This window comes from Pseudomonas sp. 05N433, from assembly GCF_056396925.1.
This window is the reverse complement of the sequence record NZ_JBFTML010000071.1, coordinates 1-43,452: the sequence shown is the minus strand read 5'-3', so window position 1 is coordinate 43,452 and position 43,452 is coordinate 1. Positions and strand designations below refer to the sequence as shown.

The following is a 43,452-nucleotide window of genomic DNA, read 5'->3' as shown; positions in this document are numbered from 1 at the left end:
CCTCACTTGACGCCCTTGCTGATTTTCAACGGCATCGGCGCCAACCTGGAGCTGATATTTCCGTTCGTCCAGGCGCTGGATCCGGACCTGGAAGTCATCGCCTTCGACGTACCCGGTGTCGGCGGCTCATCCACTCCCAGCCGGCCGTATCGCTTTTCGGGCCTGGCGAAACTGACCGCGCGAATGCTCGACTATCTCGATTACGGGCAGGTCAATGTGATCGGCGTGTCATGGGGTGGCGCCCTGGCGCAGCAATTTGCCTATGACTATCCCGAGCGCTGCAAGAAGCTGGTGCTGGCAGCCACGGCGGCCGGCACAGTGATGGTACCGGGTAAACCGAAAGTGCTGTGGATGATGGCCAGCCCACGACGCTACATCCAGCCGTCCCATGTGATTCGCATCGCGCCGATGATCTATGGCGGCTCGTTCCGTCGCGATCCAACCCTGGCGGCCAGTCACGCCGCGCGGGTTCGCTCGGCAGGCAAACTGGGCTACTACTGGCAGCTGTTCGCCGGGTTTGGCTGGACCAGCATTCACTGGCTGCACAAGATCCAACAGCCGACCCTGGTGCTGGCCGGCGACGACGACCCACTGATCCCGCTGATCAATATGCGCATGCTGGCCTGGCGAATTCCCAATGCCCAATTGCACATCATCGACGACGGGCATCTGTTCTTGATTACCCGGGCCGAAGCGGTGGCACCGATCATCATGAAGTTTCTCGAAGAGGAACGTCAGCGCGCTGTGATGCATCCGCATCCGGCGCCATCGGGCAGTTGACCGGCCCCGGCTTTGGTTCAGGAAAAGAGCGTCGACAGGACGTCGTACCGCGCAACAATCCGCAACAACGTCTATGGTGATTTGTTCGGTGAGTTTGTTTTTGGCCTGATGACGAAGGAGTGTTGACTCATGCGCGACAAACCAGCGAAGGGCTCCTTGCCCACTCCCGCTGCATTCATCAACGCACAGAGTGCGGTTACCGGTCTGCGCGGCCGGGACTTGCTTTCAACCTTGCGCAGCCTGGCCACCCATGGCCTGCGCAACCCGGTGTACACGGCCCGGCATGCCTTGAAGCTGGGCGGCCAGCTTGGCCGCGTGTTGTTGGGTGAAACCCTGCATCCGATCAATCCGCAAGACAATCGCTTTGCCGACCCGGCGTGGAGCCTCAACCCTTTTTATCGCCGCAGCTTGCAGGCCTACCTGAGTTGGCAGAAGGAGGTCAAAAACTGGATCGACGAGAGCAACCTGAGCCCGGACGATCGCGCCCGCGCCCACTTTGCGTTTGCCTTGATCAACGACGCCGTGGCGCCGTCCAACACCCTGCTCAATCCGCTGGCGGTCAAGGAGATCTTCAACTCTGGCGGTCACAGCCTGGTGCGGGGTATCGGCCATTTGCTTGACGATCTGCTGCACAACGACGGCTTGCCCAGACAGGTCACCAAACAAGCATTCGAGGTAGGCAAGACAGTCGCCACCACCACCGGCTCCGTGGTGTTTCGCAATGAGCTGCTGGAACTGATCCAGTACAAGCCGATGAGCGAAAAACAGTATTCCAAGCCGTTGCTGATCGTGCCGCCACAGATCAACAAGTTCTACATTTTCGATTTGAGCCCCAGTAACAGCTTCGTCCAGTTCGCCCTTAAAAACGGCTTGCAGACCTTCGTGATCAGCTGGCGCAATCCTGATGTGCGTCACCGCGAATGGGGGCTGTCGTCTTACGTCGAAGCCACCGAAGAAGCGATGAATGTGTGCCGGGCGATTACCGGCTCCCGCGACGTCAACCTGATGGGTGCCTGCGCCGGCGGGCTGACCATCGCCGCGCTGCAAGGGCACTTGCAGGCCAAGCGGCAGCTGCGGCGGGTGTCCAGCGCGACCTATCTGGTCAGCCTGCTCGACAGTCAGATAGAAAGCCCGGCCACCCTCTTCGTCGACGAACAAACGCTGGAAGCGGCCAAGCGCCGCTCATATCAGAAGGGCGTTCTGGAAGGTCGCGACATGGCCAGGGTTTTTGCCTGGATGCGCCCCAACGATTTGATCTGGAATTACTTCGTCAATAACTACCTGCTGGGCAAGGAGCCACCGGCGTTCGACATCCTCTACTGGAACAATGACAACACGCGCCTGCCGGCAGCGTTTCATGGCGATCTGCTGGACTTCTTCAAGCACAACCCGCTGAGTCATCCGGGTGGGCTGGAAGTGTGCGGCACACCGATCGACCTGCAGAAAGTCACCGTCGACAGTTTCAGCGTGGCCGGCATGAACGATCACATCACCCCGTGGGATGCGGTGTATCGCTCGACTTTGCTACTGGGTGGCGAGCGACGCTTCGTGCTGTCGAGCAGCGGTCATGTGCAGAGCATTCTCAACCCGCCGCACAACTCGAAAGCCAACTACGTCGAGAACCCGAAACTGAGCAGCGACCCGCGGGCCTGGTATTACGACGCCAAACGCGTCGACGGCAGTTGGTGGACACAATGGCTGAGCTGGATTCAGGAACGCTCCGGCGCACTACACGAAACCAAGATGACCCTCGGCAACCAGAACTATCCACCGATGGAGGCGGCACCCGGTACTTACGTGCGCGTGCGCTGACGTTCAATGAACCACGGCCGCCAATGGCCGTGGCCTGACTCGACCATTAAGAAGACTGGATGAAAACCCGCGACCGGATTCTCGAATGTGCCCTGCAGTTGTTCAATCAGAAGGGCGAACCGAACGTGTCCACCATGGAGGTGGCCAACGAAATGGGCATCAGCCCGGGCAACCTCTACTACCACTTCCACGGCAAGGAGCCGCTGATCCTGGGGCTGTTCGAACGCTTCCAGACCGAACTGACGCCCTTGCTCGATCCACCGTCCGATGTGGAATTGGCCCCCGAAGATTACTGGCTGTTCCTGCACCTGATCGTCGAACGCCTGGCACAATACCGGTTTCTGTTCCAGGACTTGTCGAACCTTGCCGGCCGCCTGCCGAAACTGGCCAAGGGGATACGCAACCTGCTCAATGCGTTGAAGCGCACACTGGCTTCATTGCTGGCACAGTTGAAGGCTCAGGGGCAGTTGGTCAGCGACACCCAGGCGCTGGGACAACTGGTGGAGCAAATCACCATGACATTGCTGTTCTCGCTGGACTATCAGCGGATTCTCGACCGTGAAGGTGAAGTACGACTGGTGGTGTACCAGATCATGATGCTGGTGGCGCCGCATTTGTTGCCGCCGGTCAAAGTCGCGACCGAGCGGTTGGCGTTGCAGTACCTCGAAGAGCACAACTGACCCGGTGGGTCTTCGATGGTTTCTGGAATCCATGCACAAACAAAAACGCCCGACCTTTACAGGCCGGGCGTTTTTTTGCGTCCTGGAAATCAGGACTGACTGGTTGGCGCCGATGGAGTCGGTGCGATAGTCGGGGTTACAGCAGGGGTCGGCGCAGCGGCGGAGTTCGCCGGACTGACCGGGGTTGCCGGTTTGGCGGCAGCCACTGCTGGTTTCGGAGCGGCCGCTTTCGGGGCGGCTGGTTTTTTCACTGCTGGCTTCTTCGCCGCAGCGGGTTTGGCCGCTGCGGTTTTAGCTGCAGGTCTGGCCGCTGGTTTTGCTGCAGCTTTTGCAGCGGGTTTAGCGGCCGCTTTGGCTGCAGGTTTCGCAGCAGCAGTTTTGGCGGCCGGTTTGGCAGCAGGTTTCGCTGCGGCCTTGGCCAATGGTTTGGCAGCGCTTTTGGCTGCCGGTTTGGCCGCTGCGGTTTTCGCCGCAACAGGCGCAACCTTGGCACCGGTGAGTTTTTCGATTTGCTTGGTCAGGGTATCGACCTTGCTGTGCAGTGCCTTGACCTCATTGCGGCTCGGTACACCCAGGCGCGAAATGGCGCTGTTCAGGCGCTTGTCGAAAGCCCCTTCCAGCTCATCCCACTTGCCCAGTGCGCGATCTTTCACTCCGCTGATGCGCGACTTGGCCGACGAAGCGGAGTCCTTGGCAGCATCGACTTTCTTGCCGACAGCGCTCTTGGTGAGCTTCTCGGCTTTCTCGCCGTCCTTAACCAATGCATCGAAGAGTTTGCTGCCGTCAGAATCAATCTTCGAGTACACGCCTAAACCAGCCAGCCAGATCTTGCGGGAGTAGTCTTCGACCTTCCCGATCCACGAGCTGCCTTCTTTTTCAGTATTCTTTTTGCCAGCCATCCCGTTCTCCTTAAGATTTACGCGCGACACGTTCGAGCAATGCTGTCAGCTCATCGAGCTTAGCAGAGAGTGTCTCCACGTCATGTTTAGACGGAATGCCGATACGATTCAAGGCACTTGCGATACGCGTATCGAAAGCCTTCTCGACTTTGTCGAGTTGAAGTTCGACTTTGCCTTTGAAAGTACTCACTTCACTCTTGGCTTCATCGATCTCGGCATTAGCCGCTTCAAGTTTCTCAGCAACTACTTTTTTGCCTTTCTTTTCAACAGCTTGACCAGCCTTGATCAACTCTTGAACGTACTCGCTACCTTCTTGACCGACCTTGGTGTAAGCACCCAGGCTCGCCAGCCAGATCTTGCGGGCATACGATCTGACGTCGTTCAGAGTGCTGGTCTCAACGTCGACTTTTTTCTTCACAATAACTTTGGCCATGGTCCACCTCACGCGCAGAAGGGTTGAGGAACTGCCCGCGAAAGTGTCGGGCTCAGGCACAAAGTAGGGAGAAAAATTAGAAACGGCACCCTAACAAATGACACAAATCGGTGGTGCCTCCGGGAAAAGATCTCAGTCTTCGGCAACGCCTGCAGATGTACACATTTCAATGCAGGAGCCGCCGAAGGCTGCGCTCTTTGGGGAATCACGCGAGGGCTTTGTCGAGGGCCCTTTCGATTTCCGATTTGATGGTGCTGCTCATGGCGGACATCAACAGCCCCAGTTCGACATCGACCCTGATCGAATCCTCGCCCACATGCACTGCCCCTTTCACACCGGAGCGCTTGAGGTTCAGCGTGTCGCCAGACCACTGTGGCTCCAGGCCATATTGATCGGACAGTTTCTGCGCCAACTTGTCGGCCTTCTCGCGGGCCGCTTCCTTACCCAGGCCATGGGCACGCTCAACACTAATATGGGCCATCGAATGACTCCTGCTTTATGGACACTTCCTGAAGCATCTTGACCGTTACTGCGTCAAAACGTCCCGGTTTCTCTATATCTTACCTTCAGCCTTGCCAAGACAAAGCAGGCCACCGGGATTAGAATGTCCCGCATTCTATTTTGGTGACAGCGATATGACTGATCAGCGCAAAGGCAGCGATGCCGAACCCACCACTCACTTCGGCTTCAAAAACGTTCCGGAAAGCCAGAAAGCGGAAAAAGTCGCTGAGGTTTTCCACTCGGTAGCCGCCAAGTACGACTTGATGAACGACCTCCTGTCGGGCGGCATGCACCGTCTGTGGAAGCGTTTCGCGATCGAACTGTCGGGCGTGCGTGCCGGTAACCGCGTGCTGGACATCGCCGGCGGCACTGGCGACCTGACCAAAAAGTTTTCGCATCTTGTGGGGCCAACTGGTCAGGTAGTGTTGGCCGACATCAACGAATCCATGCTCAAGGTCGGTCGTGACCGCCTGCTGGATCTGGGTGTGTCCGGCAACGTCGAATTCGTCCAGGCCGACGCTGAAAAGCTGCCGTTCCCGGACAACCACTTCGACTGCGTGACCATCGCTTTCGGCCTGCGCAACGTGACGCATAAAGAAGACGCCCTGCGCTCGATGCTGCGCGTGCTCAAGCCCGGCGGTCGCCTGCTGGTGCTGGAGTTCTCCAAACCCACCAACGCACTGATGTCCAAAGCCTACGATGCCTATTCGTTTGCCTTCATGCCGTTGATGGGCAAGCTGATCACCAATGATTCGGAAAGCTATCGCTACCTGGCCGAATCGATCCGCATGCACCCGAATCAGGAAACCCTGAAGTCGATGATGGTCGAGGCCGGTTTCGACCGCGTGACCTACCACAACATGACCGCAGGCATCGTCGCCCTGCACCGTGGCATCAAACCCTGATGTTGCTGGCCGGCCTGCTCGCCAGCGTTGAACTCGGTCTGAACCGGGTGCTGCGTCTCGACAGCACGGCGCTGCCGCGGCTGGCGCATTTGAGTGGCAAGGTGATTGCCGTCGACTGCCGCAGCCCGGCGTTGCAATTGTTCATCCTGCCCAGCGATGAAGGCCTGATGCTGGCGTCCCACTGGGAAACCGGTGCCGACTGCACCTTGCGCGCACCGGCCTCAAGCCTGCTGAAACTGGCGACGAGCAAAGACAAGACGTCGGTGCTGCATGCCCCGGAAGTCGAACTCGACGGCGACAGCGGCGTGCTGCTGGAACTGGCGGCGGTCCTTCAGGACCTGGAGCTGGACTGGGAGTATGAACTCTCGCGCTGGCTGGGGCCTGTGGCCACGCAACTGGTCGGAGGTCATCTGCGCAGCCGCGCACGCTGGTATCAGCAAGGGTTCGCCAGCCTCAACCAGAACCTGGGCGAATACCTGGCCGAAGAATCGCGCACCCTGGTCGGTCAGCGCGAAGCCGAAGCCCGTTTCAGTGAACTGGACCAGATCAAACTCGATCTGGAACGTCTCGAGGCGCGTTTCGAGCGCCTTTCCCGATCCCTCGACCCAAGCGATAACGCATGAAGCTGCTTGCCGTCCGCCGTTTGTTGCGCATCCAGCGCGTCGTGATCCGCTACCGCCTCGATGACCTGCTGTTCGCCCTGCCATTGCCCTGGTTTCTGCTGGCGCTGCGCTATGCCTTGCCGTGGCGCTGGTTCCCGCGCAAGCCCCTGGACCTGAGCCGTGGCGCACGATTGCGCCTGGCGTTGCAGGACCTTGGGCCGATTTTCATCAAGTTCGGCCAGATCCTTTCGACACGCCGCGACCTGCTGCCCGAAGACATCGCCGATGAGTTGATGATGTTGCAGGACCGCGTGCCGCCGTTCGACTCACAAGTGTCGGTCCGGCTGATCGAAGAGCAGCTCGGCAAAAAGATCAGTGAAGTCTTCTCTCGTTTCGACGTCGAACCGCTGGCCTCGGCCTCGGTGGCGCAGGTGCATGCCGCGCAGCTGAAAACCGGTGAAGAAGTGGTGGTCAAGGTGATCCGCCCGGGCCTCAAGCCGGTGATTGCCCAGGACCTGGCATGGCTGTTCATTCTTGCCCGCGCCGCGGAAAAACTCTCGGCCGACGCCCGTCTGCTACACCCGGTGGACGTGGTCAGTGATTACGAAAAAACCATCTACGACGAACTCGATCTGCTGCGTGAGGCCGCCAACGCCAGCCAGTTGAAGCGCAACTTCGACGGTTCGCCGCTACTGTATGTGCCGCAAGTCTATTGGGACTGGTGCCGACCGAAAGTGCTGGTGATGGAGCGCATCTACGGGATTCAGGTCACCGACCTCGCGACCCTGGCCGACCAGCGCACCGACATGAAAATGCTCGCCGAGCGTGGCGTGGAGATCTTCTTCACCCAGGTGTTCCGCGACAGCTTCTTCCACGCCGACATGCACCCCGGCAACATTTTCGTCAGCACCGTGCAGCCCTGGAGCCCGCAGTACATCGCCATCGACTGCGGCATCGTCGGCAGCCTGACCCCGGAAGACCAGGACTATCTGGCGCGCAACCTGTTCGCGTTCTTCAAGCGTGACTACCGGCGTGTCGCGCAATTACACATCGACTCGGGCTGGGTACCGGCGGAAACCAAGCTCAACGAATTCGAAGCGGCGATCCGCACGGTGTGCGAGCCGATCTTCGAAAAACCGTTGAAAGATATTTCCTTTGGTCAGGTACTGATGCGCCTGTTCCAGACCGCTCGACGCTTCAACATGGAAGTGCAGCCGCAGTTGGTCTTGCTGCAAAAAACCCTGTTGAACATCGAAGGCCTGGGTCGTCAGTTGTACCCGGACCTCGATCTGTGGAACACCGCCCAGCCGTTCCTCGAACGCTGGATGCGCGAGCGCGTCAGCCCCAAAGCCTTGCTGGGCAACGTGCAGAGCCAGTTCGAGCAGATCCCGCACCTGGCCAACATGGCCCGCGACCTGCTTGAGCGCATGTCCCAACCCCACGCCAACGACCCGCCGCCTCCGTGGCACCGGCGCAAGGACGACGTGTTCCTGCGCCTGCTCGGCACCGCTCATCTGGCGGGTGGCACGATACTCGCAGCCGGTGGCCCGTTGCACGAACTGGGGCATTGGCCCGCCGGAATCATGGTGGCGATCGGCTTGTATCTGGTCGTTCGCCGATAGCCAGTTGGATCATCGGCTGGCACACTGTTTGAACGCTGAATTTGAACATTGGCCTCAACTATTGAAGTAGAGCCCGCTGTCGGAGTCGAAGATGAAAAACTGGCTGGACGAGATCAAGTGGGACGCCGATGGACTGGTGCCGGCGATTGCCCAGGATCACAAGACCGGACGCGTCCTGATGATGGCCTGGATGAACCGCGAAGCACTGCAATTGACCGCCGCCGAGAACCGTGCCATTTACTGGTCACGTTCCCGTGGCAAGCTGTGGCGCAAGGGCGAAGAGTCCGGCCACGTGCAAATCCTGCATGAGATGCGCCTGGACTGTGACGCTGACGTGATCATCCTGATGGTCGAGCAGATCGGCGACATCGCCTGCCATACCGGCCGTCAGAGCTGCTTCTACCGCGTTTTCGAGAACGGCGACTGGAAAACCGTCGACCCGGTTCTCAAAGACCCGCACGCTATCTATTGCGCAGGACATACTCATGACTGACACCCTGACCCGTCTGGCCCAGGTGCTGGAAGAACGCAAAGGCGCCGCCGCCGACAGCTCGTACGTCGCCAGCCTGTACCACAAGGGCTTGAACAAGATTCTGGAAAAGGTCGGCGAAGAGTCGGTCGAAACCATTATCGCCGCCAAGGATGCCGCCATCAGCGGTGACTGCAGCGATGTGATCTACGAGACCGCCGACCTGTGGTTCCACAGCATGGTCATGCTCGCCCAGTTGGGGCAACATCCACAGGCTGTGCTCGATGAACTTGACCGTCGCTTCGGTCTGTCCGGACACGTCGAGAAAGCCTCGCGTCCGTCCGCCTGAATAATTATTAGAGAGGAACGCAACATGGGCATTTTTGACTGGAAACACTGGATCGTCATCCTGGTTGTCGTGGTGCTGGTGTTCGGCACCAAGAAACTGAAAAATCTCGGCACTGACGTGGGCGAGTCGATCAAGGGCTTTCGCAAGGCCATGAACGACGAAGAGAAACCGGCCGACCCGACTGCGACTCCGGCCCAACCGGTTCCGCCGACCCAGCCACAGGCCACAACGCCTGTGAACCCGCCGCACACCATCGACGTGCAGGCGCAAAAAGTCGAAGAGCCGATCCGCAAAGACTCGTGAGCACTGACTAATGTTTGGTATCAGCTTCTCTGAACTGCTGCTCGTCGGCCTCGTCGCCCTGCTGGTGCTGGGCCCCGAGCGCCTGCCGGGTGCTGCGCGCACCGCTGGCCTGTGGGTCGGGCGGCTGAAGCGCAGCTTCAACGCGATCAAACAGGAAGTTGAACGTGAAATCGGTGCCGACGAAATTCGCCGGCAACTGCACAACGAGCACATTCTGTCCCTGGAGCAGGAGGCGCGGAAGATTTTCACGCCGACCCAGCAGGAGCCAACGCCGGTGGAACCTGTGGCGACGCCGACGATTCATGCGCCAACAGCTGAAGTCACGCCGGCGGTTGCAGCTGCTGAACCTGCGCCTGCCAGCCCAGTAGAACCTGTTGCTCCTGCCGCTGCGCCGACAACCCCGGCGCCTCACGACACCACTTTGCCGCCGCGAGCCCCATGAGCGATCTCCCCGAAAACGACCAGCACATGCCACTGGTCTCGCACCTCACCGAGTTGCGCACCCGTCTGCTGCGCTGTGTAGCGGCGATTTTCATTATCTTCGCCGGGTTGTTCGCCTTCACCCAGCAGATCTACACCTTCGTCTCCACGCCGCTGCGCCAGTACCTGCCGGCCGGCGCGACGATGATCGCCACCGACGTGTCGTCGCCGTTCCTGACGCCGCTGAAGCTGACCATGATGGTCTCGCTGTTCCTGGCAATCCCGGTGATCCTGCATCAGATCTGGGGTTTCATCGCGCCAGGCCTGTACAAGCACGAGAAGCGCATCGCCGTGCCGTTGCTGGTCTCCAGCATCCTGCTGTTCTACACCGGCATGGCCTTCGCCTATTTCCTGGTGTTCCCGCTGATCTTCAAGTTCTTCGCCGCTGCCACCCCGGCCGGCGTGGAAATGATGACCGACATCACCAGCTACCTCGATTTCGTCATGACGCTGTTCTTCGCCTTCGGCGTGGCGTTCGAGATCCCGGTGGCCGTGGTGCTGCTGGTGTGGATCGGCGTGGTCAACGTCGCCTACCTGAAGAAAATCCGCCCGTATGTGGTCATCGGCTGCTTCGTGGTCGGCATGATCCTGACGCCGCCGGACATCTTCTCGCAGACGCTGTTGGCCGTACCAATGTGGTTGCTGTTCGAGATCGGCGTCCTGTTCGGCAGCCTGATCAGCAAACGCGGCGAGCACCCGGACGAAAAACCGGCTGACGATCACAACGATCAGCCGCCAGCGACCCAAGCGTGAACCTGCTGCTCCTCGAGGAGGCCGATTTCATTGCGGCCGACCGGGCGATCCTGCGCGATCGCCGCTTGACCCATATGCAGGAAGTCCATCGCTGTGAAGTGGGTGACAGCATGCGCGTCGGGCGTATCGACGGGCTGATGGGCGCAGCCGAAGTACTGCGCCTGGACGCTGACGAAGCCGAGTTGCGCGTCACCCTCGACCAGCCGCCACCAGCCAAGCTGCCACTGACCCTGGTATTGGCCCTGCCACGCCCGAAAATGCTCCGCAGGGTGTTTCAGACCGTGGCCGCCATGGGTGTGCCACGAATCGTTCTGGTAAACAGCTATCGCGTCGAGAAGAGCTTCTGGCAAACCCCGTTCCTGGAACCTGAGGCGATTCGCGAACAATTGATCCTGGGGCTTGAACAAGCCCGGGACAGCGTGCTGCCAGAGGTCGTCATCGAGAAGCGTTTCAAACCTTTTGTCGAAGATCGCCTGCCAGCAATCACTGAAGGCACTCTCGGCCTGGTCGGTCATCCCGGCAATTACCCGCCCTGCCCCCGTGGCCTGGACGAACCCGTGACCTTGGCCATCGGCCCCGAAGGCGGCTGGATTCCTTACGAAATCGACCTGCTGGCCAAGGCCGGCCTGCAACCGGTGCAGCTCGGCGAGCGCATCCTGCGGGTCGAAACCGCCGTCACTGCACTGCTTTCGCGGCTGTTCTAACCCAGACACTTACCCTTGTGGCGAGGGAGCTTGTCGGATCGCCGCACCGTCCCGCTCGGCTGCGAAGCAGTCGTAAAACAGGTGAATGCGGTCTTGCCGGGAAAAGCGGTGGCCGCTTCGCGCCCAAGCGGGAGCAAGCTCCCTCGCCACAGGTTTTGCTCACCTACAGGTTCCAGCCTGCCTGCCGATACAGTCCCCATAAAACCAATCAATGGTCCGAGGGAGTCGCAGCATGTACCGATGGCTAGCCGAGAAACTGGGAAACGTAAGCGTCAATCGCAAGTTGAGTGTCGGCTTTGGCCTCGTGCTGCTCATGACCCTCCTGATCACTTTCACTGGCTGGAATAGCCTAGGCAGTGTGATCAGTCGCGCAGACAAGCAGAGCTACATCTCCGGCCTCAACGAGTTGGGCAAGGATTTGCGAACCGCCCGTCTCGACTACGAAATGCGCCGTGGCGAACAAGGCCCGGCAGCCGTCAGCGAACTCTTGGGCAAGCTTGACGATGGCGTGCAAGTCGCCCTCAAAATGTTTGTGCGCATCTCGGACCAGGAAGTGCTCAATCAGCAACTGGCCACCATCGGTGATTACAAACGCGCCTTTGCCGACATGACTCAAGCGACGCAGAACCGCGAATCGGCCCGATCCAAGCTCGGCGCCACCGCCGACAACGCTGTGGCCAAGGTGACAGAAGTCGAAAAGTCCTTGCTGCAAGGCGACAGCGTCACTCAATTCAACAACGTGGTCGAGCTGAGCAAACTGCTCCAGCAAGCGCGCTTCCAGGTTCGCGGTTATACCTACAGCGGCAAGCCCGAAGCCGAGCAACCCGCGCTGGATGCCATCGACAACGCCCTGAAAAACCTTGAAAGCCTGCCGGGCAAACTGCCAGAACAACACAGCGCCAACCTGCAACAAGCCACCGAATCGCTCAAGGGCTACCGTGTCGCAGTCAGCCAGTTCCGCGATTCGCAAGTGGCCAGCGCCGTCGCCCTCAAGAAGATGGTGGATCAAGAGACCCGCTTGAATGACCTGAGCGCACAACTGACCCGCTCGCAAACCGACAAACGTAACCAGGAGACGGCCCAAGCGAAAAGCACGCTGATCATCGTGACCGTCCTGGCATTGGCGTTTGGTCTGCTCGCAGCCTGGATCATTACGCGGCAGATCGTCGTTCCACTGCAACAGACGTTGGTGGCAGTCGAACGTGTTGCCTCGGGCGATCTGAGCCATAACCTTGAGGTCGCTCGCAGCGACGAGCTGGGTCAATTACAAAGCACCCTTCAGCGGATGGTCGTCAGTCTGCGGGAACTGATCGGCGGCATCAGCGACGGCGTGACCCAAATCGCCAGCGCTGCTGAAGAACTGTCTGCCGTTACCGAGCAGACCAGCGCCGGGGTCAACAGTCAGAAGGTCGAAACCGATCAGGTGGCCACCGCCATGCACGAAATGACCGCCACCGTTCAGGAAGTCGCGCGCAATGCCGAGGAAGCGTCCGAAGCCGCCGTCGCCGCCGACCAGCAGGCCCGCGAGGGTGACAGGGTGGTCGGCGAAGCCATCGCCCAGATCGAGCGCCTGGCCCTCGAAGTCGGCAATTCCACTGCCGCCATGGGCGATCTGAAGCGCGAAAGCGACAAGATCGGCAGCGTGCTCGACGTGATCAAATCCGTGGCCCAGCAAACCAACCTGCTGGCGCTCAACGCCGCCATCGAAGCCGCTCGCGCCGGTGAAGCCGGGCGTGGCTTTGCAGTGGTCGCCGACGAGGTCCGCAGCCTGGCCCAGCGTACTCAGAAGTCCACCGAAGAAATCGAAGAGCTGATCGTTGGCCTGCAAACCGGCACTCAGCAAGTCGCGACCATCATGGACAACAGCCGCAGCCTGACCGACAGCAGCGTCGAACTGACCCGCCGTGCCGGTGGCTCACTGGAAAGCATCACCCGTACCGTGTCGGCGATCCAGTCGATGAACCAGCAGATCGCCGCTGCCGCCGAACAACAGAGCGCGGTGGCCGAGGAGATCAATCGCAGCGTGTTGAACGTGCGTGACGTGTCCGAGCAGACCTCGGCCGCGAGTGAAGAGACCGCGGCCTCCAGCGTCGAGCTGGCGCGGCTGGGGACGCATTTGCAGATGCTGGTGGGCAGATTCAAGGTTTAACACCACACAAAGCAAAAAGATCGCAGCATTCGGCAGCCTGTAGTAGGAGCTGCCGAAGGCTGCGATCTTTTTTGGGCGATGCGGTTACAAAACCTGGCGCAAAAACGCCTGCGCACGGGGATCCTTCGGTGCATCGAAGAACTCGGCCGGCGAGGCGTCTTCCAGCAATTTGCCGTGATCGAAGAACAGCACCCGGTCCGCCACTTCCCGGGCGAAGCCCATTTCGTGGGTGACGCAAACCATGGTCATGCCTTCCACGGCCAGGGTCTTCATCACATCCAGCACTTCACCGACCATTTCCGGGTCGAGCGCCGACGTCGGCTCATCGAACAGCATGACCTTCGGCTCCATCGCCAACGCCCGGGCGATGGCCACGCGCTGCTGCTGACCACCGGACAGGCGCGATGGAAACTCGTGGGCCTTCTGAGCGATACCAACCTTTTCCAGCAACACCATGGCCTTGGCCTCGCGCTCCTTCTTGCCGCGCTTGCGCACGACTTTCTGGGCCAGGCAGAGGTTTTCCAGCACGGTCATGTGCGGGAACAGGTTGAAATGCTGAAACACCATGCCGACTTCGCGGCGGTAGGCGTTGACGTCGGTTTTCGGGTCGGCCAGTTGCAGACCGTCGATGCTCACCGAACCGGAGTCGAACGCTTCCAGGCCATTCAGGCAGCGCAGAAAGGTCGACTTGCCGGAACCGGACGGGCCGATCACCACCAATACTTCGCCCTTCGCCACTTGGGTGGTGACGTTGTCCACCGCGCGAACCACCTGGCCGCGGGTGTCGAAGACTTTTATCAGATCGCGGACTWCAATCACTTTGCGCGAGCCTCCGCTCAAGCCGACTGGCGATTTTCGACAGCGGCAGGTTGATCAACAGGTACAACCCAGCCACGCAGAACAGGATTTCGAACGGCGAGAACGAGGTAGTGATGACTTCACGACCGCTTTTCAACAGTTCGGTAATCGCGATCACCGACACCAGCGAGGTGTCCTTGACCAGACTGATGAACTGCCCGGCCAGCGGTGGCAGCACGCGCTTGAACGCTTGTGGCAGCACCACGTGGCGCATCGACTGGCCACCGCTCAAACCGAGGGAGCGCGCCGCTTCGTTCTGGCCGCGTGCAATCGATTGCACGCCAGAGCGGATGATCTCCGCCACGTAGGCACCGGTGAACAGCGACAGCGCGGCGATCCCGGCGAACTCCCGGGAAAGGTTCATCACGGTGCCGATGAAGAAGTAGAAAATGAAAATCTGCACCAGCAGCGGCGTACCGCGCACCAGCTCGACATAGATCGTCGAGAGGTCGCGCAGGGTCGGGTTGTTCGACAGGCGGCACAGCCCGGTGGCCAGGCCGATCAGCAGGCCAAGCACGCCAGACACCAGGGACAACCACAACGTGGTCCAGAGACCCCATAGCAGCGGGCCGGCGGCCCAATGCCGGGTCACACCGATCACATCGCCTTCGGCCACATCATCGCCTTGCGCGACTTGCAGGCTGTTGTCGTCAACCGTCAGGTGCTGCTCATCCCCTGCATCATTGCGCAGGGTGACTTCAGCCTTGCTGCCCTTGCGCACCAGCTCACTGACGGTGGAGATGTCGGCCGCGCGCTGGGACTCTTCGGCGTGGTAGGCGAAGTACTGCGGCACACGGTTCCAGCGCCATTCGTAGGACATCAGCGAGGTGGCGTAGTACAACGCGCCGGCCAGGCCGATCAGCACCAGCACGGTTAATACGTGCCAGGGCCATTGGGCTTTTTTCTGTTTCATTTAAAGGCAAATCCATAACGATCAGGGCGCCCGCTCCCTCTGTGGCGAGGGAGCTTGCTCCCGCTGGGTTGCGCAGCAACCCTGAAATCGGCCACCGCGCAACGTCGGGTAAAACGAGTCAATCGATTTACGACTGCTTCGCAGTCGGACGGGAGCAAGCTCCCTCGCCACAAAGGCGGTGTTATTCCATGTCCTTGAGCCAGGCGGTGTCTTTAAACCACTTGTCATGGATGCGATCGTAGGTGCCGTCTTCGTGGATCTGGTGCAGGAAGTTGTTGATGAAGTTGAGGCTGTCGTAATCGCCTTTCTTCAGGCCGAAAGCCAAAGGCTCATAGGTGAATGGCTTGTCGAGGAACAGCAGTTTGCCGTTGCCGACCTTGTTCACCGCCACGACGTTGTAAGGCGCGTCGTAGATGAAGGCGTCGGCCTTGCCGTTGACCACGTCGAGCACCGCTTCCTGCTCGTTGTCGTAGCCGTGGTACTTGGCTTTGGAAATGAGCTTTTTGGAGACCATCTCGCCAGTGGTGCCGAGCTTGGAGGTGATGCGGTAGTCGGCGGTGTTCAGGTCTTTATAGGACTTGATGGTGCCTTCCAGCTCCTTGCGGATCAGCAGCGTCTGGCCGACCACGATGAAGGGCTCGCTGAAGTTCAGGCGCAGGTTGCGTTCCTGGGTCAGGGTCATGCCACTGCCGATCATGTCGAACTTGTCGGTCAGCAGGGCCGGGATGATGCCGTCGTAGCCGGTGGATACCATTTCCAGCTTGACGCCCATGGTCTTGGCCATGGCTTTGAGGATGTCGACTTCGAAGCCGATGATTTCGCCGCGCTTGTTGGTCATTTCGAACGGCATGTAGGTCGGGTCCATGCCGACTTTCAGCGTGCCGCGTTTGACCGCGTCATCGATGGCACCGGCCTGCACCGCGCTGACTGCAACCAATGCCGTGACGCCGACCAGCAGCATCGACAGATACTTCTTCATCTTCAAGTCCCCAAAACCCATCGCATTGTGAGGCACGCAAACCGCAGGTTTCCTTTGGGAAACCGGCAGATACGAACAGAAAGTTGTCCGGGCGCACCAATTCGGGGACGGATGCTAACGCACTCGGCCGTTTGCACAAGGGGTTGAGGGAGATTTGTTTGATCGTTCCCACGCAGAACACGGGAGCGATCATCAGCACAAAAAAACCCCGCTTTCGCGGGGTTTTTCATTATGCCAACTGAGGCTGCACGCTCAACGGCTTGAGCGGCAACAGCGGCGCATGCGGATCGGCATCCACCGAAGTGCGCCAGGCCTGCAGCCACTCGGCATGGCCTTCGCTCCAGACCTGCTCATGCAAGCGACCCAGTGCCACCGGATCACTCAGCAGGGCCACGCGCTCGTTGTTGGTCAGCCCTTCAGGCCCGACCTTCATCGCATGGCGAACCCGCTCGATGCGCAGCCATTCGATCGGCTCGGCCTGACGGTGACGAGACGTCGCCAGCGCACACGCCAACGCGTTCTGCTGTGGATCGACCACCGACCGGACGAAGCCGTCGTGCAGTGCATGCCAGCGGTTTTCGTGGGTGTACTGATCGGTCGCCAGCAATGCCTGCGGCGGATTGTATTCCTCAGGAATCAGGAACAGGCTCTCGTCACGGGATTTCAGGCCCAGGCCGACACGACTGGAGATCACCGACACCGGAATCGACAGCATCAGCGAACCGACGATCGGCACCAGCCACCAGAGGAAGCTCGGGTTCAGCCAGATCACCAGCAGCGCCCAGAAGAAACCCAGCGCTGTTTGCGGACCGTGACGCTTGACCGCCTCGCTCCAGGGCGTGGAGTCGTCGTCACGTTGCGGCGAGTTCCAGGTCGCGGCCCAGCCGAGGAACGCGGCGAGCACGAAACGGGTGTGGAAAATCATCCGCACCGGCGCCAGCAGCATGGAGAACAACATTTCCAGCAGCATCGACAGCGTCACCTTGAACCTGCCACCGAACTCTTTCGCGCCTTTGGCCCAGATCAGGATGATGCTCAGCAGCTTCGGCAGGAACAGCAGCACGATAGTCGTCGAGAACAGTGCGATCGCCTTGTCCGGGTGCCATTGTGGCCACAGCGGATAGAGCTGGCGCGGTTCCAGGAAGTACTGCGGCTCCATCAGCGTGTTGGTCGCCAGCAGGGCTGTCGACAGCACGAGGAAGAAGAACCACAACGGCGCCGACAAGTAAGACATCACGCCTGTCAGGAACACCGCACGGTGTACCGGGTGCATGCCCTTGACCAGGAACAGCCGGAAGTTCATCAGGTTGCCGTGGCACCAGCGACGGTCACGCTTGAGTTCGTCCAGCAGGTTCGGTGGCAGTTCTTCGTAGCTGCCCGGCAAGTCATAGGCAATCCACACGCCCCAGCCGGCACGGCGCATCAGCGCCGCTTCAACGAAGTCGTGGGACAGAATCGCACCGGCGAACGCGCCTTTACCGGGCAACGGCGCCAGGGCGCAGTGCTCGATGAACGGCTTCATGCGGATGATCGCGTTGTGGCCCCAGTAGTGGGATTCGCCCAACTGCCAAAAGTGCAGGCCAGCGGTGAACAGTGGACCGTACACGCGGGTGGCGAACTGCTGCATACGCGCATAAAGGGTGTCCATGCCCGACGCACGCGGCGCGGTCTGGATGATCCCGGCGTCCGGCGTGGCTTCCATCAGGCGCACCAGGCTGCTCAGGCATTCGCCACTCATTACGCTGTCGGCGTCGAGCACGACCATGTATTTGTAGTCACCGCCCCAACGACGGCAGAAGTCGTCGAGGTTGCCGCTTTTACGTTTTACGCGACGACGGCGGCGGCGGTAGAAGATCTTGCCGAAGCCCTTGGCTTCACGGCAGACGTCCAGCCAGGCCTGCTGTTCGGCGACGCAGATATCGGCGTCGTTACTGTCGCTGAGCACGAAAAAGTCGAAACGATCCAGGTTACCCGAGGCTGCAACCGACTCGAAGGTCGCCCGCAAACCGGCGAACACCCGCGGCACGTCTTCGTTGCAGATCGGCATCACCAATGCGGTGCGTGCGTCCTTGGCGATCGGCTCGTTGCCGGCGCTGGCGCCGGAAATGCGGTACTTGTCGCGACCGGTGATCAACTCGAGGAAGCCCATCAGCGCGGTCCAGAAACCGGCCGACACCCAACAGAACAGAATCCCGAACAGAATCAGGATGCTGGTTTGCAACACGTAAGGCAGCACCTGGGCCGCAGTTTGCAGCAGCGGTTGGTGCAGGACTTCTTCCAGATCGACGAACGACCAGCCCTGGTACGGCATGATGCCTTTCATGTACCAGCCGGCGACGATCGTCTGACCAAGCATCAGCACCAACAGAATGTAACGACGGATCGAACCGACGGTGCGCCAGCGAGCTGCTGGCAACACGTTCTCGTCTTTCGGCGGCTTCGGCGGGTTGGTGCGACCGGTCAGCCGACGCCAGCCACGCACCAGGATATTGGTGCGCCATGGCTCCGGAACGACTTTGGTCCGACGGATCGGCGGGGCTGCCTTGAGGCAAACCCGACCACTGGCATCGAGTCCCAACATTTGCGCATCCGCCAGTTCTTCGGCGGTGTTCAGGGTCAGGCGCCGCCCGACCGACGCCTGGGCGGCATCGGTCGGCGCGTCGAACGCCTGGGACGACAGACGTTCGTGCAACTCACTGAAAGACTTGCAGCCCGCGAGTTCCGCGCGCTGCTCGTCGGTCATCGGCAAATGCGCCAGGTACTCGGCAAGCGTTTGTGGCTGTACTTGTGAATTACTCATCGGCAGGCAACTGATAGCTCCAGGTCTCGGTCAGGACTTGTTCAGTCGGTGCCGATTCCGGTGTGGCAGGGGCCGCTTCGGCAGCGACAGGCTGCTTGGCGTCTTTGTTGTCCTTGTCCTTGGTGTCCTTGACTTGCTGGGCTTGCGCTTCAGCTTGCTTGGCCTCCTTGTCCTTCTTCTCCTGCTGCTTGGCGGCGATCTTGTCGGCCTTGGCAACGGAAGAGCTGGACGCTGGCGCCGTGGTCTTGATCGTCTCGGCCGGCGTGATGGTCTTGACCAGTGCTGCACGCATTTCAGTGGACTTGCCCGGATCCTTGATCTTCATCCGCAGGGTCAGGCGCCAGCCCTTGGTTTCAGGGTTGTAACGGACACTGTTCTCGACCAGTTCCGCGTTGTCGCCAACGCTAACCTGGCTGCGTACTTCAGCATCTTCTGGCAAGTCTTGCAGGGACGGACCTTGGAAATCCACCAGGTAGGCCACGCTGCCGTCCGGCTGACGAATCAGGTTCGACTGCTTCACGTCACCCGTGGAACGCAGGGTCTGTTGAACCCAGGCGCTGTCCGCCGAATGCAGGGCGGCTTCGTCGATGGTCCAGTGCATGCGATAGGCGACGTCCAGGGGTTGGCCAGGCTCTGGCAGTTTTTCCGGACTCCAGAAAGCAACGATATTGTCGTTGGTTTCGTCAGCGGTAGGAATCTCCACCAGATCGACGGAGCCCTTGCCCCAATCGCCTTTCGGCTCGATCCAGGCACTTGGGCGCTTGTCGTAGCGGTCATCGAGGTCTTCGTAGTGGCTGAAGTCACGGCCACGTTGCAGCAAGCCGAAACCGCGCGGGTTCTCGATCGAGAAGTTGCTCACGGCCAGGTGTTTCGGGTTGTTCAATGGGCGCCAGATCCATTCGCCGTTGCCTGCATGGATCGACAGACCGCTGGAGTCGTGCAGTTCGCGACGGTAGTTCAGCACTTTCGACGGCTGGTTGGCGCCGAACAGGAACATGCTGGTCAGCGGCGCAACGCCAAGTTTGGTGACCTTGTCACGCAGGAACATCTTGGCCTTGACGTCGACGACCGTGTCGCTGCCCRGACGCAGGGTCAGGCGATAGGCACCAGTGGCGCGCGGCGAATCCAGCAGGGCGAAGATCACCAGGTGCTTGTCGCCCGGCTTCGGCTGCTGAATCCAGAACTCGGTGAAACGCGGGAACTCTTCGCCGGACGGCAAGGCGGTATCGATGGCCATGCCGCGAGCGGACAAGCCATAGGTGTGGCCTTTGCCGACGACGCGGAAGTAACTCGCGCCGAGCATGGTCATGATTTCGTCTTGCTTGTCGGCCTTGTTGATCGGGTAGAGCACACGGAAACCGGCATAACCCAGCTGCTCGGTGGCTTTAGGATCGAACTTCATATCGCCGAAATCGAAACGACTTGGGTCGTATTTGATCTCTTCGACGGTGTTGGCCGTGATTTCGTTGATTTTCACCGGCGTATCGAAGTGCATGCCCTGGTGATAGAACGACAGCTTGAATGGGGTTTTCTGGTTAGCCCACTCGGCTTTTTCGGTGAGGAAGCGGATTTTTTGATAATCCGCGAATTTCATTTCACGAAATTCATTCGGCAGGTTACTGCGCGGGGCTTCGTATTTTTGCCCGGCCAGCTCTTTTGCCTTGACCGATACGTCATCCAGATTGAATGCCCAAAGCTGGCCGGCGCTGAACAGGCAGAGCAGTGCAGAGCCCGCTACCAGAGCATTTCGAAACCGTTTGGCAGACAATTTTGGTGCATTACAGGGACTAACAATCACGAGCAACCCTCGCCGAAAACAGATCAAAAAACCAACGGCCAGTTAAAGTGCCAGCACGGTGTACGGTGGAAAAAACCGACCCTGCGGACCACTCTTGCCAAGTTGGCGAGCATTGTTCCGACTCCCATGGGGCAAAATGATTCCCCAACAGGCCGCGGACAAGTCTCTACCTAAGTCAAAATGGACCAACGAACGCTGATCCCCGTAGCGCGCGATTATCTAGTAGGCCGCGTTACAACGCATCAGGGGGAAGCAAGTATTTATCGGGAAAAGCCTCTGTTTTCAGCCGAAATGCCCTTAAAAACATGTTTCAAGCGCTTTCACGTCTGTAACAGGAAGGTTACCGGGCCATCATTGACCAGGTGCACCTGCATATCCGCGCCGAATCTACCTGATGCCACAGTGCCATGCACCTGTTTCGCTTTGCCCAATAGATAGTCGAACAGCGCCTCGCCCAAGGCCGGAGGGGCTGCAGTCGAAAAACTCGGACGCAACCCGTTTTTGGTATCGGCGGCCAGGGTGAACTGCGAGACCAGCAACAACCCGCCGTCCACGTCAGCCAAGGACAGATTCATCTTGCCCTCGGCGTCACTGAATACTCGATAGTTAAGCAGTTTATGCAGAAGTTTGTCGGCGCTGGCCTGCGTGTCGTCGGGTTCGACCGCCACCAGCACCAGCAACCCCTGATCTATCGCACCCACCACCTCTCCCGCGACCTCGACTCGCGCGCCGCGCACGCGTTGCAGCAGGGCCTTCATGCTTCGTCAGGCGACAGGTCGAGCAAGCGACGGGCCATCTGATCGGCGGCGCGTACCAATGCATCGGTGATCCCCGGTTCGGACGCCGCATGGCCGGCGTCGCGGATCACCTGCAGTTCGCTGTTCGGCCAGGCTTGATGCAGTTCCCAGGCGTTGTCCAGCGGGCAGATCACGTCATAGCGACCATGGACGATGACGCCGGGCAAATGGGCGATCTTGCCCATGTCGCGGATCAGCTGATTCGGCTCAAGGAAAGCGTTGTTGGTGAAGTAGTGACATTCGATGCGGGCGATGGACAACGCACGCTGGGGTTCGGAGAAACGATCGACCACCAGCGGGTTCGGACGCAAGGTCGCGGTGCGGCCTTCCCAGATGGACCAGGCCTTGGCCGCATGCATCTGGGCGATCTGGTCGTTGCCGACCAGGCGTTTGTGGAATGCCGTGAGCAAGTCGTCACGCTCGTCCAGCGGAATCGGCGCGATGTAGTCCTGCCAGTAATCGGGGAACAGGCGACTGGCGCCACACTGGTAGAACCACTCGATTTCCTGGGGACGGCAGAGAAAAATCCCGCGCAGAATCAGACCGTGCACGCGCTCCGGGTGGGTTTGCGCGTAAGCCAGGGCCAGGGTCGAACCCCAGGAACCGCCGAACAGCACCCATTTGTCGATGCCCAGGTGCTTGCGAATCCGCTCGAGGTCGGCGACCAGATCCCAGGTGGTGTTGTTCTCAAGGCTGGCGTGGGGCGTGGAGCGACCGCAACCGCGCTGGTCGAAGGTGACGATGCGATACAGGTTCGGATCGAAATACCGGCGGCTCTGCGCATCACACCCGGCGCCAGGGCCGCCGTGAATGAACACTACCGGCAAACCTTCCGGTGAACCGCTTTCGTCGACATACAGCGTATGGGTTTTATCGACGGCCAGATCGTGCCGGGCGTGGGGTTTGATCTGCGGGTACAAAGTCTGCATTGCGCGCTCCGTAAGGGGTCGAGGTCATCCCTGTAGGGACTTCTATTATTCTGCCGTCCGGCATCATAAACCCGAATTACTTCAATGAGCATGCCCCTTGCAGCGTCAGCGCTTGTCAGCCCGTCTTGTCAGCCAAATAGCCGAGCAGGGTTTCATAGAGTCGGTCGACCTCGGCAACCTGCCCCCGCGCCCGCAAGCACCCATGAACCAGCCCCTGACCGTAATAAAGCATTGCGCTCACGCCGGCGGCGTTGAGTCGCCCGGCGTAAAGCACGCCGTCATCGCGTAGCGGATCGAACTGCGCCACAGCGATCAGCGCCGGCGGCAGGCCGCTGAAGTCGGCGGCGAGCAAGGGCATCGCATAGGCCGTTGGCTGACGGACACCACCCAGGTACAGCGTGTGATAACAATCCAGATCGCTGCTGCTGAGCAATGGCGCGTCGGCGCATTCGCCGCGTGATGGCAACCGGTGATCACCGCCCAGGCCCGGATAGATCAGCACCTGCGCACAAGGCGCCGGTTCGCCGGCATCGCGCAAGGCCAGACACAGCGCAGCGGCAAGGTTGCCGCCAGCGCTGTCGCCGGCCACCAGCGTCCGCGCCGGGTCGAGCTGAAACGGCCCCGTGCGCAACGCACGCCAGACACTCAGGCAGTCATCGAACGCCGCTGGAAACGGATGCTCCGGCGCCAGCCGATAATCGACGGCGATCACCAACACACCGAGCACCGATGCCAGTTCGGCGCAGATGAAGTCGTGGGAGTCCAGATCCCCCACCACCCAACCGCCGCCATGCAGATACACAATGCAGGGCCAACCGTTGGTCGGCGGCGGAACCGGCGGTTGCCAGGCGCGCATCATCGTTCTTCGCGGGCAAGCCACGCTCCTACAGGTTCTGCGTCTTCCTCGCCAGAGTGCTCTCGCTCGACCAGTCAGTTTTTCAAACTGGCCTGAACGGTTGCCACCCCTTCCTTGCCATCGAAACTGCTGACACCCGCCAGCCAGCGCTGAAGGTCTTCGGGATGATCACGCAGCCACTGTTTGGCGACATCCTGCGGCGTCTTGCGCTCCATGATCGGCACCATCAACTGGCTTTCCTGGGCAGCGGTGAAGGTCAGGTTTTCCAATAGACGGTTCACGTTCGGGCAACGCTCGGCATAGTCCGGCGCGGTCACGGTGGAAACGGTCGCCGCGCCTTCGTTCGGGCCATAGACGTCTTCGCTGCCGGTCAGGTAGGCGATGTTCATGTTGATGTTCATCGGATGCGGGGTCCAGCCGACGAACACCACGAACTCCTTGCGATTGACCGCCCGCTGCACGGCGGCGAGCATCCCGGCCTCACCGGACTCGATCAGCTTGAAGTCCTTCAAACCGAAGCGGTTGGTCTCGATCATGGTTTTGATGGTGGTGTTGGCGCCGCTGCCTGGCTCGATGCCGTAAATCTTGCCGCCCAACTGATCCTTGAACCTGGCGATGTCAGCGAAGGTTTTCAGGCCGGCGGCAGCGACGTAATCAGGTACGGCGAGCGTTGCCTGGGCGTCGGCCAGGCTCGGTTTGTCCATGACCTTCACTTGATTGGCAGCGACGAACGGGGCGATGTTCTTGTCCATCGCCGGTTTCCAGTAACCGAGGAAGATATCGAGGCGTTTGTCGCGGATGCCGGCGAAGATGATTTGCTGCACGGCGCTGGTTTGCTTGCTTTCATAGCCAAGGCCATTGAGCAGCACATCGGCCATGCCGCTGGTGGCAATGACGTCGGTCCAGTTGACCACGCCCATGCGCACGGTCTTGCAGGAAGCGGGGTCGTTGGCGAAAACGCTGGTGCTCAGAAGAGCAGTGCCGGTGAGGATTAACAGACAGCGGTTGAACAGTCGTTTCATCGGGAAGGCTCGCTCGGCAGCAGATTATTGTGGGCCCGGTGTCTTTGTGCACCGTGCCCACAACGTTACGCAGCGCCGAGTCGGCAAAAGTGACCTGTGGCGACCGTGTTTTGCACGGTGGCGACTGTCCTGATGCGTTACCAAGGCGAACACTAATCTGTGGCGAGGGAGCTTGCTCCCGCTGGTTTGCGAAGCTGCCCCCAAACCATTCAACCGAGTTTCATCAGATACGCCCGACCAACAGGGTTTACGACGGCTTCGCCGCCGAGCGGGACGTGCGGCGATCCGACAAGCTCCCTCGCCACAAAGGCCCGTTCGCCACAGGGTTACGCGCTGTAATGCTTTTCGCCCCACGCCAACAACCCTTGCAGCAATTCCCTAAGCACCACTTGCGTCGGTGCCGCCAGGTCCGGGCGATAACGGAACGGCTGGAACTCTTCCATATACGTACACTGGCCCAACTCCAGTTGCACGGCATGAATGTTCTCGGCCGGGTTGCCGTAATGCCGGGTGATGTGACCGCCCTTGAATCGACCGTTCAACACATGGCTGTAATCGGTGTGCTTCGCGCAGATCGCTTCCAGCTGTGTGGCCAACTGTGGATCGCAGCTGGCGCCATTGAAGGTGCCGAGGTTGAAATCCGGCAGCTTGCCGTCGAACAGGTGCGGAATCACCGAACGGATCGAGTGCGCGTCGAACAGCAGCGCGTAGCCGAACTCGGCTTTCAGCCGCGCCAGCTCTTCCTGCAAGGTGCGGTGGTACGGCGTCCAGATCTGCTCCAGATACGTCGCCCGTTCCGCAGCCGACGGCTCCAGCCCTTCGCGGAACAACGGCACGCCATCGAACAGCGTCGCCGGATACAGACCGGTGGTGGCGCCGACATATAAAGGCTTGTCGTCGGACGGCCGATTCAGGTCGATGACAAACCGCGAGTACTCGGCCGCCAGGGTGCTGGCGCCCAGTTCGGCAGCGAACTCATAAAGCCGTGGAATGTGCCAGTCAGTGTCCGGCAGGCTTTTCGCGTCGGGGATCAACCCCGCTTCCACCGTCGGGGTCAGGCGCAGGCCGGCGTGGGGCATGCTGATCAGCAGTGGCACGCGGCCTTGTTTGAAGTTCAGAACCTTATCCACAACCGCTCTCCTACAGATTTGATTCAACGCCGTGACGCACGACGCGTTTTTCCAGGTCGCCGCCCAGCCAGTACGACAGGTCGGCCGGACGATCGATTTGCCAGGCGACGAAGTCTGCGACCTTGCCGGCTTCCAGCGAACCGTGGGTTTGGCCCATGCCCAAGGCGGTGGCGGCATGAATAGTCGCGCCCGCCAGCGCCTCTTCCGGGGTCATGCGGAAGCAGGTGCAGGCCATGTTCAGCATCAAGCGCAACGACAACGCCGGCGAAGTGCCCGGGTTAAGGTCGCTGGCGATGGCGATTTTCACACCGTGTTTGCGCAGGGCTTCCATCGGCGGCAATTGGGTTTCCCGCAAGAAGTAAAACGCGCCGGGCAGCAATACCGCGACGGTGCCGGACTTGGCCATGGCGATGGCGTCGGCTTCGGTCATGAATTCCAGATGATCGGCGGACAGTGCGTGGTAACGCGCCGCCAGGCTCGAACCGTGCAGCGATGACAATTGCTCGGCGTGCAGCTTCACCGGCAAGCCGAGGCTCTGCGCGGCGACGAACACCCGCTCGACCTGCTCTGGCGAAAACGCCAGGTATTCACAGAAAGCGTCTACCGCATCCACCAGCCCTTCGGCCGCCAGGGCCGGGAGCATTTCGCTGCAGATGTGATCGATGTAGGCGTCGGCGCGGTCGGTGTATTCCGGCGGCAAGGCGTGGGCCGCCAGGCACGTGCTGCGCACGCTAACGGGTAGCTCGGCGCCGAGACGACGGATCACCCGCAGGATCTTGCGTTCGCTGRCCAGGTCCAGGCCGTAGCCGGATTTCATTTCGACGGTGGTCACGCCATCACGCATCAGGCTTTTCAGACGCTTGGCGGCGCTGGCGAACAGTTCGTCTTCACTGGCGGCGCGGGTGGCGCGCACGGTGCTGGCAATGCCGCCGCCGGCAGCGGCGATTTCCGCGTAGCTGACGCCTTGCAGGCGCTGCTCGAATTCGCCGCTGCGGTTGCCGCCGAATACCGTATGGGTGTGGCAGTCGATCAGGCCCGGGGTGACCCAGGCCCCGCTCAAGTCATTGACCGCCGGGTACTCGCCGGCCGGCAGTTCGGCGCGTGGGCCGATCCACTCAATGTGCGCACCGGACGTCACGATGGCCGCATCCTCGATGATCGAGTAGACGCCTTGCGCCATGGTTGCGACGTGGCAGTGTTGCCAGAGCGTTTTCATCCTTGGCCTCCGTTAGGTTATCGATGAGAAAAAATGGGTTCCTGTTCCACCGGTACCGCCTTGCCTGCCGCCGGTTTGACCCACGTCAGGTAGGCCAGCACCAGCAACACAATCCAGACCACGCCGACGATCAACGCCGCCTGGGTATCCGGGAAATAACCCAGCACGCCGAAGATGAACAGCATGAAGGCAATCGCCGCCATCGGCGCATAGGGCCAGAACGGCACCGGGAATTTCAATTGTGCGACCTGCTCGGCACTCATGGAGCGACGCATGGCCACCTGGGTGAACAGAATCATCAGCCAGACCCACACCGTGGCAAAGGTCGCGATGGAGGCGATCAGCAGAAACACGTTTTCCGGGATCAGGTAGTTCAGCAACACACCCAGCAGCAGCGCGCAGCTCATCACCATCACCGTCAGCCACGGCACGCCATTGCGCGACAAGCGAGCGAAGCCTTTCGGTGCGTGCCCTTGCTGAGCCAGGCCATACATCATGCGGCCCGCGCCGAAGATGTCACTGTTGATGGCCGACACCGCCGCCGAGATCACCACGATGTTGAGGATGGTCGCCGCCGAGCTGATCCCAAGGTTGTCGAAAATCTGCACGAACGGGCTGCCTTGGCTGCCGATCTGCTGCCACGGGAAGATCGACATCAGCACCAGCATCGTCAGCACGTAGAACAGCAGGATTCGCAACGGTACGGCATTGATCGCGCGAGGCAGCACATGCTGCGGGTCTTTGGCTTCACCGGCGGTAACGCCGATGATTTCAATACCGCCAAAGGCAAACATCACCACCGCAAACGAGGCGATCAAGCCGCCCACGCCATTGGGCATGAAGCCGCCCTGGGTCCAGAGGTTGCTGATATCGGTCGCCTGGGCACCGGGCGCATTGCTGATGCCGAACAGCATGATGCCGAAACCGCCAAGGATCATCGCGACGATGGCCGCGACCTTGAGCAGTGACAACCAGAACTCCATTTCGCCGAAGACTTTGACGTTGCACAGGTTCAAGCCGCCGACCACCGAAACGATGCCCAGCACCCAGATCCAGCGGGAGACTTCCGGAAACCAGAACCCCATGTAAATGCCGAATGCGGTCACGTCGGCCATACCGACGATGACCATTTCAAATGCGTAGGTCCAACCGAGGATAAAGCCCGCCATTGGCCCCAGATAGGTGCTGGCGTACTGGCCGAATGAACCGGCCACCGGGTTATGCACCGCCATTTCGCCAAGGGCGCGCATGACCATGAACACCGCCGCGCCACCGATCAGGTAAGCGAGCAGGACCGCGGGGCCGGCCATTTGAATGGCCGAGGCAGAACCGTAAAACAGCCCGGTGCCGATCGCCGACCCCAGTGCCATGAAGCGAATATGTCGGGCAGAGAGCCCGCGTTTCAAACCTTTTGCTGGCTGTTGCATTTCTCGTCCTTAATTATTCTTATTCGACGCTAAATGATCGTTCCCACGCTCCGCGTGGGAACGATCATCAGAGAAGGAGCTATTACAGGCTAGGCAACAACTTCGCCGTCACCAGGCCATTCAGGCAACGCGTCGCCAACAACTCACTGGCCGCATTGATGTCCGGCGCAAAGAAGCGGTCCTTCTCGTAGAACGGCACTTCAGCACGCAGGATCGCACGGGCTTTTTCCAGTTTTGGCGAGGTTTTCAGACCGTCGCGCAGATCCAGACCCTGGGCCGCCGCCAACCATTCCACCGCGAGAATCCCGCGAGTGTTCTCGGCCATTTCCCACAGACGCTTGCCGGCAGCCGGCGCCATGGACACGTGGTCTTCCTGGTTGGCGGAAGTCGGCAGGCTGTCCACCGAATGCGGATGGGACAGCGCCTTGTTCTCGCTGGCCAGTGCCGCAGCCGTTACTTGAGCGATCATGAAGCCGGAGTTCACGCCGCCATTGGCCACCAGGAACGGCGGCAGTTGCGACATGTGCTTGTCCATCATCAGCGAAATGCGGCGTTCACTCAGGGAGCCGATTTCGGCAATGGCCAGGGCCATGTTGTCGGCAGCCATGGCCACCGGCTCGGCGTGGAAATTACCGCCGGAGATCACGTCGCCTTCAGCGGCGAACACCAATGGGTTGTCCGATACGGCGTTGGCTTCGATGGCAAGCACTTCGGCGGCCTGACGGAACTGGGTCAGGCAGGCGCCCATGACTTGCGGCTGGCAGCGCAGGGAGTACGGATCCTGGACCTTTTCGCAGTTCTGGTGCGAGTCGGACACTTCACTGCGCTCGCCCAGCAGATCGCGGTAAGCGGCAGCGGCGTCGATCTGGCCTTTCTGGCCGCGAGCGGCATGAATACGTGCGTCGAATGGCGAGCGCGAGCCCAGTACCGCTTCGACCGTCAGGCCGCCAAGGGCCAGTGCGCCGGCGAACAGATCTTCGCCTTCGAACAGGCCACGCAGGGCGTAGGCGGTGGACACCTGAGTGCCGTTGAGCAGCGCCAGGCCTTCTTTCGCTGCCAGGGTCAGCGGTGTCAGACCGGCGACTTTCAGCGCTTCGGTGGCGGGCAGCCATTCACCTTTGTAACGCGCCTTGCCTTCGCCCAGCAGCACCAGCGACATGTGCGCCAACGGCGCCAAATCGCCGGATGCACCGACCGAACCTTTCAGAGGAATATGCGGGTAAACCTCGGCATTGATCAGCGCGATCAGTGCGTCGATCACCTGACGACGAATACCGGAGAAACCACGGCTGAGGCTGTTGACCTTGAGCACCATGACCAGTCGCACCAGGGCGTCGCTGATCGGCTCGCCGACACCGGCGGCATGGGACAGCACCAGCGAGCGCTGGAGGTTTTCCAGGTCTTCGCTGGCGATGCGGGTCGAGGCCAGCAGGCCGAAACCGGTGTTGATGCCATACGCGGTGCGGTTCTCGGCGAGGATCTGTTCCACGCAGGCAACGCTGGCTTCGATTTGCGCCGAAGCGCTTTCGTCGAGGGTGATTTTGACCGGTTGCTGATACACATCACGCAGTTGGGCAAGGCTCAGTTGGCCGGGAATCAAATTAAGCGCAGTCACATTCATTCTCCTTTTGAGAGCATTTTTATTAACTAACCAGACGCTCCGGAGATATCCGTTGTCCGTCGCTTCCCGCCTTTTGGAGGGGCCGCGCCTTGGCACGCTGGTGGTTGTGGAAATCAGTTGAGGTTCGGTACAGCCTTGTGCAGCAAAATCGGGTCTTTCAAAACAGCAGCGGCGCTGGCGATGTCTGGCGCCAGCCAGCGGTCCTGGTCGTAGGCCGGAATACGTTCGCGCAGCAGGCGCCACGCGGCATCGGTGCCGGCGCCGAAGCGTTGTTCTTTCAGGAATTCAAAAGCCTGAGCCGCCAACAGGTACTCGATGGCGAGGATCTGCGTGCAGTTTTCCAACGCGCGATGCAGCTTCAGCGCGGCGTTGGTGCCCATGCTCAGGTGGTCTTCCTGCAAGCCCGAAGTGACGTAGTTATCGAGCACCGCCGGCTGCGCCAACTGGCGGTTTTCCGCACACAGCGACGCGGCGACGTATTGCACGATCATCATCCCGGAGTTCACGCCCGGGTTGGCCACCAGAAAGGCCGGCAAACCGCTGACGTGCGGGTTGACCAAGCGGTCCAGGCGACGCTCGGCGATAGAGCCGATTTCGGCCATGGCAATGGCGAGCAAGTCAGCCGCCAAAGCAACTGATTGGCCGTGCGGATTGGCCTGGGACATGACGCGGAAATTGTCGGGCGTGCCCAGCAGCAACGGGTTGTCGGTCGCGGAGTTGAGCTCGGTTTCGATCTGTTTTCTGGCGTGTTCCAGCTGATCGCGGGCAGCGCCGTGCACTTGCGGAATCGAGCGGATGCTCAGCGCATCCTGAGTGCGAATGCCTTTGCTGCTGGCGATCACTTCACTGCCGTCGAGCAACGCCCGCAGATTGATACCCACCTGTTGCATGCCCGGATGCGGTTTGAGCGCAATGATCTCAGCATCGAACGCGGCAATCTGACCACGCTGGGCTTCGAAGCTCATGGCGCCGATCACATCGGCCCACTGCACCAGGTTCGTTGCATCGGCCAGGGCCAGGCAGCTGAGGCCGGTCATGCACGGTGTGCCGTTGACCAGGCACAAACCATCTTTGGCACCCAGTTGAACCGGTTGCAGCCCTTCTTCGGCCAAGGCTTGTTGTGCAGAAACGATCTGCCCGCGATAGCTGACATTGCCGACGCCCAGCAGCGCGATACCGATGTGGGCCATGTGGGTCAGATAACCGACCGACCCCTGGGACGGCACCTGCGGAGTGATGCCGCGATTGAGCAGCGCCAGCAATGCTTCGACCACCCGGCGGTGAATGCCGGATTTGCCATGGCTGTAGTTGTGGATCGCGGCGCAGAGGATCGCGCGAGTCTGCTCGTCGGACAGTGGAGCACCGACGCCGCAGGCATGGCTGAGCAAGGTGTTGCGCGACAGCTGGCTGAGTTGTTCATCCTTGAGCGAGACGTTGCACAAGGCGCCCAGGCCGGTGTTGACGCCATAGGCGCGCTCGCCGCTGGCGACGATGCGCTGGACGATCGCCTGGGCATTCTCGATCCGCGCCCAGGTTTGGGCCGACAGCTCAAGCTGCGCACCGTGGCGGGCGACCGCGACCACATCCTGCCAACGCAACGGGGCATCGGCGATAACGATTTTTTCAGCCTGGGACATCTAGAGCCTCATACAAAATTCATGGACGTATGACACCTGTGGCGAGGGAGCTTGCTCCCGTTCGACCGCGCAGCGGTCGCAGATTTTCAGGGCCGCTTCGCAGCCCAGCGGGAGCAAGCTCCCTCGCCACAAAAACGATCAACCTCAAACCACTGCAGCCCGCCGCTGTACGAACCGGTCCACATACTCATCCGCCGGCGAATGCAGGATCTCTCGTGGCGTGCCGACCTGAATCAGCCGGCCATCCTTGAGAATCGCGATGCGATTGCCGATGCGCACGGCCTCGTCGAGGTCGTGGGTGATGAAGACGATGGTCTTGTGCAGGGTCTTTTGCAGTTCCAGCAACTGGTCCTGCATTTCGGCGCGGATCAGCGGGTCGAGGGCGCTGAAAGCTTCGTCCATCAGGATGATGTCGGTGTCCGCCGCCAGGGCGCGAGCCAGGCCCACACGCTGGCGCATACCGCCGGAAAGCTGATGCGGGTATTTGTTTTCGTAGCCCTTCAGGCCCACGGTGTTGATCCAGTGCAGTGCGCGCTCGGCGCACATCTGCTTGCTCTCGCCACGCACTTTCAGGCCGTAGGCGACGTTATCCAGCACGCTTTTGTGCGGCAGCAGGCCGAAGCTCTGGAACACCATGCTGATCTTGTGCCGGCGAAATTCGCGCAGGGCTTCCATGTCGTATTGCAGGATGTCCACGCCGTCCACCAGGATCGCGCCGCTGGTCGGGTCGATCAGGCGGTTGAAGTGACGCACCAGGGTCGACTTGCCGGAACCCGACAGGCCCATGATCACGAAGATCTCGCCGGTGCCGATGCTCAGCGACAGGTCATTCACGCCAACCACGCAACCGGTTTCGGCCAGTACCTGGTCTTTGGTTTTGCCCTGGCTAATCATGGCCAGCGCATCCTTGGAACGGTTGCCGAAAATCTTGAAGACGTTTTTGACTTCGATCTTGCTGATGGCTGCGTTGCTCATTTGCTCACCTCATGCCGTGCACGACCGTACGCCTGTGTAATGCGGTCGATCACCACTGCCAGAATCACGATCGCCAGACCGGCCTCAAGACCACGTCCGACGTTGAGGGTCTGAATCCCCACCAATACGTCTTCACCCAAGCCACGGGCACCGATCATCGAGGCGATCACCACCATCGACAGGGCCATCATGGTGGTCTGGTTGATCCCGGCCATGATGCTCGGCAGGGCCAGCGGCAGTTGCACGCCGAACAGTTGCTGCCAGCGGTTGGCACCGAAGGCGTTGATCGCTTCCATCACTTCACCGTCAACCTGGCGAATACCCAGATCGGTCAGGCGGATCAGCGGCGGCGCAGCGTAAATAACGGTAGCGAAAATCGCCGGGACCTTGCCCAGGCCGAACAGCATCAGCACCGGGATCAGGTACACAAAGCTCGGCATGGTTTGCATGATGTCCAGCAACGGCATCAACACCGAACGCAGGCGATTGCTGCGCGCAGAAAGAATGCCCAACGGAATGCCGATCAGCACCGAGATGACCGTCGCCACCATCATCAGCGCCAGGGTCTGCATCAGCTTGTCCCAGAGACCGACCGCGCCCACCAGGAACAGCAGGCCGACGATGACCGCCGTGGTCACGACTTTGCGGGTCGCGTGCCAAGCCACGCCCGCCACGATCGCCAGCATCAGCCACCAGGGCGCCGCACGCAGCAGCCCTTCAAGATTGACGATGGCCCACAGCAGGGTGTCAGAGATGCTGCGGAACACGTCGCCGTAGTTGGTGACCAGCGTATCGACCCAACCGTTGACCCAGTCGGCGATGGAAAAGGTAAAGCTTTCGGGAAACATAAGAGACTCTCAATCAAGGGGTTGCGATCAAGCATCCGACTGCCGTTGCCGACAGTCGGAGAGGCTCAACCTACAAGGCCGCGTCGATTTTCTTGGCTGCGTCTTCGCTCACCCACGCGTGCCAGACTTCAGGATGTTCCTTCAAGAAGATCTTGGCCAGTTTTGGCGACTCGATCCGCTCTTTGGCCATACGCCCCAGGTTCTGATTCAACAGGTCGATCGGCAGGTTGACCTTTTCCAGCACGGTCACCAGTTCCGGGGCCTGCTCGTGGAAAGTCTTGGAGAGGCCGACCTTGATGGTCACGCGCTTGTCGACACCCGGTTTTTCTTCCAGTTTGACCACGTCGATCTGGCCCATCAGCGGGGTTGGCGACCAGTAGTAGAAAAGGATCGGCTCGCCACGCTTGTAGCTCGACAGCACCGCCGCATCCAGCGCCGGGCCGGTGCCTGGACGGAAGTTGGTGTAGCTGTTTTCCAGGCCGTAGCTTTTCAGCATTTCGCTGTTATCCAGCTCGCAGGTCCAGCCGGCCGGGCAATTGTAGAAACGCCCTTTGGATGGCTCTTCGGCGTCCTTGAATACCGCGGAATATTTAGCCAGATCGGCAATGTTTTTCAGGTCCGGAGCCTTGGCTTCCAGTTTGCGCTTGGCGTCGCCTTCGATCACGTAGCGCGGCACGTACCAGCCTTCGACGGCACCCACCACCGGAGCGCCGACACCGACGACCTTGCCGGCCTTCTCGGCCTTGTTCCAGACTTCGCTGCGGCCGACCCACTCTTCGGCGAACACTTGGATGTCGTTGCTGCTCAGGGCGTTTTCCATGGTGATGGAGTTGCCCGGCAGGCTGTCGGTCTTGCAGTCGTAGCCTTTCTCCAACACGACTTGCAGCACGTCGGTCAGCAGCATGGCGCTTTCCCAGTTCAGGCCGGCGAATTTCACCGGTTTACCCGATTCGCACCAGCCAGCCGCCTGGGTAGCACCGGCACTGGCCAGCAGGCCCATGGAAAGCAAAGTGGTCAGCAGGGTCTTGTTCGATTTCATTGTGTGACGCTCCTAATCATGAGTTGGCTTACGGCAGTCAAGAGGCATCCAGCCCTGTCCACGTCCAATCAGGCCTGCGCTACGCGCGACCCGCCCCGCTTATTGTTGGGTCTGCAACATCGTGATCTCTGCAGGAGCTGCCGCGACAGCTCCTGCAGTGGTCTTTTCTCTTATTTGCCGGTGATCATCGGCAGGTTCAGCCCCTGTTCCTTGGCGCAGTCGATCGCGATCTGGTAACCCGCATCGGCGTGACGCATGACACCGGTGGCCGGGTCGTTGTGCAGCACGCGAGCGATACGCTCGGCCGCTTCGTCAGTACCGTCGCAGACAATCACCATGCCCGAGTGCTGGGAGAAGCCCATGCCGACGCCGCCGCCGTGGTGCAGGGAAACCCAGGTCGCGCCGCTCGCGGTGTTCAGCAGAGCGTTGAGCAGTGGCCAGTCGGACACGGCGTCGGAACCGTCCTGCATCGATTCGGTTTCGCGGTTCGGGCTGGATACGGAGCCGGAGTCCAGGTGGTCGCGACCGATCACGATTGGCGCGGACAATTCACCGCTACGGACCATTTCGTTGAACGCCAGACCGAGCTTGGCGCGCAGGCCCAGGCCAACCCAGCAGATACGTGCCGGCAGACCCTGGAAGCTGATGCGCTCGCGAGCCATGTCCAGCCAGTTGTGCAGGTGGGCGTCGTCCGGGATCAGTTCTTTGACTTTGGCGTCGGTCTTGTAGATGTCCTGCGGGTCGCCCGACAGTGCAGCCCAACGGAACGGGCCGATGCCACGGCAGAACAGTGGACGGATGTAAGCCGGTACGAAACCCGGGAAGTCGAATGCGTTTTCCACGCCTTCTTCTTGCGCCATCTGACGGATGTTGTTGCCGTAGTCGAAGGTCGGCACGCCCATTTTCTGGAAGTCCAGCATCGCTTTAACGTGCACGGCCATCGATTGCTTGGCGGCCTTGACCACGGCAGCAGGTTCGGTCTTGGCGCGAGCGCGGTATTCGTCCCAGGTCCAGCCGGCCGGCAGGTAGCCGTTGAGCGGGTCGTGGGCGCTGGTCTGGTCGGTGACCATGTCCGGGCGCACGCCACGACGGACCAGTTCCGGGAGGATTTCCGCAGCGTTGCCCAGCAGGGCGATGGAGATCGCCTTGCCTTCGGCAGTGTATTTGGCGATACGGGCCAGGGCGTCGTCGAGGTCTTTGGCTTGCTCGTCGACGTAACGGCTTTTCAGACGGAAATCGATACTCACTTGTTGGCATTCGATGTTCAGCGAGCAAGCGCCGGCCAGAGTTGCAGCCAGAGGTTGAGCGCCGCCCATGCCGCCGAGGCCTGCGGTCAGGACCCAACGACCTTTCAGATCATCGTTGTAATGCTGGCGACCGGCTTCGACGAAGGTTTCGTAGGTGCCTTGAACGATGCCCTGGCTGCCGATGTAGATCCAGCTGCCGGCGGTCATCTGGCCGTACATGGCCAGGCCCTTGGCGTCGAGTTCGTTGAAGTGCTCCCAGTTCGCCCAGTGGGGTACCAGGTTGGAGTTGGCAATCAGAACGCGTGGTGCGTTGCTGTGGGTCTTGAACACGCCGACCGGCTTGCCGGATTGCACCAGCAGGGTCTCGTCGTCGTTCAGGTTGGTCAGGCTTTCGACGATCTTGTCGTAGCATTCCCAGTTACGTGCCGCACGACCGATACCACCGTAAACCACCAGTTCTTTAGGGTTCTCGGCGACTTCCGGGTCGAGGTTGTTCATCAGCATGCGCAGCGGCGCTTCAGTCAGCCAGCTCTTGGCGGTCAGCTTGTTACCGCGGGCAGCACGGATTTCAACGTCACGAAACTTAGTAGGTTTATTCTCAGTCACGAAAAGAACTCCTCAGCAATCAATCCAAACCAACCCAGGTAGTGGGCGAGCAAGCCGATGGGCATCAGTGCACATCAGCGAATCAGTGGACGATGGTTGAGTCTTCGTGACTCATACACATACGTCTTTACTTGTACATACAAGCATATGCAATCAAGCGGCCAACTTGTTGAATGAGCATCCAAGAAAATTTCTTACAGGGCTGGAAAGCGCCTGGATCAAGGGTTCTGGCGTAAGTGAAATTTTTCGCGGGGATTTATTCGGGGACGTGCCGGTTGTTACTTGAGCATGGTTTTGCGCCACACTGGGGCGTTCGGTAACAAATTGGTGCGCGATGGGGAACGGATTTGCGAGGACGAAAAGCATCGCGGGCAAGCCTCGCGCCCACAAGATTGTCATCGACCTTATGGGAGCGAGGCTTGCCCGCGATAGAGGCGACTCGATATTGGATCAGCGTGCAGTCAGCTCAATGACACAGCACGAACCATTGAGGGCGACGTCCTGCAGACCGACGTTACCGTCCAGTTGCAGGCAATCATGGCGACCGAGTTGCGATGCTTTGTTACCGACCTTCACTTCCAGCGCTTCACTGACACTGAACACCAGCAGAGTCCCGGCTTCACTAAAAAACCGCTGCTTGCCTTCCAGCCACTGCAACCGCGCACTGTAACGATCCGGTGCATAAATCAGGTTGAAGTCGCGAATCGGCCCACCGAGCAATGCGCAGGACACGTGACTCTCGCCATTGAAAGCAAACGGGTCGAGCGGTAACAACGCCCGCGTATCCAGGCCATCGACGCGCAAGGTCATGCCCTCGCCTTGCAGTACGGTGATCACCCGCTCATAACCGGCAAAGGTGGAAAAACCGCCCGACTCGCCGATGTCGGCAATCGACAGGCGCCAACCAAAACCATCAAGACCTATCCCCGTATCACGGGTGATTTCTTCAGTGCTGCCGCCGCCGTTCTTCCACGGCATGCGCGGGTAATCGGCCGCGCGTAATACCTTCAACTGACTCATTTATGGCTCTTTTTATTTGTGGAACCGTCCTTCCAGACGATGACGGGAACCGGGGTGGATCAAGCGGGCGGCGGTCACCGGCTGACGGCCGGACCAGGTGCGGCGACGAATCAGCAGGCACGGTTCGCCCTTTTCAATCTGTAGCAGCTTGCATTCGGATGGCTCGGCAAGAATCGCTTCGACCACATGCTCGCCCTCGGTCAACGGCGCGACCTGATTCAGATAGGCGTAAGGCGTTTGCAGGGTGAAGTCTTGCTTGAGGTAGTCCGGCGCCACCAGCGCGTTGACGAAACGGTCTTCGATTTGCACCGGGATGTCGTTTTCGAAATGCACGATCAGCGAGTGGAACACCTTCTGGCCTTCGCGCATGTCCAGGGCCAGGGCCCGCTCGGAACCGGCGGCCTCTTCTTCGAGGGTGATCACCTTGCACGTGTGACGATGACCACGGGAGGCGATCTCGTCGGCGATGTTATGCACTTCAAACAGCGCAGACTGACTTTTCGGCTCGGCGACGAACGTTCCGACGCCTTGCATACGCACCAACAGGCCGTCGGCAGTCATCTCGCGCAGGGCGCGGTTGATGGTCATGCGGCTGAAACCCAGCTGGTTGACCAGTTCGCTTTCCGACGGAACGCGGTAGTGCGGCGGCCAGTTTCCACTGTCGATTTGCTGGGTGATCATCTGTTTTACGCGGGCGTACAAGGGCGCCGGACTGTCGCCCATGTTCGCGGCCAACGGGGAGACTGGAGGCGGAGTCGGCACGGTTAATCCTTGTTCATTTGGTAGAGGTTGCTAGCTTGCCGGAGTTTACCGAGCAGGCAAACGTCTGTATATGTATATACAAATAACACACGATGGGGTGCTGAACCATGTCCGCCTTCTTTGCCGAACGCGCGCTGCTGCCTAGTGGATGGGCCAACAATGTACGTCTTGAAGTCAACGCCGATGGCGTGCTGACCCATATCCAGGCCGACTCCCACGCAGATGGCGCCGAACGGTTGAGCGGTCCGCTGCTGCCGGGAATGCCGAATTTACACTCCCACGCCTTCCAGCGGGCCATGGCCGGCCTGGCGGAAGTGGCGGGTAATCCGAATGACAGTTTTTGGACCTGGCGCGATCTGATGTATCGGCTCGTCGGAAAAATCAGCCCGGACCAACTCGGCGTTATCGCCCGTCAGCTGTACATCGAAATGCTCAAGGCCGGTTACACATCGGTCGCTGAATTTCATTACGTCCATCACGACAATAATGGCCAGCCGTATGCGGACCCGGCCGAACTGGCACTGCGCATCAGCCAGGCCGCCAGCTCTGCCGGTATCGGTTTGACCTTGCTGCCGGTGCTCTACAGCCATTCCGGTTTTGGCGGACAGACCCCGAACGAAGGCCAGCGCCGCTTTATCAACAGCACCGAAAACTACCTGAAGCTTCAGTCGCGTTTGCAGCCGATTCTGGCGCAGCAACCGGCGCAGTCGCTCGGCCTGTGTTTCCACTCGTTACGCGCGGTCACACCGCAGCAGATCAGCGAAGTGCTGACAGCCAGCGACAAGCAGTGCCCGGTGCACATTCACATCGCCGAGCAGCAGAAGGAAGTCGACGACTGCCTTGGCTGGAGCGGTCGCCGTCCACTGCAATGGCTGTACGAAAACACCGAAGTCGATCAACGCTGGTGCCTGGTCCACGCCACCCACGCCAACCCGGAAGAAGTCACGCTCATGGCCAAGAGCCGCGCCATCGCCGGCCTGTGCCTGACCACTGAAGCCAACCTCGGCGACGGGATTTTCCCGGCGGTGGACTTCCTGGCGCAGGGCGGGCGCATGGGTATCGGTTCCGACAGCCATGTATCGTTGAGCGTGGTGGAAGAATTGCGCTGGCTGGAATACGGCCAGCGTCTGCGCGATCAGCGGCGTAATCGGTTGTATGGCGCGAATCAGCCGATGGTCGGCCGCACGCTGTATGACGCCGCGCTAGATGGCGGCGCCCAGGCGTTGGGGCAGCCGATCGGCGCCCTGGAAGTCGGCAAGCGCGCGGATTGGTTGGTGCTGGACGGCAACGATCCGTACCTGGCGACGGCCAGTGGCGACGGGATTCTCAATCGTTGGCTATTTGCCGGTGGCGATCGCCAGGTGCGGGATGTGCTGGTCAATGGCCAGTGGGTCGTGCGCGATGGGCGGCATGCCGACGAGGAAGAGAGTAACCGGGCATTCACTCAAGTCCTGCGCGATCTCTTGGGCTGACGCAAAAAAAACTGTGGGAGCGAGCCTGCTCACTCCCACAGTTTTTGCTTTTCGGTGACCGTTAGTTCGAGGTCTTGGCCATCTTGGCATCCGACGTACGCCAGATCAGTCGCGTCGTGTCATAGCCCTGCTGACGCGCCCTGCTCAGCAGTTCTTCACGCACTACGCCATTGACCGTCGGGGTCCGTGACAGCAGCCAGAGATGATGGCGGCTCGGGTCGCCGACAATCGCGGTCTTGTAGTCATCGCTGACGTACAACACCCAGTATTCTCCCTTCGACACACCGGGTATCAATCGCGAGAACCAGGTGTCGAATTCGACCCACAGCTTGTCGGCCTTGCCGACTTCCTGTGGATAAGCCCTGCCCTTGGCCTCTTCCCATTGCCATTGCGAAGTCAGGCAGCGGTTCAGCACCGCCATCTCACCGTCAGGCTTGAGGCTGTAATGGGCTTCGGATTGCGCACAGTTACGCTGGAAATACACCGGCAGACGCGCCAATTCGTACCAGGTTCCCTGGTAACGCTTGAGGTTGACACTATTGACGGTCTTGGGCGCCAACGGATCTACGCCAGAAGAGGCGCAGCCGGCCAATACCAGGCCGGCAAAAAGAACGATCAGGAACCGCTTCATTATTTTTTTCTCCCGTGGGCGAAAAGCCCCGGTTTACTTCAGGCCTTGGCCCGAAAACATCAGCACTTTGTCACCGGCATACTGCACGCTGATAAAGCTGTTTTTGTCGCCCCAGGTGCAGCTGGACATGCCGAGTGCGCCCGAGCAATCGGTGGGTTTGCCCAGCAAGGTTTCAACCTGAGCCTTGGGCATGCCGGTCGACAGCTTCGAATAATTTTCCTGATTGATCTTGCTGCACGCGGCCAACAGCACGCAGAACGAGAGCAAGGCGATAGAACGCAGCGACATGGTGTAACTCCTGGAGCGGAAGAGGGGTGGCATGTTGCCAACCAGAAGCTTAGAAGAGAAAACCCTAATCTGGTTCCCCGACCGTCCGCCTATTTATTAGGCCACTCGTCAGCCTTTTACCGATAAATCAGCCCCTTTCTCAGGTCATTGGGTATTTCGTCGGTTTTCGTCAATACCCGCCTAATCTTTGGCGCTGGCCAGTCGACATAAAAGCAGCGCCAAGCCCTCGACTGTGGCAAATTGACGCCCCTTTGCTGACCAGCCACTGCGCGGTAGATCATTTAATGACCAGAAACATGAAATTCAGCCACAAGATCTTGTTGGCAGCCGCTCTCGTGGTGGCCGTTGCATTCGCCTGTTTCATCCTGTTCAACGATTACCGCCAGCGTCAAACCCTGCGCAGCAGTACCGAGTCCTCGATGCAGGAACTCGGCAGCCTGACCACCAGCAACATCCAGACCTGGCTGGAAAGCCGCATCCAATTGCTGCAATCGCTGTCCCAGCAGATCGCCGTGGACGGCAGCGCCCCGGCCAATCTCAAACGCGCCATCGACCTGCCGGCCTATACCAGCAACTTCCAGCTGAGCTACTTCGGCGGCACCGATGGCGTGATGTTCTCGATCCCGGCCGGCAACCGCGCCGCGGACTACGACCCCCGCGCCCGTGGCTGGTACAAGGCAGCCAACAACGCGCAACAGACCATCGTCACCGAACCCTACATCGCGGCGTCGTCGGGCAAACTGGTGATCACCGTGGCCACGCCGGTGAAGTACCAGAGCCAGATGATTGGCGTCGCCGGCGCGGATATCGACCTGTCCAGCGTCAGCGCGATCATCAACTCGCTGAACTTCGGCGGTCATGGCCATGCGTTCATTGTCAGCGCCGACGGCAAGATTCTGATCCACCCGGACAGCAAACTGGTGCTCAAGAACCTGGCCGACGCCTACCCCAACGGCGCGCCGAAAGTCAGCCCGGGCCTGAAAGAAGTCGAACTGGACGGTAAAACCCAGTTCATCTCCTTCACCCACGTTAACGGTGTGCCGTCGGCGGACTGGTACGTGGCGCTGGTGCTGGATCAGGAAACCGCGTTCTCGATGCTCAGCGAATTCCGCACCTCGGCGATCATCGCCATGGTCATCGCCGTGGTGATCATCATCGCGCTGCTGAGCATGTTGATCCGCGTGCTGATGCAGCCGCTGCTGATCATGGGCCGCGCCATGCATGACATCGCCGAGGGCGAAGGCGACCTGACCAAACGCCTGACCATTCATGGCCAGGACGAATTCGGTGCTCTGGGCACCTCGTTCAACCGTTTCGTCGAGCGTATCCATACCTCGATCCGCGAAGTATCTTCGGCCACCGGCCAGGTCAACGAAGTTGCCCTGCGCGTAGTGGCGGCCTCGAACTCATCGATGTTCAACTCCGATCAACAGGCCTCGCGCACCAGCAGCGTCGCGGCAGCGATCAACCAGCTCGGGGCCGCCGCCCAGGAAATCGCCCAGAACGCCGCCCTCGCCTCGCAACATTCGAGCGACGCACGCAGCCTGGCCGAAGAGGGTCAGCAGGTCGTGGATAAAACCATCGCCGCGATGCACCAGCTTTCGGCAAAAATCAGCGATTCGTGCGGCAACATCGAAACCCTGAACAGCAACACAGTGAACATCGGACAGATTCTGGAAGTGATCACCAGCATCTCGCAACAGACCAACCTGCTGGCCCTCAACGCAGCCATCGAAGCTGCCCGTGCCGGTGAAGCCGGCCGTGGTTTTGCCGTGGTGGCCGACGAAGTACGCAACCTCGCCCACCGCACTCAGGATTCGGCGCAGCAAGTGCAGAAGATGATCGAGGAGCTGCAAGTTGGGGCCCGGGAAGCGGTCAGCACCATGACCGACAGCCAGCGCCAGAGCGAAAGCAGCGTCGGCATCGCCAACCAGGCTGGCGAACGCCTGGGCAGCGTGACGCAGCGCATCGGTGAAATCGACGGGATGAACCAGTCGGTGGCTACCGCGACTGAAGAACAGACCGCCGTGGTGGAATCGATCAACGTCGACATCACCGAGATCAACACGCTGAACCAGGAAGGCGTGGAGAACTTGCAGTCGACTTTGCGTGCGTGTGCCGATCTTGAGCAGCAAGCGGCGCGGTTGAAGCAGTTGGTCGGTAGTTTCCGGATCTAAGGCGCTCTCACCGGCCTCATCGCGGGCTTGCCCGCGATGCCGGCATCAGCAACAACGAAAAGCTAGAAGCGCGATCCTGGCCCCGAAAGAAACTCCAGCTCCTCAGCCGTAGACTCACGCCCCAACACCGCATTGCGATGGGGAAACCGCCCAAATCGCGCAATGATCTTCTGATGCCGTTCGGCGTAATCCAGGTTGCTGGCAAACACCGCCCGATCCGCCTCGGGTTGCTGTTCAACCAGATCGAGAAACCGCGAAACCGCTTCGTTCTGCACCGCCAGGTTTTCGCAGTGTTCGAACACCAGATAGATAAAAACCCGCTGGATCGGTCGCAGTTGCCGATCGAAATCCGCGGCAATGCCTTGCGCCACCAGTGCCTGGGCCCTGACGTCGCCGGAAAAGGATTTGGGTGTGTCGCGAAAGATCATTCGCGGCAATTGATCGAGCAACAACACCAGGGCCAGCCAACCTTCGGGGCGTTGCGCCCATTCGATCAATCCGCCGGCCAGTGCCTGCTCGACCAGATCCCCGAAACGCATCCGCGCTTCGAGGTCCTGACTGTCACGCTTGCCGAACCATAACTTGCCCTTGTCAGCCGCTATTTCGTTGGGTGATTCGAAAGATCCAAACCACCATTCGAGTAACGGCTGCCAGGGCGCGGTCATGTTTTATTCCTTGTGGTAAGCCGTGACGCGGGCAACTTCTTCTTTCGAACCGAGGAACACCGCAACACGCTGGTGCAGGCCTTCCGGCTGGATGTCGAGGATGCGCTGGTGGCCGTCAGTGGATGCGCCACCCGCTTGCTCCACCAGGAACGACATCGGGTTGGCTTCGTACATCAGGCGCAGTTTGCCCGGCTTCGACGGCTCGCGGCTGTCGCGTGGGTACATGAACAGACCGCCGCGGGTCAGGATGCGGTGCACGTCGGCCACCATCGCGGCGACCCAACGCATGTTGTAGTTC

General features: G+C 60.2%; 39 protein-coding genes and 5 pseudogenes. 17 read left to right on the top strand and 27 right to left on the bottom strand.

Annotated elements, in window-relative coordinates:
• The 3 genes from phaZ to AC1DIS_RS26915 form a co-directional block, all read left to right on the top strand.
• On the top strand, positions 1-780 hold a 780-nt coding region (gene phaZ / locus AC1DIS_RS26925), incomplete at its 5' end, for a poly(3-hydroxyalkanoate) depolymerase (protein ID WP_477781190.1).
• A gap of 129 nt (positions 781-909) precedes the next feature.
• On the top strand, positions 910-2,592 hold the full coding sequence (phaC, locus tag AC1DIS_RS26920; protein ID WP_111453925.1) for a class II poly(R)-hydroxyalkanoic acid synthase: 1,683 nt from the start codon (positions 910-912) through the stop codon (positions 2,590-2,592).
• A gap of 59 nt (positions 2,593-2,651) precedes the next feature.
• The gene (locus tag AC1DIS_RS26915) at positions 2,652-3,272 is read left to right on the top strand and encodes a TetR/AcrR family transcriptional regulator (RefSeq protein WP_018929155.1); all 621 of its coding nucleotides are present in this window, start codon (positions 2,652-2,654) and stop codon (positions 3,270-3,272) included.
• A gap of 89 nt (positions 3,273-3,361) precedes the next feature.
• Here the strand turns inward: AC1DIS_RS26915 and AC1DIS_RS26910 are convergent, their stop codons facing one another.
• The 3 genes from AC1DIS_RS26910 to AC1DIS_RS26900 all read right to left on the bottom strand — a co-directional run bounded on the left by AC1DIS_RS26910 (position 3,362) and on the right by AC1DIS_RS26900 (position 5,085).
• Positions 3,362-4,171, bottom strand: a complete 810-nt coding sequence (locus AC1DIS_RS26910; RefSeq protein WP_477744136.1) for a phasin family protein — start codon at positions 4,169-4,171, stop codon at positions 3,362-3,364.
• A gap of 10 nt (positions 4,172-4,181) precedes the next feature.
• Positions 4,182-4,604, bottom strand: coding sequence for a phasin family protein (locus tag AC1DIS_RS26905; RefSeq protein WP_111453927.1), 423 nt, complete (start codon positions 4,602-4,604; stop codon positions 4,182-4,184).
• Between the two features lie 205 nt (positions 4,605-4,809).
• Positions 4,810-5,085, bottom strand: coding sequence for a polyhydroxyalkanoic acid system family protein (locus tag AC1DIS_RS26900; RefSeq protein ID WP_064615913.1), 276 nt, complete (start codon positions 5,083-5,085; stop codon positions 4,810-4,812).
• Positions 5,086-5,239: 154 nt separating this feature from the next.
• Here AC1DIS_RS26900 and ubiE point away from each other — a divergent pair, with 154 nt between their 5' ends.
• The 11 genes and pseudogenes from ubiE to AC1DIS_RS26845 all read left to right on the top strand — a co-directional run bounded on the left by ubiE (position 5,240) and on the right by AC1DIS_RS26845 (position 13,441).
• Complete coding sequence (gene ubiE / locus AC1DIS_RS26895) at positions 5,240-6,010, top strand: bifunctional demethylmenaquinone methyltransferase/2-methoxy-6-polyprenyl-1,4-benzoquinol methylase UbiE (RefSeq protein WP_007936800.1); 771 nt, start codon at positions 5,240-5,242, stop codon at positions 6,008-6,010.
• A complete protein-coding gene (locus AC1DIS_RS26890) occupies positions 6,010-6,633 on the top strand; it encodes a ubiquinone biosynthesis accessory factor UbiJ (RefSeq protein ID WP_018929159.1) in 624 nt (207 codons plus the stop codon). The genes ubiE and AC1DIS_RS26890 overlap by 1 nt, the downstream gene beginning before the upstream one ends.
• The gene (gene ubiB / locus AC1DIS_RS26885) at positions 6,630-8,234 is read left to right on the top strand and encodes a ubiquinone biosynthesis regulatory protein kinase UbiB (protein WP_007936798.1); all 1,605 of its coding nucleotides are present in this window, start codon (positions 6,630-6,632) and stop codon (positions 8,232-8,234) included. The genes AC1DIS_RS26890 and ubiB overlap by 4 nt, the downstream gene beginning before the upstream one ends.
• Before the next feature lie 91 nt (positions 8,235-8,325).
• Positions 8,326-8,727 (top strand): phosphoribosyl-AMP cyclohydrolase, encoded by a 402-nt coding sequence (gene hisI / locus AC1DIS_RS26880; protein ID WP_018929161.1) that lies wholly within the window; start codon positions 8,326-8,328, stop codon positions 8,725-8,727.
• Positions 8,720-9,052, top strand: coding sequence for a phosphoribosyl-ATP diphosphatase (locus AC1DIS_RS26875; RefSeq protein ID WP_018929162.1), 333 nt, complete (start codon positions 8,720-8,722; stop codon positions 9,050-9,052). Before hisI ends, AC1DIS_RS26875 begins: the two co-directional genes overlap by 8 nt.
• Positions 9,053-9,076: 24 nt before the next feature.
• Positions 9,077-9,355: a twin-arginine translocase TatA/TatE family subunit gene (locus tag AC1DIS_RS26870; RefSeq protein ID WP_258672080.1), complete on the top strand. Its 279-nt coding sequence runs from the start codon at positions 9,077-9,079 to the stop codon at positions 9,353-9,355.
• Between the two features lie 10 nt (positions 9,356-9,365).
• Positions 9,366-9,797, top strand: coding sequence for a Sec-independent protein translocase protein TatB (gene tatB / locus AC1DIS_RS26865; RefSeq protein ID WP_028939612.1), 432 nt, complete (start codon positions 9,366-9,368; stop codon positions 9,795-9,797).
• The gene (gene tatC, locus AC1DIS_RS26860; RefSeq protein WP_018929165.1) at positions 9,794-10,588 is read left to right on the top strand and encodes a twin-arginine translocase subunit TatC; all 795 of its coding nucleotides are present in this window, start codon (positions 9,794-9,796) and stop codon (positions 10,586-10,588) included. Before tatB ends, tatC begins: the two co-directional genes overlap by 4 nt.
• The gene (locus AC1DIS_RS26855; protein WP_305410864.1) at positions 10,585-11,292 is read left to right on the top strand and encodes a 16S rRNA (uracil(1498)-N(3))-methyltransferase; all 708 of its coding nucleotides are present in this window, start codon (positions 10,585-10,587) and stop codon (positions 11,290-11,292) included. The genes tatC and AC1DIS_RS26855 overlap by 4 nt, the downstream gene beginning before the upstream one ends.
• A gap of 211 nt (positions 11,293-11,503) precedes the next feature.
• Positions 11,504-12,586 (top strand): annotated as a pseudogene (locus AC1DIS_RS26850) (methyl-accepting chemotaxis protein); the annotation flags it as partial.
• Complete coding sequence (locus AC1DIS_RS26845) at positions 12,578-13,441, top strand: methyl-accepting chemotaxis protein (protein ID WP_371917767.1); 864 nt, start codon at positions 12,578-12,580, stop codon at positions 13,439-13,441. The pseudogene AC1DIS_RS26850 and the gene AC1DIS_RS26845, both read left to right, overlap by 9 nt.
• 84 nt (positions 13,442-13,525) lie before the next feature.
• Here AC1DIS_RS26845 and AC1DIS_RS26840 read toward each other — a convergent pair whose 3' ends face one another.
• From AC1DIS_RS26840 to hutC, 20 genes and pseudogenes are all read right to left on the bottom strand, one after another.
• On the bottom strand, positions 13,526-14,260 hold the full coding sequence (locus AC1DIS_RS26840) for an amino acid ABC transporter ATP-binding protein (RefSeq protein ID WP_477781189.1): 735 nt from the start codon (positions 14,258-14,260) through the stop codon (positions 13,526-13,528).
• Positions 14,256-15,212 (bottom strand): annotated as a pseudogene (locus AC1DIS_RS26835) (amino acid ABC transporter permease); the annotation flags it as partial. The pseudogene AC1DIS_RS26835 and the gene AC1DIS_RS26840, both read right to left, overlap by 5 nt.
• A 181-nt stretch (positions 15,213-15,393) precedes the next feature.
• Positions 15,394-16,191, bottom strand: a complete 798-nt coding sequence (locus AC1DIS_RS26830; protein ID WP_477744135.1) for a transporter substrate-binding domain-containing protein — start codon at positions 16,189-16,191, stop codon at positions 15,394-15,396.
• A gap of 229 nt (positions 16,192-16,420) precedes the next feature.
• Entirely contained in the window at positions 16,421-18,991 is a 2,571-nt protein-coding gene (mdoH, locus tag AC1DIS_RS26825) for a glucans biosynthesis glucosyltransferase MdoH (protein ID WP_111453930.1), read from the bottom strand.
• Entirely contained in the window at positions 18,984-20,789 is a 1,806-nt protein-coding gene (locus AC1DIS_RS26820; RefSeq protein WP_477781188.1) for a glucan biosynthesis protein G, read from the bottom strand. Before AC1DIS_RS26820 ends, mdoH begins: the two co-directional genes overlap by 8 nt.
• Before the next feature lie 320 nt (positions 20,790-21,109).
• Positions 21,110-21,547: a D-aminoacyl-tRNA deacylase gene (gene dtd / locus AC1DIS_RS26815; RefSeq protein WP_018929172.1), complete on the bottom strand. Its 438-nt coding sequence runs from the start codon at positions 21,545-21,547 to the stop codon at positions 21,110-21,112.
• On the bottom strand, positions 21,544-22,515 hold the full coding sequence (pip, locus tag AC1DIS_RS26810; RefSeq protein ID WP_018929173.1) for a prolyl aminopeptidase: 972 nt from the start codon (positions 22,513-22,515) through the stop codon (positions 21,544-21,546). The genes dtd and pip overlap by 4 nt, the downstream gene beginning before the upstream one ends.
• Positions 22,516-22,630: 115 nt before the next feature.
• Positions 22,631-23,371: pseudogene (locus tag AC1DIS_RS26805) on the bottom strand (alpha/beta hydrolase); the annotation flags it as partial.
• Positions 23,372-23,445: 74 nt separating this feature from the next.
• On the bottom strand, positions 23,446-24,393 hold the full coding sequence (locus tag AC1DIS_RS26800) for a choline ABC transporter substrate-binding protein (RefSeq protein WP_477744133.1): 948 nt from the start codon (positions 24,391-24,393) through the stop codon (positions 23,446-23,448).
• 326 nt (positions 24,394-24,719) lie between these two features.
• Positions 24,720-25,523 carry an N-formylglutamate deformylase gene (gene hutG / locus AC1DIS_RS26795; RefSeq protein ID WP_477744132.1) on the bottom strand — a complete coding sequence of 268 codons (804 nt, stop codon included), beginning with the start codon at positions 25,521-25,523 and terminating at the stop codon, positions 24,720-24,722.
• A 10-nt stretch (positions 25,524-25,533) separates the two neighbouring features.
• Positions 25,534-26,739 carry an imidazolonepropionase gene (gene hutI / locus AC1DIS_RS26790; protein WP_477781187.1) on the bottom strand — a complete coding sequence of 402 codons (1,206 nt, stop codon included), beginning with the start codon at positions 26,737-26,739 and terminating at the stop codon, positions 25,534-25,536.
• A 17-nt stretch (positions 26,740-26,756) separates the two neighbouring features.
• Positions 26,757-28,166, bottom strand: coding sequence for an amino acid permease (locus AC1DIS_RS26785; protein ID WP_018929178.1), 1,410 nt, complete (start codon positions 28,164-28,166; stop codon positions 26,757-26,759).
• Positions 28,167-28,248: 82 nt separating this feature from the next.
• Positions 28,249-29,787, bottom strand: coding sequence for a histidine ammonia-lyase (gene hutH / locus AC1DIS_RS26780; RefSeq protein WP_018929179.1), 1,539 nt, complete (start codon positions 29,785-29,787; stop codon positions 28,249-28,251).
• 113 nt (positions 29,788-29,900) lie between these two features.
• Complete coding sequence (hutH, locus tag AC1DIS_RS26775) at positions 29,901-31,424, bottom strand: histidine ammonia-lyase (protein WP_258672053.1); 1,524 nt, start codon at positions 31,422-31,424, stop codon at positions 29,901-29,903.
• A gap of 144 nt (positions 31,425-31,568) precedes the next feature.
• The gene (locus AC1DIS_RS26770; RefSeq protein WP_018929181.1) at positions 31,569-32,399 is read right to left on the bottom strand and encodes a quaternary amine ABC transporter ATP-binding protein; all 831 of its coding nucleotides are present in this window, start codon (positions 32,397-32,399) and stop codon (positions 31,569-31,571) included.
• Positions 32,396-33,247 carry an ABC transporter permease gene (locus AC1DIS_RS26765; RefSeq protein ID WP_018929182.1) on the bottom strand — a complete coding sequence of 284 codons (852 nt, stop codon included), beginning with the start codon at positions 33,245-33,247 and terminating at the stop codon, positions 32,396-32,398. The genes AC1DIS_RS26770 and AC1DIS_RS26765 overlap by 4 nt, the downstream gene beginning before the upstream one ends.
• A 70-nt stretch (positions 33,248-33,317) precedes the next feature.
• The gene (locus AC1DIS_RS26760) at positions 33,318-34,286 is read right to left on the bottom strand and encodes an ABC transporter substrate-binding protein (protein ID WP_018929183.1); all 969 of its coding nucleotides are present in this window, start codon (positions 34,284-34,286) and stop codon (positions 33,318-33,320) included.
• Positions 34,287-34,456: 170 nt separating this feature from the next.
• Positions 34,457-36,139, bottom strand: a complete 1,683-nt coding sequence (hutU, locus tag AC1DIS_RS26755; protein ID WP_018929184.1) for a urocanate hydratase — start codon at positions 36,137-36,139, stop codon at positions 34,457-34,459.
• 450 nt (positions 36,140-36,589) lie between these two features.
• Positions 36,590-37,159 (bottom strand): HutD/Ves family protein, encoded by a 570-nt coding sequence (locus AC1DIS_RS26750; RefSeq protein WP_018929185.1) that lies wholly within the window; start codon positions 37,157-37,159, stop codon positions 36,590-36,592.
• A gap of 12 nt (positions 37,160-37,171) precedes the next feature.
• Positions 37,172-37,882, bottom strand: coding sequence for a histidine utilization repressor (gene hutC / locus AC1DIS_RS26745; RefSeq protein ID WP_161793960.1), 711 nt, complete (start codon positions 37,880-37,882; stop codon positions 37,172-37,174).
• 146 nt (positions 37,883-38,028) lie between these two features.
• Between hutC and AC1DIS_RS26740 the strand changes: the two genes are divergently transcribed.
• A complete protein-coding gene (locus AC1DIS_RS26740) occupies positions 38,029-39,393 on the top strand; it encodes a formimidoylglutamate deiminase (protein ID WP_064615894.1) in 1,365 nt (454 codons plus the stop codon).
• Between the two features lie 61 nt (positions 39,394-39,454).
• Here the strand turns inward: AC1DIS_RS26740 and AC1DIS_RS26735 are convergent, their stop codons facing one another.
• Positions 39,455-40,024, bottom strand: coding sequence for a lipocalin family protein (locus AC1DIS_RS26735; RefSeq protein ID WP_064615892.1), 570 nt, complete (start codon positions 40,022-40,024; stop codon positions 39,455-39,457).
• 33 nt (positions 40,025-40,057) lie between these two features.
• Entirely contained in the window at positions 40,058-40,312 is a 255-nt protein-coding gene (bamE, locus tag AC1DIS_RS26730) for an outer membrane protein assembly factor BamE domain-containing protein (RefSeq protein ID WP_018929189.1), read from the bottom strand.
• Between the two features lie 284 nt (positions 40,313-40,596).
• Here bamE and AC1DIS_RS26725 point away from each other — a divergent pair.
• Both AC1DIS_RS26725 and AC1DIS_RS26720 read left to right on the top strand, forming a co-directional pair.
• Positions 40,597-41,631 (top strand): annotated as a pseudogene (locus AC1DIS_RS26725) (HAMP domain-containing protein); the annotation flags it as partial.
• A 93-nt stretch (positions 41,632-41,724) separates the two neighbouring features.
• Positions 41,725-42,489 carry a methyl-accepting chemotaxis protein gene (locus AC1DIS_RS26720; protein WP_370695245.1) on the top strand — a complete coding sequence of 255 codons (765 nt, stop codon included), beginning with the start codon at positions 41,725-41,727 and terminating at the stop codon, positions 42,487-42,489.
• A 62-nt stretch (positions 42,490-42,551) separates the two neighbouring features.
• Here the strand turns inward: AC1DIS_RS26720 and AC1DIS_RS26715 are convergent, their stop codons facing one another.
• Together AC1DIS_RS26715 and AC1DIS_RS26710 are read right to left on the bottom strand one after the other, a co-directional pair.
• Positions 42,552-43,154: a DUF924 family protein gene (locus tag AC1DIS_RS26715; protein ID WP_477744131.1), complete on the bottom strand. Its 603-nt coding sequence runs from the start codon at positions 43,152-43,154 to the stop codon at positions 42,552-42,554.
• A gap of 3 nt (positions 43,155-43,157) precedes the next feature.
• Positions 43,158-43,452 (bottom strand): annotated as a pseudogene (locus tag AC1DIS_RS26710) (class 1 fructose-bisphosphatase); the annotation flags it as partial.

What these genes read in the sequence shown, in the direction of transcription:
- phaC (WP_111453925.1), top strand. Translation starts at nt 910, where the DNA reads ATGCGCGACAAACCAGCGAAGGGCTCCTTGCCCACTCCCGCTGCATTC.
- AC1DIS_RS26915 (WP_018929155.1), top strand. Translation starts at nt 2,652, where the DNA reads ATGAAAACCCGCGACCGGATTCTCGAATGTGCCCTGCAGTTGTTCAAT.
- AC1DIS_RS26910 (WP_477744136.1), bottom strand. Translation starts at nt 4,171, where the DNA reads ATGGCTGGCAAAAAGAATACTGAAAAAGAAGGCAGCTCGTGGATCGGG.
- AC1DIS_RS26905 (WP_111453927.1), bottom strand. Translation starts at nt 4,604, where the DNA reads ATGGCCAAAGTTATTGTGAAGAAAAAAGTCGACGTTGAGACCAGCACT.
- AC1DIS_RS26900 (WP_064615913.1), bottom strand. Translation starts at nt 5,085, where the DNA reads ATGGCCCATATTAGTGTTGAGCGTGCCCATGGCCTGGGTAAGGAAGCG.
- ubiE (WP_007936800.1), top strand. Translation starts at nt 5,240, where the DNA reads ATGACTGATCAGCGCAAAGGCAGCGATGCCGAACCCACCACTCACTTC.
- AC1DIS_RS26890 (WP_018929159.1), top strand. Translation starts at nt 6,010, where the DNA reads ATGTTGCTGGCCGGCCTGCTCGCCAGCGTTGAACTCGGTCTGAACCGG.
- ubiB (WP_007936798.1), top strand. Translation starts at nt 6,630, where the DNA reads ATGAAGCTGCTTGCCGTCCGCCGTTTGTTGCGCATCCAGCGCGTCGTG.
- hisI (WP_018929161.1), top strand. Translation starts at nt 8,326, where the DNA reads ATGAAAAACTGGCTGGACGAGATCAAGTGGGACGCCGATGGACTGGTG.
- AC1DIS_RS26875 (WP_018929162.1), top strand. Translation starts at nt 8,720, where the DNA reads ATGACTGACACCCTGACCCGTCTGGCCCAGGTGCTGGAAGAACGCAAA.
- AC1DIS_RS26870 (WP_258672080.1), top strand. Translation starts at nt 9,077, where the DNA reads ATGGGCATTTTTGACTGGAAACACTGGATCGTCATCCTGGTTGTCGTG.
- tatB (WP_028939612.1), top strand. Translation starts at nt 9,366, where the DNA reads ATGTTTGGTATCAGCTTCTCTGAACTGCTGCTCGTCGGCCTCGTCGCC.
- tatC (WP_018929165.1), top strand. Translation starts at nt 9,794, where the DNA reads ATGAGCGATCTCCCCGAAAACGACCAGCACATGCCACTGGTCTCGCAC.
- AC1DIS_RS26845 (WP_371917767.1), top strand. Translation starts at nt 12,578, where the DNA reads ATGGTCGTCAGTCTGCGGGAACTGATCGGCGGCATCAGCGACGGCGTG.
- AC1DIS_RS26830 (WP_477744135.1), bottom strand. Translation starts at nt 16,191, where the DNA reads ATGAAGAAGTATCTGTCGATGCTGCTGGTCGGCGTCACGGCATTGGTT.
- mdoH (WP_111453930.1), bottom strand. Translation starts at nt 18,991, where the DNA reads ATGAGTAATTCACAAGTACAGCCACAAACGCTTGCCGAGTACCTGGCG.
- dtd (WP_018929172.1), bottom strand. Translation starts at nt 21,547, where the DNA reads ATGAAGGCCCTGCTGCAACGCGTGCGCGGCGCGCGAGTCGAGGTCGCG.
- pip (WP_018929173.1), bottom strand. Translation starts at nt 22,515, where the DNA reads ATGCAGACTTTGTACCCGCAGATCAAACCCCACGCCCGGCACGATCTG.
- AC1DIS_RS26800 (WP_477744133.1), bottom strand. Translation starts at nt 24,393, where the DNA reads ATGAAACGACTGTTCAACCGCTGTCTGTTAATCCTCACCGGCACTGCT.
- AC1DIS_RS26785 (WP_018929178.1), bottom strand. Translation starts at nt 28,166, where the DNA reads ATGCAACAGCCAGCAAAAGGTTTGAAACGCGGGCTCTCTGCCCGACAT.
- hutH (WP_018929179.1), bottom strand. Translation starts at nt 29,787, where the DNA reads ATGAATGTGACTGCGCTTAATTTGATTCCCGGCCAACTGAGCCTTGCC.
- hutH (WP_258672053.1), bottom strand. Translation starts at nt 31,424, where the DNA reads ATGTCCCAGGCTGAAAAAATCGTTATCGCCGATGCCCCGTTGCGTTGG.
- AC1DIS_RS26770 (WP_018929181.1), bottom strand. Translation starts at nt 32,399, where the DNA reads ATGAGCAACGCAGCCATCAGCAAGATCGAAGTCAAAAACGTCTTCAAG.
- AC1DIS_RS26765 (WP_018929182.1), bottom strand. Translation starts at nt 33,247, where the DNA reads ATGTTTCCCGAAAGCTTTACCTTTTCCATCGCCGACTGGGTCAACGGT.
- AC1DIS_RS26760 (WP_018929183.1), bottom strand. Translation starts at nt 34,286, where the DNA reads ATGAAATCGAACAAGACCCTGCTGACCACTTTGCTTTCCATGGGCCTG.
- AC1DIS_RS26750 (WP_018929185.1), bottom strand. Translation starts at nt 37,159, where the DNA reads ATGAGTCAGTTGAAGGTATTACGCGCGGCCGATTACCCGCGCATGCCG.
- hutC (WP_161793960.1), bottom strand. Translation starts at nt 37,882, where the DNA reads ATGGGCGACAGTCCGGCGCCCTTGTACGCCCGCGTAAAACAGATGATC.
- AC1DIS_RS26740 (WP_064615894.1), top strand. Translation starts at nt 38,029, where the DNA reads ATGTCCGCCTTCTTTGCCGAACGCGCGCTGCTGCCTAGTGGATGGGCC.
- AC1DIS_RS26735 (WP_064615892.1), bottom strand. Translation starts at nt 40,024, where the DNA reads ATGAAGCGGTTCCTGATCGTTCTTTTTGCCGGCCTGGTATTGGCCGGC.
- bamE (WP_018929189.1), bottom strand. Translation starts at nt 40,312, where the DNA reads ATGTCGCTGCGTTCTATCGCCTTGCTCTCGTTCTGCGTGCTGTTGGCC.
- AC1DIS_RS26720 (WP_370695245.1), top strand. Translation starts at nt 41,725, where the DNA reads ATGTTCAACTCCGATCAACAGGCCTCGCGCACCAGCAGCGTCGCGGCA.
- AC1DIS_RS26715 (WP_477744131.1), bottom strand. Translation starts at nt 43,154, where the DNA reads ATGACCGCGCCCTGGCAGCCGTTACTCGAATGGTGGTTTGGATCTTTC.